We start from the raw sequence: 57,671 nt of genomic DNA on the forward strand, positions 1-57,671 counted from the left end.
TATACCGCAAGGCCGTGAGGGCGATGCAGTTTTATATACCCGTTGGCAGCGGTTTGATGTAGCAGGAGAGGGATTTTACAATTGCTCTGATATCACAATAACCTCAACAGGCACGCCACCAGAATGGGTGAGCAGCGGCTATTTCTTAAAGCAAGGGCAAGATGCTAAAGCCGGTGATAGCGTGTGGTTTAGGACGTTTGACCAATCTGGGAATGAATTAATTAGCCATAACTTGAATGTAACCTCCACTAATGCATCAACATGGCAAGCTGAGTTGGCTCTTTATCTTAATAGCAATTACGGAAATAAGGTCAACATTGGTGTTAAGCAACCGGATGGTTCAATTGCGTTTGATGCAAACGCCTTATTAGCAAACGAAGTCTTTTTGCCACATGCCGCTTACACCAGCAATCTTAGCGTTGTAAAAGGGGGTGACAACACCGCTCCTACGGTGAATCCAATTTCTAACCAAAGCATCGCAGAAAATAGCCAAGCGACAGTGCATGCTCATGCGTTTGACGACCAAAATGACCCACTGACATTCATTTGGAGTATTCCTGCACCGCTTAGCTTTAGTGGCGAAGGTGACACGATTTCCATCTCAACACCTGAAGTGACGGCTGATCAAACCTTTCAGGCTGAACTTAATGTCACCGATGGCAAAGCAAGCACGACCGTAAGTTTCTCAATTACCGTTCAAGATAGCACCAATAACCAATACCCAGCTTGGAATAGTACAACTACCTATGTTGCAGGCGACAGAGTTACGCATCAACAGAAAGTGTATGAAGCCAAGTGGTGGACGCAGGGAGAAGAGCCCGGCGCATCCGATGTTTGGAAAGCAATTTAAAGAAAACCCAAATTAATTGGGTACAACATGTAACTACAATAAGGTTGAAGATATGAAACTTAATAAAATAACCAGCTATATAGGACTTGCCTTACTGAGTGGCGGGGCACTTGCAGCCCCTTCTACACCAACATTAGATTGGCAGCCACAACAGTATTCGTTCGTAGAAGTTAACGTCGATGGGCTTGGCTCATACAAACAACTGGTAAAAGCCAAAGATGTTGTCGATATTAGCATCAAATGGAATGCTTGGAGTGGCTCTGGCGGTGATAACTATAAAGTATATTTTGATGATCTACTCGTAAACCAAGGTACGCTTGCAGCTGGTACTAAAAGCGGAGTAGTACAATTCCCCTACACTAAATCGGGTCGCCATCAGCTTTATTTAGAACTGTGTGAAGGTACCGTATGTGCAAGAAGCGCAGGGAAAGAAATCGTCATTGCCGACACTGACGGTGCACATCTAGCGCCACTTCCTATGAATGTAGATCCGAACAACCGTAATAACGGTACAATACCAGGCCGTGTAACCGGTGCTTATTTCGTTGAATGGGGCATTTATGGCCGTAATTACGACGTAACTAAGATCCCAGCTCATAACCTATCGCACATTTTATATGGCTTTATTCCGATTTGCGGACCTAACGAGTCGCTAAAATCCATCGAAAATGGTAATAGTTGGAGAGCGCTTCAAACTGCATGTGCTGACTCTCAAGATTATGAAGTCGTCATTCACGACCCTTGGGCTGCAGTGCAAAAATCTATGCCAGGGGTGGATGCAAAAGATCCTATTCGCGGTGTTTATTCTCAATTAATGGCGCTAAAGCAACGTTATCCGGACCTTAAAATTCTGCCTTCAGTAGGTGGTTGGACGCTATCAGATCCATTCCATGGCTTTACAAACAAAGCAAACCGCGACACTTTCGTCGCATCTGTAAAACAATTCCTTAAAACGTGGAAGTTTTATGACGGTGTAGATATCGACTGGGAATTCCCGGGTGGTGATGGTCCAAACCCAGATTTAGGCGATCCAATTAACGACGGTCCAGCCTATGTGGCGCTAATGCAAGAGCTGCGTGCAATGCTAGATGAGTTAGAAGCTGAAACCGGACGTCAATATGAACTCACTTCTGCAATAGGTGCAGGTTATGACAAGATTGAAGATGTAGATTACCAAGCTGCCCAGCAGTATATGGATTATATCTTTGCGATGACCTATGACTTCTATGGCGCTTGGAACAATGAAACGGGTCATCAAACCGGTATCTACTGTGGTTCTCATCTCAGCACTGATGAATGTAACGGTACAGGCGTTGACGACAATGGAGTGCCACGCAAAGGCCCTGCATATACTGGCGACCATGCAATTCAATTGTTACTTCAACAAGGTGTGCAGCCCTCTAAGCTCGTTATGGGCGTTGCAATGTACGGCCGCGGCTGGGAAGGAGTGCTAGATGCAAATGCCACAATCCCAGGTAATCCGATGACGGCGCCGGGCAATGGCCCGTTGACTGGCTCTACAAGTGAAGGCGTTTGGGAGCCTGGCATTATGGATTACAAGGCTATTGCAGCAAACGCTGTAGGCCAAGGTGGTTCAGGTGTTAATGGTTATGAAGTAGGCTACGATGAGCAAGCACAAGCAGCATATGTTTGGAACAGAAGTAACGGTAAACTCATCACTTACGATAGCCCACGCAGCGTTATCGCAAAAGGTCAGTATGCAAACACTCATCAACTGGCTGGTTTATTTGGTTGGGAAATTGACGCTGATAATGGCGACATTCTAAATGCAATGTATGATGGCCTTACAGCAGGTGAGATCCCTAATCGTGCCCCTTCTATCGGAGTTTCTGGACCAATCAATGTGACCTCAGGTCAGCTTGTGAATGTCGATGCGCAAGCAAGCGATTTAGACAATGATCCATTAACCTATTCATGGGTTGCTGCGCCTGGTTTGGCTTTATCTGCTAACAACACTGCAGCTGTGGCTGTAACTGCTCCTTCAGTCAGTCAACAGACAAGTTACGACTTGACTGTAACGGTCGATGACGGCGCGTTATCAACAACCAAAACAATCGTTGTTGTTGTAAACCCAGAAGGTGCAAATGCAGCGCCTGTCGTTACACCGGTTTCAGATATTTCGGTTAACGAAGGCGCCTCGGCTACAGTCAATGTGTCAGCAACTGACCCTGAAGGCGCAGCGCTTAGCTATAGCTGGAGTGCACCAGCCGAGCTAAGCGTAGTAGCAAATGGTAGCTCAGCAACTATTACCGCAGCAAATGTCACTGCCGACACAACCGTCCCAGTAACTGTTACCGTATCAGACGGGGTGAACGCTGTTGATACTACATTTAATGTTACGATTAAAGACGGTGGCGCCCAATACCCCACTTGGGATCGCTCAACAGTATATGTCGGTGGTGACCGAGTAATTCATAACGGTAATGTCTTTGAAGCAAAATGGTGGACTCAAGGTGAAGAACCAGGAACCGCAGATGTATGGAAGGCAGTAACTAACTAATCTAACCATCCCCAATTAATGAGCTTGCCAGTCAAGCTCATTTTTTATTCACATAAACATAAAGTTACCCATTATCTGACTTTTATCACCAATTTCTTCTTTCTTTTTCTGCTTGGTCTTTCATAATGACATAATGAACTTCATAAAAGAGTCATAAGTTCTGGCAGTGCTTATTCGTCTATCCGTTTTATTATTCGTTTTAGTTTTTCCAAAAAGCTACGCTTCCGATTGCGCGGATCAATCATCGCTAAAAATCGGCATTGGCTCTAGCTGGCCGCCTTTTGTTATGTATGGCACTCGTCCTTATGGCATAGATGTAGATATCACTAGAGCAGTTTTTGAACGAGCAGGGTTTTGTATCGAGTTCATTCAACTTCCTTCATCGGCACGTGGGATCACCGAGCTTGAGAAGGGCTTAATTGATGTATTGCCATCGGCAAGTTTTAGCGTCGATAGAGCAAAAATAGCTTACTTCTCTTCGCCATATCGGCGTGAAAAAATGCGCTTGTTTGCTAACAAGGAAATAGATCTCGATAGCAACTTAATCGAGTTGTTTTCTGCAGGTTATACATTCACGGCTAATCCCGGCGCCTATTACGGTGAGGAAGTGAAACAAATAAAAAAAATCGATTGGTACGACAAGCGGCTGTTTGAAATCGCGAGCTTAGACAGACGAATAGAAATGGTGGCTAAAAACCGCGTCGATTTTCTGATTGAAGATGAAGACGCAGGCTACTACTATATCAACAAGCTAGGCTATCAAAGCATTCAGCTACACCCTTATGTAGTTAACGATAACGCTATACATTTTATGCTTGGACGTCATGCATTTAAGCGTAGTGACATTGAGCGCGTCAATGAAGCAATCACCAATTTAAATGGCACAATAGCGAATATCTCAGAAAAATATAGAAAAGATTCAGGATGACTCAACAGCAGCAACTCTTTCAAACACTACAAAGTACATTTGGACATACGACACTTCGCCCGGGGCAATCGGAAGTCATTGAATCTATACTGCAAGGTCAAAGTGCAATCGCTATTTTTGCAACTGGTGCAGGCAAGTCGTTGTGTTATCAGTTACCAGCAATATTGAAGCAAGGGATGTGCTTAGTCGTTTCACCACTATTGGCACTAATGCACGAGCAACGAGATTACTTACAAAGTAAAGGGGTTGCGACTGCTTGTCTTGACAGTACTCAAAGCAAAGAGGAAACGTTGCGCATAGAAAATGCGGTGCGAGACAATGCCCTTAAAGTTCTCTTTATATCAGTCGAGCGGCTTAATAGCCAAAAAGCACGTACCTTGTTATCACAAAGCAATATCTCTTTTCTTGTCATTGATGAGGCGCATTGTATTTCTGAGTGGGGACATAATTTCAGGCCAGATTACCTAAAAGTGGCCAAATATCGCCATGAACTTGGTATCAACCAAGTGCTATTACTCACCGCGACAGCAACAAATAAAGTTGCACGCGATATGGCGGGTAAATTCGATGTATCCGATCAAAATATCATTAGAACGGGCTTTTACAGGAAGAATCTATTCTTAAGTGCGGCGCATATTAGCGAATGTCAAAAAGACGAATATTTACTCGCCTTTTTAAAAAAGGCAAAAGGCGCTGGTATCGTTTATGTCACGCAGCAAAAGCAAGCAGAAGAAGTAGCAAAAATGATAACTGCTTGTGGCTTTCCCGCAGAAGCTTTTCATGCATCATTGCAGAGCGAGAAAAAGGCCCAAATTCAAGCTGACTTTCTTGGGAAAGAAAATCTTATCGTTGTAGCTACCATTGCATTTGGTATGGGTGTAGACAAACCCGATGTTCGCTGGGTACTACATTATGATATGCCAAAATCTATAGAGGGATATAGCCAAGAAGTGGGTAGGGCAGGCAGGGATGGCGAGAATGCACATTGCGTCGCTTTAATTAATAATGAAAAAATTGCCACATTAGAGAACTTCGTTTATGCCAGTGCATTAGAGAGAGAGTCATTAACGTTGCTTTTTAATGAACTTTTCGGTGATCCAGCTACAGATTATCACCTCAATGAATACGATCTTGCCTATAAAACCAATATTAATCAATTGGTGCTAAAAACACTTATTGTCCAGCTCGAACTACAAGGATACTTACAAGTAAACTACAGCTATTTTGCGGAGCTAAGCATCGCATTCACCCAAGACAAAGATAAAATATTAGCCAAGTACTCGCCTGAGCGGCAACTGTTTTTGACTCAGCTATTCTCGTGTTTTGAATTCAAAAAGAAGTGGGGATTACTTTCACATCAAGCATTAAGCGAGCAAAACATCCCACAGGCTAAAGCCCAAGAAGTCGTTGAGTATTTGCAAAACCAACAACTGATTGACGTAAAAGTCGCTAAATATACGTCGGTTTATTCAAAGCCTATCCAACAAGTTAACATTAATGAACTGGTTGAGTCTTTCTACCAGCAATCACAAATTAAAGAGCAAGGCGAACTTGCACGGCTAAGACATTTACTCAAATTTTTCCAGCTAACTTCATGCTATCACAAAGCGCTTGCCAGCTACTTCGGCGATATGCACGCACCAGAACAATGCGGTCACTGCGGGGTCTGCAGCGGTAAGCATTTGATCGTCAATGCACAAGAGAGCCGGGAATTAGATATTGAAACAACACGAAATATTTTAAGAGACGCTTCGCAGTTTGCATCGCAACGCGGCGTAAATTTTTCTACTCACCTCAAAACGTTGTTTTTACTAGGCTTAAATTGCCCCTATTTTACTAAATATAAATTCAGACAACTTGAAGGATTTGGCAGCTTGTCCGGCGTAAAGTATGAACAGGCAAAAGCATTGATCATGGAGCGCGCATTATAAATGAAAACAGATATTATTAAACTCGCCACGATCGCGGAAAAAAAGACCAAATATATACTCGGACTTATGAGCGGTACCTCATTGGATGGATTAGATATTGCGTTATGTAAAATTGAAGGTGCCGGGAAAAGAACACAGCTAACAGTCGAACAATTTACCACGATAGAATACGACTCTTCGCAAAAGCAGCTTCTCAGTGATCATGCGTCTAAATCACAGGTAAGCCTTAAGACGTTATGTCAATTAAATGCGTGGCTCGGCGAGTTGTACGCAAGTCTAATCAATAATGCTTTGAAAGAATGGCAAGTCGCAGCCGACACTGTTGATTTAATAGCGAGTCATGGACAAACACTTTACCATTGTCCAAAACAAGCCTTTGCAGACGTTGAAAAATTAAATAGCACATTGCAGATCGTTGACGGCGATATTATTGCGGCAAAAACGAACATCATCACCATCTCAGACTTTAGACAAAAGCATATCGCCAAAGGATATGAGGGAGCCCCTCTCGTGCAATATGGTGACTATTTGTTATATTCGGACACAAGTATCGATAGGGTTTTGCTCAATATTGGCGGTATTTCAAACCTTACTTATTTACCAAAAAATTGTGCACTAGCGCAGAGTATGAGTAGTGACATCGGTCCAGGAAACACATTAGTAGACCAATATTGTCGCCACGTATTAGGGCTGCCGTTTGATGAGAATGGTGAGATTGCGTCAAGTGGAAAAATTCAATTGCCTTTTCTCGAAGCATTACTGTCACACCAATTCTTTGATAAGCCACTTCCAAAATCAACTGGACAAGAGTTATTTAATCAAGCCTTCGTGCATCATGCGTTGGATGGAAAAGATTATAATCATGAAGATATCATCACGACACTGACCGAATTCACAGCTATCACTGTCGCAAATGCGGTGAACGAGCTTGGTACAACTGAATTAGAGCTATATGTTAGCGGAGGTGGAATTCATAATGTGTTTTTAATGGCGCGAATTGAAAGCCATTTGAATAACCGTGTTTTAATCAAGGATTTCTCACAACTGGGTATCAACCCTGATGCCAAAGAGGCCGCTTTATTTGCGCTACTTGCGAATGAAACCGTATCAGGTGGTAGCGATGCGCTGCCTTTTTCTATGGGTAAGATTTCATTACCAACATAGTCGCTAAAAAACGGATAATACAGCGCTGACCGCCGAGTTAAAAATACGTTTGAAGCCAGTAGTCTGAGTTGTAACCGCTTCAGATGCTGGTTCGCTTACGATAATTCGCTCATTCAAAATGATATCAAACTCAGCCGCGTTTTTTAGGTAGTCGTGGAGTCCTACCAAGTTCAATTGCATAAAATAAGGACCAGCATCAAGCGATTGCTTTACTTTAATTTCGGCAATTTTAGTGAGATAAGACTCTGGATCAACCACCAAAGAGACCTCGCACTTCGCATTTCGCTCGCCGTGCTTTGTTAGTACAACGTTAACTCGGTCATCAATACGCGCATCCATTGGCAACTCTATCACTAAAGAAAGTCCTTGCTCACCTGGTTGCAGACTAAGTTTCTCATAGGGTTGAACAGCACGGTACTGTCCCCTCATAGAACTTGTGATCTGTGCTGCATTAAAACTAAAAATACCTGGTTTGCTACTCATTACTTTCTTTCGTTATTTACAAGACAATGTTAATTGTCTCAAAGCTAGATTACAGAATTATGACTTATCAACCAAAGGCTAAAAAAGTCAAAGCTCGGCAATACCGAGCTTCAAATGCATTCTTTGTTCGTTTTATTTATCGTACTGCGAGCATAATGATTCCCGGAAACACAAAGAATGAACCTAATACGTAAGCCAAAGCTGCTGGTTTATTCTGCGCACCAATCTCCGCTAACTTCTCAGCTAGACGAAGCGGGATTTCTCTCAGTAGTGGTAAACCGTAAATAAGTGCTACCGCAAAAACGTTAAACATTACATGTACAAGTGCAATCGTTAATGCGACTTCTGCTGCAGGACCAGTGATAGATGTTGCCGCTAACAAAGCGGTAATTGTAGTGCCGATATTTGCACCTAGAGTGAACGGATATATCTGACGAGTGGTAAATACGCCGCTGCCAGCAAGTGGGATCATCAAGCTTGTTGTTGTCGACGACGATTGTACCATCACCGTAACCACCGCGCCTGAGCTTATACCTACAACAGGGCCTCTGCCTATCGCACTGTGTAATAATTCTTTCGCTTTACCTACTAACGCCTTTTTGAGTAATTTACCTAAGTAAGTCACAGCGAACAGGATCATCATGATACCGATAACAACCATGGCAATACCTGCAGCTGTAGAATCTAAAAAGCTAACACCATCTTTTACCACGCTAACCGCTGGTTTCACTAGTGGTTTGATAAAGTTGTAACTTTTTAACGATAAGTCAGCATCACCAACAAATACATGGGCAAGTCCTGACGCAAGTTTCTCTAACATGCCAAACATGATTTCCAAAGGCAGGAAAATAGCAACGGCTAATAAATTAAAGAAGTCATGTACGGTGGATGCGGCAAACGCTCTTCTAAACTCTTCTTTACTACGAATGTGGCCGATAGAAACAAGCGTGTTGGTAATAGTAGTACCAATATTTGCGCCCATTACCATAGGAATTGCGATACTAATAGGTAATCCACCAGCAACGAGGCCAACAATAACAGAAGTCACCGTTGATGAGGACTGCACCAATGCAGTTGCCAAAGCCCCTAAGAGTAGGGCGACGATTGGATTGGTTGCGAATGCGAAGATTTCCTTCGCCCCTTCACTTCCACCTGAGGCCAACTTAAAACCGCCACTCACAGTGCCAACTGCGACTAAGACTAAGTAAACAAGTAATACGATTGACAGCCAGTTAAAAAGTTTAGCTGATGCTGAAGTCTGAGATTGATTAACCATAGTTTCGCTCTTAGAGTAAGTAATGTTCATTCATTACACTTTTATTTCAGCCGCGCATTTAACCACCCAATTGTTACAGTTATATTTCAGTTTTATGTAACTCGACACGTATGCTCATTTTCTCATCGCATTTTTTGAAACAGTGGTAACTAATAGTAGTAATATGCTGTTTTTACTGATTATTAGTTATGTGATTGCATTTACATTTGTTTACTTCTCCAAATTTGATCCACATTTGCTTCACTATTTAAAAGTAGGATTTAGCTATAATTATTGTGCCTTATATCACTATGTTAAGACTTTTCTCGTTAATTTTTATGCTTTTTTCTATGGCGGCTGGTGCAGTTGACTTTACGCCTAGTGCCGAGCATAGAGTAAGTGAACCATTAACAATCCACTTTGAGGAAGTCGATGCTGCGCAATTATCTTCAGTGCTCGGCATAGATGAGCGCGACAGCCAATCTATTGTTGAGGTACTTTCAAGCCAAGTGCCTGGGCTAAAGAATGAGCCTTATCAGTGGGCGTTGATCACCCCAAATATGCTTATATCCGAGGACAGAAATTACATCGCATTTGGCTTTGCCAGATTGCCTTGGCTAAGTGTTGCTTTGATTAACAACGGCGAGGTCTCATTTTTAACGCAGCACACCCTGAATACCGCGTTTAATATTAGGGAAGTAGAAGCACCGCAATTATATCTACCAATATCAAAAGAACACTTAGCAGGGGCAAGTCTTATTGTCCGCTATCAGACTTTTGCGAATGCCCCCGCTGACCTTAGGTTAATAAATGATAATGAGCTAAACAGTAATGTTCTTACCAGTACGGTTACCAATGCTGCACTAAGCGGGATCATAGCAGCCGTGTTTGTTATTGTATTGGTTAACTTCTACTTTAATGCCAATGCGACCAACGCTTACTATTGTCTTTGGACGCTATTGTTTTTGCTTATTGTGTTGGATATGTCAGGGTTCACATTTCAATATTTTTGGCCTTCACAAGGCAAATTTGCCACCTTATTTTCAGCTTGTTTGATGACTTTTGTACCAGTGTTTCACCTTCTTTTCGTCAAACAATTTCTGCAATTAAAGCATCGAAACGAAACCTTACATCTTTTATATAATGGATTTTTAGCGGCTTACCTACTACTTATCCCAGTGGCAATCTATTCAAAATCGGTTCACTACAATCTAGTATTAAGCTTGAGTATCATCCCGCTATTTCTTTATACCAGCTATTGGTCTTTGAAACAGAGTGCTCCTGGTTCTGTAACTTTTTCCCTCAGCCTGCTAAACCATGTCATTTTTGTAAATTTCATTGCTATCGGTGGGACAATGTATGCGGGTTTTATCAACGTTCATCATATATCAAGCGCGATTAAATTTGGCTACTTAATTGAGGTCATGTTATTTACGCTGGCACTTGCGCAACAAAATAAGTCAGCCCAAAATAATCTGCTATCAACGCTACAAACTCAGGTGAATGCACTCTCGAATACAGTACAAACAGAAAAGCAGTTCAACCGTCAAAATCAGCAGGCGTTAGAAAAGAAAGAACAACGTTTATTTACCGATCTCTCTCATGAGCTGCGTACACCACTTACCGTTATGAAGGTACAGGTTGAATCTCTACAATACAATATCGTTGAGAATGTTCAGGAGAGCTACGGCAAGCTCATGGATAAAATTGACGAGCTAAATCACTTTATTAATCAATTGATGCTAGTCACTGACAATGAAAAGTTAGCAACTATGCTTAATCTAAGAGACTTCACGATCTGCAAGCTGGTAAATCAAGTACATACTCAGGCCGCGGGCTTATTTAAGGATAATAAGGAGCAATTAGAGGTTAACTATCAAATATCTGGTACAGAAAAGATAACCATCGACCTAGACGCGATAACTAACTGCGTTCTCGAGATCTTAGGTAATGCGATTAAACATGGTGGAGATAAGGTCCAAGTAAAGATGAGCTTCTTTAGCGTCGACAGCAATCTAATCATTCGCATTGAAGACTCTGGCACTCCGCTATCCTATGAGGCGCACCAACAGCTATTTGACCCGCTTTACAAATCACAATCAGCAAGAACCAATTCGGGAAAATCCAAGGGTATGGGCCTTGCGATGTGCAAAAAAGTGGTAGAAGCTCACAGTGGACAAATTGAATCCTTTAATAGCCTATTAGGCGGGTTGAACATGGAGATCAAGCTTCCGTTAACTAAAGTGCCTGCTTTTAGCTGATATACAACAGTATGTCTTCGCGCTCACGTTTTATTATTTCGTCGCGGTATTAGCTTAAGCCAAAATGCAATTTCAAGTGCCACGCCCAATATCACAAAAATAAACATCCCAGTTTGGCTGCTATAGCTATAAGCAGCTATTGCACCAATGAGGAGAACCAATAAAATAGCGATTCTGTGAAGTGTCTTCATCTTATATCCTTTTCTATGGTGACTTGCTTAATACACTAATTCATTTACAGCCAAATTCCAACTTTACAACTCTCCTGAAATTGCCACTTGATTACGACCATTACGCTTAGCAAAATAAAGCGCCTGGTCTGCCGAGGCGAGCAATTCTTTACCGATGTAAGGTGGCTTAGTTTGAGTATGTAATCCTGCACTTAATGTCATCTCTATACAATAGCTTTCGCTTATCAATGGGCTAGCCTCACATGTCATTCTGATCTTCTCTGCAAGGTCAAAAGCCTGCGAGCCATCTGTTTGTGCAAGTACAATACAAAACTCTTCGCCGCCATACCTGGCGACAAAGTCTCCCGCTCTCGTAGCACAATTGGAAAGTATACGTCCGATGTGAATCAGACAATCATCCCCCGCTTCGTGACCATAAGTATCGTTAACCTGCTTAAAAAAGTCGATATCGATCATAATAACACTAAGAGCGTGTCCAAAGCGTTTTGCTCTTAAGCATTCACTATGCAAGGCTTCGTCTAGCGCTCGCCTATTGGCAACACCAGTAAGCGCATCGGTGCGACTCGCAAGCTCCAGTCTATCGTTAGCTTCCTGTAGCGCTTGAGTTCGGATGGCGACAGTCTTCTCTAATTGAGAGTTTACTTTTTGGATTTCATTGAATGCCGTTAATTGCGCTTGAAAGCGCTTGTTTTTCTCGGTATTGAGTTTTTCACCTATTGCTATCGATAAACAGGCCACCTCAATGGCAGTACCTATTAATAGCGCATTTTCGGTAAACCAAGTTTGGCTGATTAAATCTAATTTATTTAGCGCAAGAATGATCCCGCCAATGAGCACTGAGCTCCAAGCAATCGAATAGTATGTCGCTAAGCGGCTTTTCCCAGCCAAACGTAAAATACGGCAGAATACGCCCCAGATACAAGCTGATACAGCATACGCTATGGTAAGTTTTATCATCACTGCATAGTCAAAAAACACAGAAGAAAAAAAGAGTACCAGCCCTAATCCCAAAATTAAGCGACAACCTAGATAAAGCCACTTGTCCGAAATACCAATCTCGAGCAATGTCATAACAAAGTAAGTGCCGGTTAACACCGAACTGATAAGAAAGAACAAGATTGCTTGATCGTTCCACCAAAGACTATTTGGCCAAAGATATCGAAAGGCAAAACCTGACAAACAAGCAGAAAATAGCGCTAAACAAATAACGTATAAAACATAGTAAAATAATGTGGATTCGCGAATGGTAAAATAGAGGAGCACATTATAAGCTGCCATTATCCCCATCAAACCAAAGTAGATCCCCATCACGATACGAAAAACTTGGTCGTTTATCAAAAAGTCATGGTTTGTCCAAAGTACCACGGGAAGTTGCAGCGCACTGGATGAGCGTACTTTAATGTATAGTGCTACCTTACCATGCGTGCCGTTTGGGAGTGGTATAATAAAATGTTCATGCGCAAAAGGGCGGTCAACGAAAGGTTGTTTATCTCCTAATTGCTGATGAACAAATATATTGCCTTCTTGTAGCATGTAAACATCAAGTTGATCCAGCACCGGATAGGCAATCTCAAGTAAATAAGGCCCTTCTTTTTCGTCAATATTTAACGACGTACGTACCCAGTAACTTAGGTTGGAATAACCTAAGTTCAACACTTTATCATCGGTAGTTTGCCAATGGATACTTGAGTTATTTATGACGTCGACAATTTTAGCATTTGAAGCCACGTACTCTAGTTGCAACGTCTCTTTGCCAGCAGCTACCACTTGACTACACAGAGACAACAGGAGTACAAACAATAAAAAGACGTACCTTTGCCTCAATCAACCACCCTCGCTACGTTCCATAATCGCAGACAAATAGCGCTCTCGCCAAAGATTATGAAATAAAAATAGTACTTTAATCATAGTCAGCCATAAATAGTTCGCCAATTTTGAATTACGTTCAACTATCCTATAGAATGCGCCGCTTGTTTGATGTGATCGATTCCAACATCACAAATCAAATATGATGCAAAAAAGCGTAATGAAGGGGCAAAGTAATGAGCTTTTGGCAAGAAAAAACACTCGAAGAAATGACTGGAGATGAGTGGGAAGCGATTTGTGATGGCTGTGGCAAATGCTGTTTACACTCTTTTATCGACAGCGATGAGGAAGGTGAATCATTTGAAAGCACCGACTTTTTACGCGAAGGTGAAGAGTTACTCTACACTGATGTTGTTTGCCAATATAACGATAAAAATAGCTGTGGTTGTAGCCGCTACAGCGAAAGGCAAGTTCTAGTTCCGTCTTGCGTACAGCTAACCAAAGAAAACCTCAAAGATATCTTTTTTATGCCAAACAGTTGTAGTTATCGACGACTTCATGAGGGCAGGGGACTGGCAAGCTGGCATCCTCTTAGAAATAATGGTTCCAAACAAGCCATGATAGATGCGGGGATCAGTATTTTTGGTAAGGCAACCTCAGAACTGGAAGTAGATTTAGAATCTGATTTTGAAGCGCATATAGTAGAGTGGCCCCACAAAGACTGCGAGTAAAAAACAGGGACTAGGATAAATGTTTTGCGGTAGAGCATGCATCTATCCTAGAAAAAAGACTACTATTCGCCAATATCACCTTTAGACGGCAAAGCGGCAAATGCACCGTAGTGTTGAACGGCGAACGCACCACATTTTGCAGCATATGCGACTAAGCCTTTTGCTTCATTTAGTGTGATGGCAAACTCAGTATCTCGGGTAGGTTTAAACTTTCGAATGATCTCAGCAAGTAACCCCCCTACAAACGCATCTCCCGCAGCCGTGGTATCCACCGCGACAACATTTGGCGCAGCAACTTTAGCACTATCATTTTGTAGATAAATCTCAACGGGGTTTGCGCCGTCGGTTATTAATAACAATTGAGTTTGCTTATCCATAATTGCGGCTATGGTTTGCGCTTCGGTTTTACCCGCATGACTATTCGCGTTCAGGTATTCCAATTCTTCGCGTGAGAGTTTAACGACATCACTTAGTGCGATACAATGCCAAATTCTGTCAAGAATATGCGCTGTCGAACTCCATAGGTTCAACCTCAGGTTCATATCAAAACTAACAAGCATGTTGTTTGCTCGTGCACGCTCAAGCGCATAAACCGTGGTTTTATAGATATTCTCTTCAGTAAGACTGTTACTGCATATATGTAATACAGAATGCTCTGTAAACATATCCTCAGAAAAATGGGTTTGCCTGAACAACAAATCCGCCGCTGGTGGCCGATAAAAACTAAAGCTTCTTTCACCTTGTTTATCTAAAGAGACAAATGCCAATGCCGTTTTGGCTTTATCTGTATACTCAAGGTAACGGGTATTTACGCCATTTGCCTGTAGCTCTTCAGCTAAAAACTGGCCGAACATGTCATTGCCTAACATGCCGCAAAAATACGCATCAACGCCTTGCTTTGCCGCAGCTACTGCCACGTTTGCAGGCGCGCCGCCTGCATATTTAGTAAATGATTCTGGTGTTTTGCCATCCGATAAAAAATCAATCAACGCCTCACCAAAACAAACAAGTGCCATGTTATTCGCCTTTTAACTTCATTGAACGCAGGACTTCGTAACACGCGCCCATAGTGTGATAATCGGTCTTGCCCGCCGGGCTTTTTTCATCGCTGTACTTTTCGTTCTTGTTATTCAAAATACGATACCAAGCACCGTATTCATGGTCGACGAAGTTATCCCAAGCATATTGCCAAATTCTGTCGTACCACTGCCAATATTTTTCATCACCGGTTTCAAGTGCTAGTAGCGCAGCCGCAGCGAATGACTCAGCCTGAACCCAAAAGTACTTGTCATCATCACAAATCGACTTATCCGGCGCAAAGCCGTAGCAAATTCCGCCAAATTCACTATCCCAAGCAGCTTTTAATGACTCATCAAACAAGTGCGCGGCTTTTTCCACAAGCCATGACTTTGGCATGTAGCGGTTAATCAACAATAATAATTTTGACCACTCAGTTTGATGACCGGGCTGAAATCCCCAAGGCCTGAATAAGTGTTTGGGATCGCCTTTGTTATACTCAAGGTCGACTTGCCATTGACTATCATAGTGCTCCCAAATCAGCCCTTCTGCCTTAGCGGCTTGACGATTTACCATATTGTCGGCAAGCATATATGCACGCTGTAAAAACTTTTCCTCCTGCGTTGCTTCAAAGCAAGCTATTAGCGCTTCGCAGGTATGCATATTGGCATTTTGACCACGGTACTTATCTGCCTGATTAAAGTCTGCATCGAATTCGTCTTTATAGAGTCCAAAATCAGGCTCAAAGTATTTCTCTTCTAACAGCTGCCATACTCGCTCAATTGCAGACTTGCTGTCTGATAACCCAACCTTCAACGCACAGGCATGAGCCAATAAAACAAAGGCGAGCCCGTAACAATGGTTAGTGCCATCTACAACATTTTCGCCTTCAAGCAACCACGCATAGCCGCCATTTTCCTGCCTATGGACAGTTTCTAAATATTCGATACCATGCTTAACCTTATCTAAGTCAGCTGGCTCTTTAAAATAGTCATAAGCCATAGCATAGTTAAAGACAAAACGGGTACTTGATACTAAGTGACGCGTGTTCGCATCATAAATCTCGCCATTATCCTTGAAGAAGTGATTAAAGCCACCACGTTCATCCACGCAATTTGGTGCGTAAAAGCTGAGCGTCTTTTTAATGTGTGCTTCTAAAAATTGCGTTGTTCTAAAATTCATCTAACTTTTAACCTACTGCTGAACATTTCCGTTACTTTAGCAGATAATACATGGAACGATCCAACAAAACATTTGTGATTTTCATGTAACAGTGTGTAGAATCAAGGTGAAAACAGATTGGAGTATCACTTGTGAGCGAAATAAATACAAATCAAACCTTCGTCACAAGCGGGAATACCGAGAATAATAATTATCGACTTCCGCTTATTGCAATGACAACGCTTTTTTTCCTTTGGGGATTTATAACCGTGTTAAACGATGTCCTCATCCCACGTCTAAAAGGCGTATTTGACCTTAACTACACCGAAGCAATGCTGATCCAGTTTTGCTTTTTTAGTGCCTACTTTATTATTTCTTTACCTGCTGGGTATTTAGTTAAACGCTTTGGCTATAAAAATGGCGTACTAACGGGCTTAATCGTGGCATCCATTGGCTGCATCATGTTTTATCCCGCCGTTGTTGTTCACGAATATTGGATTTTTCTCTCAGCGCTTTTTGTGCTTGCATCTGGCATCACTGTTTTGCAAGTATCAGCGAATCCTTATGTAGCAGCACTCGGGCATCCTCGCACTGCGTCAAGTCGTTTAAACCTTGCGCAAGCGCTTAATTCACTGGGTACCACTATTGGTCCTATCGTGGGTGGCTTTTTATTGTTTGGTTCAGCCGGTACGCTAACCGTGGAAGCTGCGGCAAGCGCAGAGGGGGTAAAGGTACCTTATCTTATTTTGGCAGCTGCGCTACTAACAATCGCCGTTGTATTCGCGTTTTTAAAGTTACCCATTATTGCTGAGCATACTGAAGCCGTCGATTGTAAAGCGAAACACCATAACCTAATTGAAGCCCCACACTTAGTAATGGGTGTAGTAGCTATTTTCTGCTATGTCGGTGCAGAAGTTGCGATTGGCAGTTTCCTTGTAAATTACTTTGCAGAACCTGAAATCGCAGGACTTGAAGAGCACGCTGCAGCAAAACTTATCGGGTACTACTGGGGTGGTGCTATGGTAGGGCGCTTTATCGGCTCTGCTGCCTTAAAGACCATTGCACCTTCAAAAGCAGTGGCTTTCAACGCTGTCGTTATTATTTTATTACTGGCATTGACCATGAGTACCAGTGGCAACATTGCGATGATTGCCGTACTCGCGATTGGCTTGTTTAACTCCATTATGTTTCCGACAATCTTCTCAATGGCAATTGAAGGCTTGAGCTCACTAACTAGTAAAGGTTCTGGCTGGCTGTGTTTAGCCATTGTCGGTGGTGCTATTGTGCCGCTCATTCAAGGTGTGGTTGCGGATAAATTCCATATTCAGATCAGCTTTATTGTGCCATTGCTTTGTTATGTCTACATCGCATGGTACGGATTAAACGCGGTTAAGCTGTCGCAAAAGTGGCAAGCAAAACTGAATTAAGTTAACGAAAATTTACAAGGCGAGCATAGCTCGCCTTTTTTATTGCATAATTTTTTCGTCGCAGAGTATTGAATACGTATTCATAAAGGGTATTATAAAACAAAATTGGAACGCTCCAATTCAAAACAAAAACTAGGAGAGAGTAATGCGAGCTAAAACTTGGGCGTTGGCAATCACACAAAGTGTGTTGTTAAGCGCAACAGTTCACGCCACTGAATCAAATACACAGTGGGTCGATACCTTCATTGGTACTGGCGGTGATGGCCACACCTTCCCAGGCGCAGTCGTGCCATTTGGTATGGTGCAATTAAGCCCAGATACAGATAACCCTATGCGCGGTGTTTCCCCTCAACCAGAAATCTACAAGCGCTGCGCTGGTTATCACTATGACGACCATACTATTGTTGGTTTCTCCCACACGCATTTCTCTGGTACTGGTCACTCAGATCTTGGCGACTTGCTGATCATGCCAATGACAGGCGAAGTAAAACTCGATGCTGGTACCGCTGAAAATCCTGACATAGGATATCGCTCGCGCTTTTCTCACGACCAAGAATGGTCTGAACCTGGCTATTACGGTGTTGACTTACTCGACTATGGTGTGAAAGCCGAAGTCACTGCAACCACGCGAGTGGGTATGCATAAATACAGCTTCAACAAAGCAAAACAAGGTCATGTATTGCTTGATTTGACCTCAGCAATCTATAACTTTGAGAATAAAGTGATTTGGAGCGACATCCGCAAAATAAACGACACCACATTGGTTGCTTACCGCGCAACTAATGGCTGGGCGCGTAACCGCCAAATGTATTTTGCCATCGAGTTCTCAAAACCTATCGCTGACTATCAGTTTTATAATCTAGACAACAACCGTTATCGTTGTATGAATTGCTTAGGAAAAGACAGCAAACACTCTACGATTGAGAATACCGCAGTAAAAATGACAGCAGGTAAAGCCGTTAAGTTTGTTGCAAGCTTTGATAATTTAGACGAAACGCCACTGTTGGTGAAAGTCGGACTTTCTGCAGTTAGCCGCAAAAATGCATTAGAGAATCTTAAAACTGAAGTACCAAGTTGGGATTTTGATAACGTTCGCGAAAATGCCAAGTCTCAGTGGGCAAATTATTTAGATAAAGTCGACGTGGAAGGCACCAAAGCGCAAAAACGTCAGTTCTACACTGCGCTCTACCATGCGCTACAAGCGCCTAATATCTACCAAGATGTCAATGGACAGTATCGAGGCGTTGACGGTGAAATTCATGACGGCAAAGGTTTTGAGCACTATACCTTATTCTCGTTGTGGGATACCTATCGTGCATTACATCCATTGCTCACTTATATCGACCCAGACCGCGTATCCGGCATGATCCAATCTATGCTGGTACATTATCAGCAAAGCTATGAAAAAATGTTACCTATTTGGTCGTTCCATGCCCACGAGACATGGACCATGATTGGTTATCATGCGGTTTCAGTCATTGCTGATGCATATCTAAAAGGGATCAGAAATTACGATATTGATTTAGCAGTAGAAGCAATTGAAAACACGGCTAACAACCCAGTGTACGATGCCATCCCTGAATACAAGAAATTTGGCTATGTACCAATGGACGTACTTCCTGAGTCTATTTCTATCACTCTTGAATATGCTTACGATGATTTTGCCATCGCAAGAATGTATGAAGCGATGGGCAATACCAGTAAAGCGAAAGACTATTACCAACGTGCGATGAGCTATAAAAATGTGTTCAATAAAGAAACCGGTTACATGCAAGGGTTAGATTCAAAAGGAAACTGGGATCCCGAATTTGACCCTTTTGAAGCAAAATACATGGGCCCATACACCGAAGGTAACGCGAAGCAATATAGCTTCTATGTACCGCATGATGTAGCTGGCCTGATTGAATTAATAGGTGGTGATGATGTATTTGAAGCGCGTCTAGATGCACTGTTTGATACCCACCTTTCTGAAGAGATGATCAAAGAGCACGAAGATATTGCAGGCCTGATTGGTAACTATGCCCATGGTAATGAGCCTAGCCATCATATTGCCTATCTATATAACTACGCGGGTAAACCGTGGAGAACCCAAGAGCGTATTCGTCAGATCATGGATACCTTGAGCTCAGACAAACCGGATGGCCTTGCAGGAAATGACGATGTAGGTCAGATGTCTGCTTGGTATATATTTTCAGCGATGGGCTTTTATCCTGTTGCGCCAGGCGACCTAAGCTACGCGATTGGTGCGCCTCAGGTGCCAGAAGTTACCTTGAAACTTGCAAACGGCAAAGCATTTAGAACCGTTGCGAAAGGTTTCAGTGACAAAAACAAATATATCAAGTCCATTAAATTAAATGGTAAACCGCTTAAGCGCAGCTACATCACACATAACGACATCATGAATGGCGGTACATTGGAGTATCAAATGTCTAGCAAGCCGAATAAAGCATGGGGTCAATCCAAGACGCAGAGACCGCCTTCATTGTCGGAGTATAAGTAATGGTTAAAGCAGGAATATTTCTTGCGGCTATGACCACATTTGCAAGTGCGCCGTTCGCACTTGCAAATGACATCGATAATGCCGCAGCGCGATTAAAACCGATCGCGTTTCAGTCAGACTTAGCATGGCGTCAATTTCCTCTACCAGCCGTCTCGCTCAGCAAAACGACTAAAATTAACCATTTCGCATGGCAAGAAATTGATAACAAAGTAATAGAGCAGATAAGTTATAACGTGGCTAGATTACTTTATAAAGATATGACTAGCGCGCCTAAGCTACCAACCCTCCATATCGTCTTTGAAGACCTAAAAGGGGTTGCATATAAAGAGGGCGATTTTAACGGCGCAACAATCCATATCAGCGCAAACTACATGGAAAACTTTTCTACATCGCACAGTGAAACAGAATCAGTCGACGAACTTATCGGTATTCTCTATCATGAAATTGCCCATGCTTATCAGCTTGATGATCATAACTACAAGGAAATAGGGCCAATCATTGAGGGAATAGCAGATGTTGTTAGACTAAAAGCTGGGTATATTCCTGATGATACCCAAAAGCCTGGTGGCAACTATAAAGACGGCTATAAAAATACAGCATTCTTTATCGATTGGTTATCGAAGCAAAGTAACCGAGACCTACTTCAGGAGATCAATGCTCAATTGGACCCACATGACGACATAAAGTGGGACTGGCAATACTTTGAGCAATCAGCAGGTGTTAAATTAGATACTGCTTGGCGACATTATCAAGCGTCGTTACTGTAACGCAAGGTGAGCGAAGTCTCACCTTTATTTAACATTCACTCTAAACCTCTCTCATTTCCTGCCGATAATCAAAGACAAACCTTTGAGTTTTTGATAAAAATAGTTACAAAGGAATCCAATTCCTAAATCTATTAATAATAATCGGCCAACAAGTGTATTGTTTGGCTGAAGAAAAGAACAAGTTCAACAGGATCATGATGTTTAAAGCGCTAAAGTTCACCACCAAAGTAACCGTAGCAGCCTCCCTTGTGTTAGTGATTGTGCTCGGCTTATTTACCGTAAACAACTTTCTTGTTATGCGAGACCAAACTCAAGCTCGACTTACCTTGGTTTTACAAGAGATTTCAAGCTCGGTTTCACAGAATATCGCCAATTGGCTCAATGACAGACTTGAAATCGTGGTCTCGATTGCTGATGGACATAGAGCTGATGACTCCACTGAACAGATAAGAAGACGGTTAAAAACCGCAGACACTGCGGGGGATTTCAAAAACGTTTTTATTGGCACGCCAGATGGAACATTTGTGTTGGACGATCCAAGTATCCAACTTCCTGCTGATTTTGATGCGACTAGCCGCCCTTGGTACAAGCTCGCTGAGCAAAAACAAGATACCGCATTTACCGCACCTTATATCGACGTTACCACCAACGAATTCACTATCTCAGCCGTTGTACCTGTAAAACAAGGAGGCCGTTTCGCAGGTGTGGCAGGGGGGGACATCGACATGTCAACCATCACAGAAATTATCAATGAAATTGACTTCTTAGGGTTTGGTTACGGTTTCTTACTTGATGAAAGCGGTAAAATACTCAGTCATCCAGATACTAAACTGAATGACAAGCCGATGTCAGAGCTGTTTGGTAAACGCCTGTCATTAAGTCGGGATTTCACAGAGCTTGAAATTGATGGCACAGAAAAGCTCGTTTCATTTGTAAAAATGAAAGGCATTAAAAATGTCGATTGGTATCTTGGCGTTGTCATTAATAAAGAAATCGCCTATTCGTCCGTATCTTCTTTTAGAAATATGGCGGCTATCTATATGCTACTTGGCGTGATTGCGATTGTGGTGATGCTACAACTATTGCTCAAGTATCTGATGCGCCCGATGTACAATCTCAATGCAGCCATCAAAGACATCGCCCAAGGTGAAGGTGACCTTACTCGTAGGTTAATCGTAGAAAATCAAGATGAATTTGGCGAGTTATCCGATTATTTCAACCAATTTATCGATAAAATTCATGCTTCTATTACGCAGGTAAAAAATACTACAGTAACACTTGAAAACGTCGTGAATAGTTTGGTTGCGCAAACGCAAGATACCTTATCTATGTATACAGATCAGTCAAAGCGCACCGATAGCGTCGCGACAGCGATCAACGAGCTTTCTTCAAGTGCACAAGAGATCTCAAACAATGCAACCCATGCTTCAGAACTTGCCAGTAACGCCAACAAGCTTTCTGTTGAAAGCCAACATTCACTCACTCAAAATATCGAAGAAATCGCTTCACTGACACAAAAAATGTCTCAGGCACAAGACACGCTGGATGGATTGGATAAACTCTCAGGCAGCATAGGGCAAGTGCTTGAAGTGATCAAAGGAGTTAGCGAGCAGACCAATTTACTGGCGTTAAATGCTGCCATTGAAGCGGCTAGGGCAGGTGAGGCCGGACGTGGATTCGCCGTCGTTGCCGATGAAGTAAGGCAATTAGCACAGCGCACGCAAGAGTCAACGCAAGAAATCGAAAGCACTATTGCACAACTACAACAAGGTTCTGCTTCAGCTGTGGCCGTAATGAAAGCGAGTTTAGAAGACTCAGCAAGAAGCGCCGATAGAGCCAATGCTTCAGGTACTAAAATGCAAGAAGTGAGCAATTCGATTGATGCCATAGACGGCGTTAACCATGCAGTTGCCAGCGCCACCCACCAGCAAAACACCGTTATCCAAACATTAGATAGCGACATTCATCATATTAGTGACCTCAGCCTGCAAGGCAGCAATAACCTAACCGCAACCCTTGAAGAGTGTAAGTCATTGAAACTACAGTTCGACGAATTAGAACAAATGGTGCTCAAGTTTAGAGTCTAACGCCATCTCACTAGAGCTTAAAAGCCGCTTAACAAAAGCGGCTTTTTTGTGATCCTTTTATGACACAAAACACCTGCAACATCTCATTAACCAACAAAATTTCCTTAAAAACAATAAGTTAATTGATTAATGTAATTTCAATGACAGCTGTCACATTTGTGTATTAGTTGCGCAACATGGTTGTCATTTTTCGTAATTAGACTGCACCCAGTTTTTTAGCAACTAGCAATAATTTATAAGGTGTATGCGATGAAGTGCGTTAACCACTTGCTTATAGCAGGTATGCTAGCAACGGCCTCTGCCGGAGCAACAGAATTAAATCAAGCGATGGACAAAAGTGCAGCTATCAATGAATCTGCATTAAAGTCTCAAGGGAAAATCGATGGTATTGCAGACGATATGCAGTCTCGTTTGCAAAAGTTCAAGACGTTGAACAAAGAAATCGACGGCCTATCTGTTTACAACGCTCAATTAGAAAAACAAATCAAAAACCAACTTGAAGAAATGGCAGCCATTAACACCTCTATGGATCAGGTTTCGGTGATCGAGCGTCAAATCACACCTCTCATGATGCGCATGATCACAGGCCTGAAACAGTTCGTTGAATTAGACGTGCCTTTCCTTCCTAAAGAGCGTGCTGAGCGTATTACTCAGTTAACTAACTTGATGGACCGTGCTGATATTTCATCAAGCGAAAAGTTCCGCCGCGTACTTGAAGCTTACCAAGTTGAAGTGGACTACGGACGTACTATCGAAGCTTACACCTCATTACTTGACGTGAATGGACAAGAACGTGAAGTAGATTTCCTACGAATTGGTCGTCTTGAGCTGCTTTATGTCACAAAAGATGGCAGCCAAGCTGGTTTTTGGAACAAAGACAGTAATGCTTTTGACGCATTACCAGATACCAACATCAGCCAAATCAATAAAGGCATTCGCATCGCACGTAAGCAGTTAGCACCTGACATGTTAACGCTTCCAGTTCAGGCTGCAGAGTAATAGGTGAGACCACTATGAAATTCGTACAAAAGTTCACTAAACACGCTATTTTCGCAACAACACTTGCGTTAACCGCATCTGCGCATGCTGAACAAGCATTAGATTTAGATTCACTACTTAAAACCTTAGAACAAGGGCAAACCGCACAAACAGCGCAAAACAAACAACGTGAAGCCGAGTTCAAAGCGCAGCAAAACAACCAAATCCAAATGTTGAATGCGTTAACGGGTGAACGTAACCAAGCGTTGGCTAAATCTGAACGTCTAGAAACTAATTTCGAAGAAAATGAAATTAAACTGGCCAACCTAAGTGACACGCTTAGCAAGCGTATGGGTACATTAAAAGAGCTATTCGGTGTGCTTCAACAAGTAGCTGGCGATAGTTCAAATAAGTTCGCAACGTCAGTTGTATCAGCTGAAATTAAAGGTCGTGATGATTACATGACTGAGCTTGCGAAAAAGATGGGCTCAACATCGCGTCTAGCATCAATCGAAGACATTGAAAAAGTCTGGTTTGAGATGCAACGTGAAATGACGGAACAAGGTAAAGTGTCACGCTTTAATACCGAAGTTATCGTAGCCGGTGGTGCCAAGCAAAACAAAGAAGTGCTTCGCGTCGGTGCGTTTAACTTAATCGCTGATGGTAAATACCTGACTTACAACAATGATACACAAACGCTTTCTGAACTGACTCGTCAGCCAGCGTCTCGTTTCACCTCAACAGCGGGTGAATTACAAAATGCGAAGACCGGTTCTGTCGATTTTGCCCTTGACCCAACAGGCGGCTCAATTCTCGGTCTACTAGTACAAGCGCCAAATACCGAAGAACAAGTACACCAAGGTGGCGCAGTAGGTTATGTGATCCTAGGTGTTGGTTTACTGGCACTACTTATTGCAATTGAGCGTTTTGTATCACTCATGTTGATGGGTTCTAAAATCAACCGTCAGCTTAAAGATAGTGTTGCCCGTGACGACAACCCGCTAGGTCGTGTGATGAAAGTGAAAGAGCAATACCCAGATGTGGCTTATGACACGCTAGAGCTCAAACTAAGCGAAGCAATCCTTCGTGAGATGCCAAAGATCACTCGTAACCTGACTTTAATCAAAATTATTTCAGTCGTAGCACCTCTACTTGGTCTACTCGGTACAGTGACCGGTATGATCAACACCTTCCAAGCAATTACCTTGTTTGGTACGGGCGACCCTAAACTCATGGCTGGTGGTATTTCTCAGGCCCTCGTAACCACCGTACTTGGTCTGGTTGTCGCTATCCCAACCGTATTCCTTTACACACTACTAAACACACGTTCTCGTAACTTGCTGCTTATTCTTCAAGAGCAGAGCGCGGGGATCATTGCTGAGCGTAGCGAGAAAGGAGCGTAATCGTGGTTTTATTGCTTGATGCAATTAACGCTTTACGTGAATTCCTTGATACAGGTGGCCAGGTTCTCCTGGTCATCGGCTTCGTAACCTTCGCCATGTGGCTACTTATTCTCGAGCGCTTCATGTTTGTGTTCGGTAAATACAGAGGCTACAAAAACGAAGTCCTACAAGCCTGGAACTCTCGAAATGAGCGTAACAGTTGGAACGCAGAGCAGATAAGGCAAGCAACTATCTCTCGCGTGGGGATCAAACTCAACGCCAACTTACCATATATCAATGTCATGGTGGCACTGTGTCCGTTACTAGGACTCCTAGGCACGGTAACTGGCATGATTGAAGTATTTGATGTAATGGCGATCACCGGATCAGGCAGTGCACGCTCTATGGCATCTGGGGTATCAAAAGCAACTATCCCAACAATGGCAGGCATGGTTGGCGCGCTTTCGGGTGTATTTGCATCGACCTACCTTCAGCGTAAAGCCAAGCGTGAAGTTGAGTTGTTAGAAGATAAAATGCTACTAGACCATTAATCGGTCGTGTGAGGAAAGAATTATGAGAGCACCACTTGCAAAAGTATTCCAAGAAGAAGAAGCAGAAGAAATCAACATGACGCCAATGCTGGACGTTGTATTTATCATGCTTATCTTCTTTATTGTAACGGCCTCTTTCGTTAAAGAAGCGGGTATTGATGTTAACCGCCCAGAAGCGGCCACCGCAGTGAAAAAGCAAAGAGCCAATATCCTGGTTGCAATTTCAGATACTGGTGAAATTTGGATTAACAAACGCCAAGTAGACATCCGTGCAGTTCAAGCAAACATTGAGCGTCTTAAAGCGGAGAATCCGCAGGGTAGTGTGGTTATTCAGGCTGATAAAAAGGCAACTACTGACACGCTAATTAAAGTAATGGATGCATCACGCGCAGCTGGCGCATTTGATGTTTCGATTGCAGCACAGGAGTCATAGGAACATACCATGCGTTACTTAATTGCTTTAGTAATTGCAGGCATAGTTACCTTTTTCCTTTTCTTGGGTATGCAAGCGCTTATCCAAGGAGGGGAAGGAGCAATGACAGATCCTGTAAAAGGACAAGTACTAGATTTCGTCCGTCTTAAAAAAGAAGAGACGGTGGAGAAAAAAGAGCGTAAGCCACAAAAGCCACCAACACCTAAAGAGCCGCCTCCACCAATGGATGCACCACAAACCCAGAACAACAATCTTGACGCAACAGGCGGCAACTTTGATTTTAGTGCCAATGTGGACGCTGACGTAGATTTGGCGAGTGGTTTAGCACTTGAGTCCAGTGATGGTGAATATCTGCCAATCGTTAAAGTTGCGCCGGTATATCCAAGACGTGCGTTATCACGCGGAATTGAGGGGTATGTGATTGTTGAGTTCATTGTAACTAAACAAGGCACTGTGAGAAACCCTGTTGTAGTTAGCGCCGAACCGGAATCAATCTTTGACCAAGCAGCGCTTGATGCGGCATTGAAATTTAAATACAAACCTCGCGTAGTAAACGGTGAACCGGTTGAAGTTGCGGGTGTTCAAAATAAGATTTCATTTCAAATTAATGGCTAACTGCCATTAAGGATTGCGATTATGAAAATGTTTAAAAAAATTACGTTAGTAAGTGCGTTATTTAGCACAGGTTTAATAGCGCCGAGTCTCATTTCAGTCATACCAAATGTTAATTTGGCAACGGCTTATGCAGACTCAGAAACTAAAACCAAGCGTGTGCCCGCGCTACGCGAAAAAGTGTATAGTCAACTGGCCCGCGCGCAAAAACTTGCAGACGACGGGCAAGTTGCAGAAGGCCTCGCCGCATTAGATTCGGTGAAAGAACGCGTTTCGAGTATGAATAGCTACGAAGTGGCAATGATGTATAACTTCTATGGCTTTATTTATTACAACGAAAACAAGCTCGACAAGGCCATCGAATCTTTCAAAGCAGTTATTGCGGAAGAATCTATTCCTGAGTCCCTGCGTCTTTCTACGACATTTAGCTTGGCTCAATTGGCCATGGCAAACAATGATTTTGAAAGTACATTATCATTCCTTGATCAGTGGAAAGAAGCTAATACCCAGGCCCCAAAAAGCAACTTTTATATTTTAAAAGCGCAAGCACAATATCAACTAAAAAAATATAATGATGCGATAAGCAATATAAATACTGCGATTGATTTAGTTGAATCCGACGGTGAACTACCAAAAGAAAACTGGTTAGTTCTTCAGCGAGCGATATATTACTCATTAAATCAGCCAAAAAAAGTAGCAGATGTTTTAGAGAAAATGGTTACCCTCTATGACAAACCACAATACTGGATCCAGCTTGGCGGCATGTACGGTGAAATAGGTGCCGAGAAAAAACAGCTTGCAACATTTGAAACTGCAAAGCAAAGGGGCTTTATAAAATCGAAATCTGATTATATGCAACTTGCTCAAGTCTATTTAATGAACGCCTTGCCTTTTAAAGCAGCGGAAGCACTTGATAACGGAATAAAAGCAGGTGTCGTTGAAGACAGCGCCAAAAACCTAACTTTTATCGCAGAAGCATTCGTTCAAGCAAGAGAAGATAAAAAGTCACTACCTTTCTTCCTAGCAGCAACTGAAAAAGTTGAACATGGCAATTTAGATCAGAGACTTGCAGAGATCTACTTAAATCTTGAAAAGTATGATGAAGCCGCAGATCACGCCCGACTTGCTCTCAATAAAGGCGATTTAACGTTTGAGTCTAACGCCTATGTCGCACTTGGAATGGCACAGTTTAACCTGCAAAACTTTGATGCTTCTATATTGGCCTTCGAACAAGCTGAAAAGCACAAAAAATCAGCAAACCTCGCTAAGCAATGGATTAAATATGTGAAGCGGGAAAAAGTTCATGCTGAAACATTAAAACAAGCTTTATTATAATATTTTATAATCGCAACACCAAAGCCGCCTTCGGGCGGTTTTTTTATTTTTAAAAGTTCCAATTTTTATTATGAAGATTTAATTACAATCATTTTGTGTAATCTTCGTGTAATAAAACCCCATTAATTTAGTCACATCATTTAAACACAGTAAAAAAATAATTTTTTAAAAGTCTACTATTGGAGTTAGCAATGGAACTAAAAAACCTCTTCAGAGTCTCTGCAATCGTCGCTGCTATGGCACTTACTGGTTGTGGTGGTGACATCGAAGTTACACCTACTGTAAACGATAACAGCACTAACAATTCAAACAATACAACAAACAATGGCGATTCAGGCGGTGATACAGGTGGCGATACTGGCACAACTAACCCTTGTACAACTCGCGCTGTAGGAAGCACTGAAGTTCAAGGTACGTTCCAAGCACCACACTGTGTATACGGCACTGACTTTGCTTCTAAATCGCTAGAAGTACAAGGTGATGTTACATTCAAAAAGCTTGAGAATGGCGGCGCTCACGTATTCAAAGGTGCACTTTTAATCGGTAAAGATTGTAACACATCAACAGGTTGTACAATCGAGGCGAACGGTCCAACACTAACTGTAGAGCCAGGTGCTGTAATGGCATTCACTTCTGGTGAGTCAGTGGTTCGTATCGCGCGTGGCGCGAAGATCAACGCAGTTGGTACTGCAGCCGAGCCAATTCGTTTCACTTCAGCAGCAGAATTTGACGCATTTAACCTAGCAGGTATCGGTCCACAGTTTGCTGACTGGGGTGGTATCATGGTTAACGGTTTTGGTATCACAAACGAATGTACCGATGCAGAGCGTGATGGCGACCTATGTAATGCAGATTCTGAAGGTGTAACAAGCTACTATGGCGGTAAAAACAACGCAGATAGCAGCGGTCAAATCAAATATGCGCACATTTGGTATGCAGGTTCTGGTCCTCGTGATGGCGGCCCTGGGGACGACTTAAATTCACTAACACTGAATGCTGTGGGTTCTGGTTCAAGCTTCGAATTCCTTCACATTCACCAAGGTTTTGACGATGGTATCGAATTCTTCGGTGGTGCTGCAAACATCAAAAATATCGTAGTAACGGATACTCAAGATGATGCTGTTGACGTTGATGCAGGATGGCAAGGTAAAGGCCAGTTTATCCTTGTTAAGCACGGTACAATTCAAACTAAGCGTGACGTTACTTATGCTGATGACAACGGCGACGCGGTACTAATTCCTGCGGGCACAGAAGGCTTCATGGGTAACAATGGTTTTGAAACCGATGGTGAAAAAGCAGCAGGCCCTGATTACAGCCAAGCACCAGCATCTACGCTTAATTTTGCAAACGTAACTGTGTTAACGACTGATGGTAACTCAATTCGTGATGATGACGAATCACAAGGTATGAAGTTTGATGATGCTATCCGTGGTATGTATTACAACGCATTAGTAGTTAAATCATCAGCTGCGAATGGCACTGAATGTTTAGAATTTAAAGATGATAAGGCTGCTGCAAACGCTGAAGCTGATACGCTTAATTATGTAAGCTCTGTACTTGCTTGTGCTGCAAACTTTAAAAATGGTTCTGACCCATTACCTGCAGGTGAAGGTAAAGAAGACTGGTTTGTTAACGCAGGCTCTAACCAAATTCTAAACGGTGCAGCTGACGTAATTGCAGCTGACGGCTTCTCAACAAATTCAAGCTCTACCGCTATCACTGTTGAAGCAAACGACCTAAGCAGCCTAAATGACAACTTCTTCACGACCGTTGATTACATTGGTGCGGTATCTGATAAAGATACATCTTCTGAATGGTATCAGTGGGTTAAGAAAGCAATTGAGGCTTCAAACGCTGACTAATTATCCGTAATGACCTTAGTTATTACAATTAAGGCGCAGTCATTGCGCCTTTTTTATGATTTTTGGCAGGATTGCATATGGATACTCAAATGAAATTTAAAAAAGTTGCTTTAGCCATCAGTACGGCACTCACAGTCGCAACTTCTCTACCAAGCGTTGCAGAAGAAGAACAGGCAATCGAAGAAGTTGTTGCGGTAGGTACTCGTTTGCAAGGTAGTGCTGCGGCGGTAATTGAAGAACGTAAAAACCAAGCCTTCGTTGCGGATATCTTAGGCGCAGAGCAGCTATCTAGAACAGGTGATAGTGATGCAGCATCCGCGCTACGTCGTGTTACCGGTCTCACGTTAGTTGACGGCAAGTTTATCTATGTTCGTGGCCTAGGTGAGCGTTACTCAAGTGCTCGCCTGAATGGTGCCGCAGTACCGAGCCCGGACTTAACCCGAAACGTTATTCCACTCGATATTTTTCCAGCAAGCATTATTGAAAGTCTAGCGGTACAAAAAGCTTATTCTCCATCAATGCCTGCTGCATTCGGTGGTGGTAACATCGATATCCGTACTAAGTCTGTACCATCGGAGTTCACCGCAGGTATTGAGGTAGGTATTGGCCAAAACTTTAATTCTGATAAAGGCTTTACCTACAGCGGTACCACGGAAGGTATACCTCAAGTACTACAAGATGCAGTTGTAAGATATCGTGGTAACTTTGACATCGGCGAAGTTGTAGACAAAAACGGTTTCAAAGATAAAGACGGGCTAACACGTGCGGATCAAGCAATTGACGTGATCAAAGGTTTTGTGTCATCACTTCCTCGCGATATTCAAGTCAAAGAAGAGTCCCTAGATCCAAACTTTGATGTAAAAGCCAACATTGGCAATAGTTTCCAAGAAGATTGGTTAGGCGGCACGGTAGGCTTTATGCTTGCGGGTTCCTATGACAACGATTGGAATTATAGCGACCGCACAACAGGTGTTATTGACGACACATTAGGTGAAAACTGTACTTCAAAACTAGAAACCGCAGAAGACACAGCCAATTCCTGTTATGTGACACTTAAAGAATCTAAAGTAACGACTGAAACTGAACGCCTAAATGGTGTATTCAATATCGGTTACCGCTTAGATCAGCATAGCATTACTTATTCTAAGATTTATCTAGAAGATAACGAAACCGAATCAGAGTTTTCCGTGTTACAAAGCCCTAACGGCAGTACCGTTAGAACAATTGCGGGAACGGGCGCGGCACAGCGTTCACATCAGTTTGATTACGAAGAACGCACGTTGGATATCGACCAAGTGATTGGTCAACACACGTTCCTCGATTACTGGGGGGTAGGCTTTGACTGGCAGTATACAGAGTCAAAAGCGCAAACCGATATTCCAACAGAAATCGACTTTAAGTTTATTGATAACTATAACGAAGACGGCTCTTATAAAAACTCCATCGTTACCGGTGATGATAACCGTATAACGTACGCCTTTACCGACATGGAAGACAACGTAAAGTCTTACAGCGGCAATGTCACCTTACCGTTAACCTTCGAGGGCATAGAAATTACCCTCAAAGGTGGTTATGACTTTATGGACAGAGCGCGTGTTTACAATACCAGTAACTTCGTTGTAAACAACAAAAGTGGTATATCCATCCCAGTAAACTTTGATGAGTCTGAGATCTATGGATTATCGGGTTATCTTGACGATGAGTTTTTGAACAACAACACTTTCTTGTTGACCTTCAACGAACCTCAGGCACCAGCGGCGGACGATTATATCGCAGCTCAAAAGATTGATGCGGGCTATGGTGAATTTGATATCTTCTTCGACAATACCTGGCGTATTAGTGGTGGTATTCGTTACGAAGACTTTAAACAAGTGTCACTTGCAACATCGAGTCTGATCTTCGACCGCATAACGATGGAAACGATTTACGATGAAGAGCGTATTTTAGCCGGTACAGTTAACGAAGATAACTTCTTTAACGCACTATCGCTAACGTATCTTTCAGACGGTAACTATCAAGTACGTTTTGGTTATGGTGAAACCACAGTACGCCCTGACTTACGTGAGTTAGTACCGGTTGCCTACTATGATCCACTAACCGATATCCGCACCTTCGGTGTAGCTGGCCTAAAGAGTAGCGACCTGAAAAACTATGACGCGCGCTTTGAGTACTATATGGATAATGGCGACAACTTCTCAGTTGCGGCATTCTATAAAGACATCACGGCACCAATAGAAACCATCTTACGGGTTGGTGATGAAGACTATACAGCAACCTTCGTAAATGGTGAGGAAGGCGAAGTATACGGTATCGAAGCCGAGTGGTTATATGACTTATCGAGTCTTGCGAGTGGCTTCTTTACGTCAGGTAACATCACCTTAAGTGATTCTGAAGTATCGATAGATCCTGCTCGTGCAGGTAACTTAACCAATCCAACAAAGCGTATGACGGGTCACTCAGAGTACGTAGTTAATATGCAATTAAACTATGATTCGGCTGATGGTCAACACAGTGGTTCATTAGTGTATAACGTCTTTGGAGAGCGTATTTTGGCTTCTGGGATTGGTGGTAGAGATGATGCTTATGAGCAACCATTTCATTCGCTTGACCTAGTATATACTTGGTATCCAGACTTTAACTCTAAAGTTAAATTTAAAGTCAAGAACTTGCTAAATGAAGATCAAGAAGTAACTCAATCTGACGTGGTAGTAAGACAAAAAGATGTTGGCACCTCAGTTAGCCTGAGCTACAGCTACGAGTTCTAAGGAACAACTAAGCTTAAACCAAAGCCAAGGCCCGCCTTGGCTTTTTTGATCTTTATCAATCTTTCTAAATTTTTTTATTTGTTATTCGTTATTTCATAGACTAAGTTCTGTAACTTTGTGTATAGTTGGTCTATATATAAAAATATATCTAAATACTTCAGTAAGTTACTAGCTTGTTAATATACTTGTCATATTTAACTAGTAACATTATTTAAGAGCTTTAAAAACAAAACCATAGCTCGTTTCGTACCGAGTTCTTGTTGACGCAAATGCGTTAAATTAGGACAACCTTTACATGTTGTATCCAAACCCCGCCATGCGGGGTTTTTTATTTTTTAAAATCCTGATTTCTAGCTAGTCCAGTGCGTATTCTTTTGCTATGGTAGCCATCTAGACATACGACTCACGCAATGATCCGTATAATCAAGAATTAAGGCACATAACATGAAAAAAGTAGGACTCGTCGGCTGGCGTGGAATGGTTGGCTCCGTGCTGATGGAGCGTATGCAGCAAGAAAATGACTTTGAGGTCATTGATGCACACTTCTTTACTACCTCGCAAGCGGGCCAACTTGGCCCCGTTGTGAAAGGCGGTGGAGAGCCAAAGCCGCTAAAAGATGCAAGCGAAATTCTATCGCTTAGCGAAATGGATATTATCATCTCTTGCCAAGGCGGAGATTACACCAAATCTGTATATCCTTCATTGCGTGAACAGGGCTGGGAAGGCTATTGGATAGATGCAGCTTCAGCACTGAGAATGGAAAAAGACAGTATTATTGTGCTTGATCCGGTCAACAAAGATGTCATCCAACAAGGTCTTGAGCAAGGTGTAAAAACCTTTGTTGGTGGTAACTGCACGGTTTCTCTTATGCTACTAGCGCTTGGTGGTTTATTCGAGCAAGACTTAATAGAGTGGGTGAGCCCAATGACCTATCAAGCGGCATCAGGTGCAGGCGCAAGAAATATGCGTGAACTCATCACTCAAATGGGTGAGATCCACAGCTCGGTTAAAGCACAACTCAACGACCCAAGTTCAGCCATCTTAGAAATCGATAAGCTAGTGGCAGAAAAAATCAAAGATGAATCTTTACCACAAGATCAATTTGGTGTGCCGTTAGCCGGCAGCTTAATTCCATGGATTGACGTTCCAATGCCGTCTGGGCAAAGTAAAGAAGAGTGGAAAGCACAAGTAGAAGCAAACAAAATCCTTGGCTCGTCAAAGCAGCCCATTCCTATTGACGGATTGTGTGTACGAATTGGCGCGATGCGCTGTCATTCACAAGCGCTCACCATCAAGTTACGTGAAAATCGAAGTGTCGAAGAAATAGAAGCGATTCTCGCTGCACATAATGAATGGGTTCGCGTCATTCCAAATGAGCGTGATATTACGGCAAAAGAGCTAACTCCTGTAAATGTCACTGGCACACTGAATATTCCGATAGGCAGGATAAGAAAGCTCACAATGGGTGAAAAATATATCAGTGCATTTACTGTTGGTGATCAACTTTTATGGGGGGCGGCAGAGCCACTTCGTAGAATGTTAAGGATCATTACAGGTTAATTTCTAAAGGCGCCGTTGGCGCCTTTTGTTTTTTAATCGATAACTTTTGTAAGACCGATTAAGGCATTTTCACTCTCACCATCGTGGCATCGAGTATCACCGCTATCTCTATTTTCAATGACTAAGCGATATACAGTGCGGTATTTTTCACCTTCACGGATAGCATCTAAAACCGGAGCCAAAAGGTAGTGCTGTTCTGGATAAATAATAACAGGCTCAAGATCGACTCCGGACTCACGCTCAAACCTAACTTCGTAGCTATTATTACCATTTGAATATAGGTCGTACACAATGCCTTTACACGTAAATACAACCGCATATGACTTCAATGAGATAAGCGCAAGGCTCACTAACATTAGTTTGATAAATCCTTTCATACATTCCTCTATTTAATTTTGACGCCAATACCATTATCAGCAACAAGAAGGTAGCAACACTTCATTACCATTTGCTTTCAGAAAAATTACTTCAAGTAACATTCACCTATCCTTCCAGCCTCGAAACGTTAAATCCGTCACGATGTTCGTTACAAAATATCTCACCTTAATTTTGTTGGACTATAGTTACCTTGATTAAACAATAATCTACGCTCGCGCTACGGAGAGACGAATGGGTATTTTGAAAAGATTCTCGATTATGCAGCTCACGATGATAAGTTCTTTCTCACTGCTTGCATTTTTACTATTTTTAGTTGGCAAAAACGTTTTGAATAACTGGAGACAGTACAATGCGGCCGATCAAAATATCAACTATGTCGTTTTGCTCGACGCCATTGAGAAAGTAGCGCATCATCATGCGGTAGAGCGCGGCTTAACGGCTGGGTTCCTTGGTAATCCAAGTAGTGATAACAAACGAAAGGTCGACGCGCAACGTGAAATTGCCGACCAAACAATATCAACGCTTAAGAGTATTCACTCTTCACTGTTTCTTAAAGATAAAAATGTGCAAAAATGGTTACCTTATATTTTTGAAGTGGAAGCCAATAAGAACCGCGTAAGAGGTGAGGTCGACAGGAAAAATGGCAGTAATGCTTTTGCTTACTACAGCAAACTTAATCAAGTTTCATTAAACACAGCAGCAAAAATTCAAGCCTACGTATCAGATAGAACCTTATCTTCTGAACTTTCTATTGCTTTCCTTATTGCCCAAAGTAAAGAGCGCCTTGGACAGATCCGTGGCAAAGTGAATGGTGTGCTTGCAAAAAAAGCAATGTCAGACACCCTCAAAGACGATATCAAGTACTATCGCCAACAGCTAGAGATGTCATTACATCAATTAGAAACCGCACTCGAAGGTACAGGCCAAAGCAACGTACAAACTATTTTATCTTCAAGCGAGGCAAAAGCATTCAATCAAATTCTTGATACTCTTGAAAGCCAAGGGCAAGTTGACTTTAGTCGCTTACCTTCAAGTGCCGAGTGGTTTTCTGCGGCGACAAGTCTAATAGGTAAGTTCAAGACCAAACTCAATTCAGTGTGGGAAATGACAATTAAAGATAGCCAAAAGCACAAATCAGATATCGCATTTGAAAGTATCTTAATGTTTGTGCTTTTTGTCGTCGTTCTCAGCTTTATCGCGCTCGTCAACTTTCATCTGATTCGCTCGTTACGCTCGGAGCTTTCACAATTAACGAGTATATTAAAACGCGTAGCTGAAGAGGGCGACTTAACTTTAGATATGCGCTTAAACACGCGCGATGAGCTTGGGCAAATCTCCGAGTCAATTTACAATACGATTTATGCGTTTAAAGACCTAATGGTTGGCTTAGCTAAGTCCGTTCAGGTAGGTACGAAACTAGGCGAAAAAATGCATTTAGCAGCCTCTAACGTCAATGAGGATGCACAAAAAACCCAAGGCATGGCATCTTCCATTGCGGTTGCAATAGAAGAAATGGCCGCAACCAGCCAAGAAATTGCAAAACTCGCGCAAGATACGCTGGATGCCAGCGACCAACTTAACATCGAATCACAGCAGTTACTTGCAGACAACCAAAAAAACTTAGACACCATGAAAACCCTCTCGAAGAGTATGAACGCCGTCGACGAGATGGCCGCGAGTATGGAAAAGCAGGTATCTGAAATAAACACTATCTTGGATTCAATTCGCAGTGTTGCCGAACAAACTAACCTGCTAGCACTCAATGCCGCAATTGAAGCAGCCCGTGCAGGCGAGCATGGCCGCGGCTTTGCTGTTGTAGCCGACGAAGTGCGAGGACTTGCAAACAACAGTAAACAATCTTCAGAGCAAATTTCCACGCTGTTACTTAGCCTGTCAGAGATAAGCCAAAGCGTTGTGAAATCAATCAGAGAAAACACACTGCTCACACAAAATACCATGAACGAAGTAGAAGAAACGCGTAAAGTATCGCTCAGAGTAAACGAACACAGTTCGCATGTTGAAAAACTCACGACTTCGGTTGCCACAGCAGCTTGCGAACAGTCTGAAGTGGCCGCCGATATATCACAAAATACCGCTGCTGTACTTGACGCTGCAAACCATGAATTAGATACATCGAAAGCGTTAAATGAATTGTTTAAAGATATGAAACTAAACAGCGATACGCTACAACGTACAATGGATATATTTAAAATTGATAAGAGCTAGCACCCTATGAATATTCGAGAGTTCAGCGAGAACGATTATCCAAGAGTTTTGGAGATCTATTCAAAATCTAAGCTGGATGAGCTTCGTTTTGAGCAGAAGACATTTAAGCTCTTACCTCTAGAAGATGATGAAAAGAGACTATCTGCACTAAAGGAATCAAAGATATACGTTTTTGATGATGGGAATATTCTTGGTTTTGGAGCAATATTTGGGTCAGAGATTAGGGCACTATTTGTTTGCCCTAGTGCTAGAGGAAACGGAATCGGAAGAAAAATGCTTGAATTCCTTTTGTCACAAATATGCGGCAAGGCGAACCTTTTTGTCGCCAAGACAAATGAGCCTGCAAAGGAGTTATACAAGGCATACGGATTCGAAGTGTCTGATGAATTTCTCACTGAATATAATGGCGAGTCAGTGTATGCGAATGAAATGGTTCGTATAAAAGGGCAGTACTAGCAAGACGAAGTAATATGAACTTCAGATAGCTAGAACGTGTACTTTGACGTTTTTAGCTAATACGTGTCGCAAACGAAAGTTAGCGCTGATAAGGTCAAATATATAATAAACACATGAAATAAGTTCTCTATCGGTCAAACAACGCGTAAAAAACGGGCGTCGTTTATTTAACCGATACCGAATGTCTTCTTTAAAGCCTTTCTTGTTGCTTGAACGATTCAAAATGGCACCAAGTCAACTGTTAAATAAGGGCCTATCAATCTCACTCTGACAGCCAAAGTCTGAGCTTAACGAACCAAGCTCAGACATTACCAATCGCTATTATTCCACCAAATCCAGAATATAGGCGGCACCTGAGCCTTCTCCTTTGTCATCACGGTGGGGAGTTGCGATGATGGCGGTGTTATTTGAAACCGCAATATTCCAACCAAACCTATCTTCTGGCGCGGCATCATTGGCAAATACCTTAGACGCATATTGCCATTGGCCTTGTTGTTTTTTGTACAGATAAAGTGCCCCCGCGTTATTACCTTTTTCATCGTGGTGCATAGCGGTGATAAACGCCATGTCCTTACTTAACGCAACACCGCGTGCAAATCTATCATCCGCTTTGGCATCTGGAGCCACTAATTTTTGAGTTTGTGTCCATTTATCATTTGTTCTCTCAAACAGATAAGCAGAGCCGGCATCTTTACCTATACTGTCGATATCATCTCTTCTGGCAGAAATAAGGGCTGTATCTCCAAAAATAGCCACGCGAACACCAAAAATATCGGTGTTCCCACCGTCACTTGCCATCAGTTTTGCTTGCGAATTCCACTTTTTACCATCGAATTGATAAACATAAACCGCACCAGCTTTTTCTGCTTTTTCATCATTCAAATCTGCGCCGACTAAAATGGTATCGCCATCTATTGCTACGCTAATTCCGAATAAGTCCCCATCAGCGCCATCCCTTGCCGTCAACTTTGACTGAAAATGCCAGCTATTGTTTTCTCTCTCGTATACATACGCTGAACCTGAGTCTTTGTGTGGCGCATCGCTATGTGGTGCGCCGATCACTAAAAATTGCTCGGTGAGGGCAATGCTTTGTCCAAAGGCATCACCCGCTTTTGCATCGTTGGCGGTTAAAATTTGTTTTTGTACCCAGCTATTTTCTGTGCGCTCAAAAGCAAACACCGCACCGGCATTTTCTCCTTTATCGTCCCGATTTATCGCACCAAGCATGGCAATATTATTCTTAAGGGCAACATTGCCGCCAAGCGTGTCGCCCGCATTGGCAGGCTGCGCGATGAGCTTTGCTTGTTGCTGCCAGCCAGACGCACCTAGCGTGTATAGGTAAGCCGCACCAATATCCTGACTCGTATTTGCATCCACTTTATGGGCACCAACTAATGCAGTTGTGCCGTCTACCGCTACGCTATAACCAAACTGATCTTCTGCTTTACCATCATCGGCTACCAATTTTTGTTGCACAGCCATACTTTGACAGGCTATCACTAACGCCAAACTAGGGAAGTATTTTAAAATAGAGGGGGCTTTCATCATTATTCTTTTTGTTTTCGATATAGGGAATAAACATAGTATTCCACTGTTTAATACTCAACAAGAGGTTGTGTTTTTAGCAAAGTCATTTTGGTAGGTTAGCGGGAAGGGTTGATAGGCATCTGGAGCGGCGACATCTTGCGATGGTAATAGTGAGTCTCAGCGTCTAACTCTAGAACAACTAAAACCCATCACATAAAACAATAAACTAAACCTTATCCAAGCCAATATTGACCAAAAAGTTGAGGTAGTTCAGCCTTTAACTGTTTTGGTTTATTTTTAAACTTTTTGCCTTGCGGCGGAAAGTTCACGACACTGTGATACGGGAGTTCGTCTTGATTTTTTTCTTCAAAAAGCAACCCTGCAACTAAATCTAATTCGTCAATAAATGGGTAGGGCAAGTCGTCTTTATTCGGAATAGCAAACTTATTAGCTAATTCGTCTGGTTCCGCTGTAAGTACACTTACCGCTTCAGGGCCGCGACTGATGATCCAATTACAAAAATCTAAGAAGTCATATTCGCTATTACAGCCTGCAATCACGTAGGCCACTTTCCAGTTATCCCAATGCCACAGTGCTCTTAGTTCTTTGGTGTATAATGCATCGAACTGAGCAATTTCTTCTGAACTTAGCGGTGATAAACGCGTTTTTAAATAGTCATTATCGTTTGAATGATCGGGGGCGGTGACAAGCTGCCAGAAGCGTTCGAGTTCCATGTGCATAATCTAACTTGATAAAAACGAGATTATAGCCAGTAACCTAATGAGAGTAAATCGAAGCTGCCATGCAAAATAACTGCAGCGGGTTGTACGTAATACTACGTGCTTACCCGCGCAAAAAGATAACAGTGACAGCTAAAAGGTAAGTAGTTTTAACCTTTCAGCGCTTTGTCACCTCGGCCAATACCTACCGCACCAGAACGCACAAGTTCAATAATGTCGCTTTCGTGACGTAATAGATCCAAGAAAGACTCAAGACGGTCGGCTGAGCTTACCATCTGTAATATATAACTTTGCTTGCCCATATCTATAATGCTGGCTTGGAACACCTCAGCAACACGATTGATAGCAGCTCGTGTTACTTCATCTCTGGCATAGACTTTTACCAGTAGCAGTTCTCTTTCAATGTGCTGCATATCAGTTAGATCAATAACCTTAAGCACATCCACCAACTTATTAACTTGCTTGGTGATTTGTTCAACAATGCGGTCATCGCCTTGGGTCGTGATGGTAATACGAGATAGCGTTTTGTCTGCGGTTGTACCCACTGTTAAGCTGTCAATGTTGTACGCACGTTGAGAAAATAAACCCACAATACGAGAAAGAGAGCCAGGTTCATTCTCTAATAAAATCGATAGTATTCTTCTCATTATGCTTTTACTCCTTTTTTCAACCACATCTCGTCTATCGCACCTTGCTTAATTTGCATTGGATACACATGTTCAGACTCATCGACCAAAATATCTAAAAATACAAGTCGGTCTTTAATCGACATTGCTTTTTCCAGCGCCGCATCAAGTTGCTCAGGCTTATCAACCCGAATACCGATATGACCATAACTCTCGGCAAGCGCAACAAAATCAGGCAGGGACTCCATATAAGAGCTCGCGTGACGTCCCTCATACATCATGTCTTGCCATTGGCGTACCATACCAAGCGAGCGGTTGTTTAACGAGATGACCTTGACAGCAAGGCCGTATTGTAAACAGGTTGAAAGTTCCTGAATATTCATTTGGATAGAGCCATCCCCAGTTACGCACAATACTTCACTGTGCGGAAATGCCATTTTTACGCCCATCGCAGCGGGTAAACCAAATCCCATGGTGCCAAGGCCGCCTGAATTAATCCATTGACGAGGTGATTTGAACGGATAGTACTGCGCTGCAAACATCTGGTGTTGTCCTACGTCTGAGCAAACATACGCGTCACCACTGGTCATTTGGTATAGCTTTTCGATAACCGTTTGTGGTTTGATTTTTTCTACACCCGCAGTAAACGACAAGCATTTCTGAGCACGCCATGTGGTAATTGCTTGCCACCAATCTTCTTGTGCGGCTCGGTCAATGCGCTTCTCGCTTTTTTCGATACCGCGTAGCAATTGCTCCATCACCGTATCTAAGCAGCCCACAACTGGGATATGCGCTTGAATGGTCTTAGAAATTGAAGTTGGATCCACATCAACGTGAACAATTTTGGCATCCGGACAAAATTTCTTGACGTTATTGGTTACACGGTCATCAAAACGCGCACCTAACGCTAAGATAACATCGGCATTCGCCATCGCCTTATTCGCTTCAAGACTACCGTGCATCCCTAACATGCCAATAAAATTAGGATGTGTGCCGCTGATCCCGCCAAGACCCATTAGGGTATTGGTGATAGGCGCGTTTAGTTTCTCAACCAGCTCAGTTAGTTTTTCTGAGGTATTCGAAAGAATAATGCCACCGCCAGAATAGATAACCAAACGCTTCGCTTCAATAATGGCTTCAACCGCTTTGCGGATCTGCTTGGAATGCCCCTTTACACTCGGGTTGTAAGTACGCATATCAATTTGTTCAGGCATCTGATAATCGAATTTAAGCGCAGGATTCAAAATATCTTTTGGCAGCTCAACCACAACCGGTCCCGGTCTACCAGAGTTGGCGAGATAAAATGCCTTTGCTAACACTTCTGGGATTTTTGTCGCATCGCGGCAGTTAAAACTGTGTTTAACGATAGGACGAGAGCAACCAACTATATCCGTTTCTTGAAACGCATCATCGCCGATTAGGTTTGAAGGCACTTGCCCCGAGAGTACAACCATTGGGATTGAATCCATATAAGCCGTCGCGATCCCTGTAATGCAGTTTGTAGCGCCTGGGCCACTGGTCGCAAGAACGACACCGACATCTCCCGTTGCTCTGGCATAACCGTCGGCCATGTGGGTCGCTGCTTGCTCATGTCTAACCAAGATATGCTCAATATCTGATTGCTGAAACAACGCATCATATAGATCAAGAACCGATCCGCCGGGATAGCCAAATATGTATTTTACTTTTAATGCGCTCAATGCTTTTACTACTAGCTCGGAGCCGTTGTATTGCTCTGCCATTACCTCATTCCTCGTTGACTGTGCGTGCCTGTTATATTTATAAAATCAAAAAAAAACCCCGCTGGTTGCGGGGTTTGAGTATTTCTTTCAAGTAATAGCTCCCCGCTGAACTCTATGAAGAGACCAGTACCACCACGAGAACGATTAGTTGAAAGAAATTTGTCATTATTTTTCCTTTAAGTTGATGTCAAAGTTAGCCTACACAGTATTAGATATAAATTCCACCTTTCCACCTTTCAATTGTTGAAATATTACATTTCAATTTAAAATTCACCACCAATTAGATTTTTTATTTAGTAGAACTTATACGGGAACAAAACGATAAAAATGCTAAACTTAAAGCTCAATTGTACTAGGGAATCTTAGATGAATATTTTTAAACTAAGCATATTGGTATCGGCCACACTGCTATCAAATGCAGCGTCAGCGCAGGTGCTCTATAAAGATCAGGTTATCTATTGGCAGGAGAAAAAGCTCGGCCGCATGCTGAGTGAATACGAGCGGAAAATTGCGCTTGAGCAATTCACCAAAACAAAGCCTATTGCCAGCCAAATAAAAACACCTTATGCAATTAAAAATGTGCACCTTGGCAATACTAAGTTAGGTAAACAATTTGCGGTGAGCACGGCGCAAACACTTAATGAAGCTAAAATCCTTGCTATTCTGGTCGATTTTCCCGACTTACCTAACGACCAGAACCGACTAAACCCGGGTGATACAGATATGTACTACTCGAGCTATCCCGCGTCTCACTACCAATCACTACTGTACTCAGATAGCGGCTATAACGGCCCTAACAATGAGTCGTTGCAATCCGCTACCCAGTTTTATCAAGCGGCCTCAGGCGGCAGCTTCAAGGTATCTGGCAATGCATTTGGTTGGGTAAGAGCCGCTCAAAATGCAGCCTACTATGGCGAACAAGAAGGCGATACCCGAGACTTAAGACCGGAAGAGTTGGTGTTCGAAGCAGTAAGCAAAGCTGTGACCCAATTTAATATCGACCTATCTGAGTACGATAAAACAGATTTGAACGACATAGATGGTGATGGCAACCGCCTTGAACCTGACGGCATTATTGACCATGTCATGTTATTTCATTCAAGTATTGGTCAAGAAGCAGGTGGCGGCGTATTAGATACTGACGCAATTTGGTCACATCGCTTCTTCGTATTTGATGAAAACAACCAACCTAAGGCAATTCCAGATACCAACTACAAGATTTATAACTACACCATTAATCCTATTGATGCTGCAATCGGTGTGGTTGTTCATGAGTTTGGTCATGACCTTGGGTTACCCGACGAATATGATTTAAATTCCAATGACATAGGCGAACCCGTTGCGCTGTGGTCAGTCATGTCTTCAGGCAGTTACTTAGGCCAATTAAGTGGCTCGCAGCCCACCCAGTTCTCCCCTAAAAGCCTTGAGTTTTTACAACAAAATTATGCAGGAAATTGGTTAAACCAAACAGAGTACACATTAGATGATTTGAGTACAGAACAAACGGTAACGCTCACGGATATTGGAATAAACAATGGTACTACGAATCAAATAAAGATCAATTTGCCTGCACAACTAGAGGAATTCATTACGCCTCTGGATGGGAATTACCACTATTACTCCGGACAAGACGACAAACTCAATAACCAAGCAAGTTTTACCTTAAGCTTACCTAACGCAAGCCAAATTTCATTATCCATGCTTGCAAATTATAGTATCGAGCTTAACTACGATATTTTCCAAGTGGCGGTAAATGGGCAGCCAATAGCAGGAAATACAACAAAATCAAACCATCCAAATTATGCCAATGTCACTCACTACATGGATGGCGAGTCATCTTCTTTTGGGGCTAACCCAATTACGCTAGATTTTGATATCTCAGCGTACCGAGGACAAACTGTCACCGTGACATTCGTTTATCAAACTGACGATTTTGAAACGCTTAAAGGTGTATTACTAGACAACATTAAGGTGACAGCGGATGGTTCGCAAATTTATACAAATACAGCAGAGCCAACTAACGACTTAGTCTACAGTGGATTTCGTAAGATTTCTGGCTATAGAGCTAAATCAGGTAACGCTTACTACGCCCATTTACGCTCATTTAGAGGGTTAGATGCTGGTTTGTCTTTGTCTGGTTATAATTCTGGTGTGCTGATGTGGTACAGCAACAATGAAGAGAGTAATAACTCGACTTCGCTACACCCCGGCTCTGGAGATATGTTAGTCATCGACCAAGATCAAAACCCTATTTTCAAAGCCGACGACACCACACCCGCAACGAGTATTATTCAGGTCAAAGATGCGACGCTTCGTTTGGATACGCAGAAAGCAGGTCTTGGCGATCAACATCTCACGCCAATCAGTACGTTTGATGATACTCAGGATTACACCTTCCCAATCCAAAAGGAGTCAGGTGTTAGTTTGCCGGGTTTTGGTGTTCAACTTAGATTGAATACCATAGAGGAAGATGCAAGTAGTGCGCAAGTCGGTATAATTTACCTCAGCGACCCTAAAATCACTCAAGTACAATCGCAAAACACCGTTAAGTTTAATGTCAAAGGCTTAGCATTAAACGAATCAGATAGCTTTTTGTGGAACTTTGGCGATGGTCAAACAAGTAACGCGCTTTCACCTGCTCATAGCTATCAAGATATTGGCAACTATACGGTAATGTTCACACGAACCAAAGCTGACGGGAGCAGTTCAGCGTTGAGTTCAAATGTCAGCGTAGGCAACGTCGAGCCAATCCCGCTTACAGTCGGTGATATCAAAGCGACCTCAGTAGGGCAAGGCTTTGTCTTCAATGCTGAAATCATTGGTGGCAAAGCGCCTTATGAACTTGACTGGAACTTTGGTGATGGAGCAACAGCATCATCTAACTCAGTTGAACATATCTATGAGCTAAGCGGCACGTACACGGTAACGCTTAATGTGAAAGATGCCGAAGGTGAGGCGGTAACTAAATCAACCTCAGTGACTGTCGTAGTACCACTAAGCATTGAAGCCACAGCGACCACATCTAACTTACAGGCAAGCTTTGTCGCAACTGCTGCTGGTGGTGATGGTAACTATCAAGCTAGTTGGGATTTCGGTGATGGTACGCAAGGTTCTGGTTTGACTACAACGCATAGTTACGCTCAAGCGGGTACATATAATGTCGTGTTAACGCTATCGGATGGTGCAGATCAAAGCGCGAAAGGCACTGTTGAGATCACAGTGACGACCCCAACAACAACGCCGACGGACTCTGGTGATAGTGGATCGTCTGGCGGCAGTATCGGATGGTTTGCGTTAATCGGTGGAATGCTAGTGGGATTAAGAAGAAGGTGGTGCTAACGCACCACCCAAGGATTAAATTGAGCGTTAAGAATTAAAGACGCTCAATTACCGCCTGTGTGAAATCGGTAGTGCCGTGGCTACCACCAAGATCGCGCGTAGTACGGTCACCGCTCTTGATAACGTCAGCTACTGCACTGCGGATTTTTTCCGCTTTATCAGCTTCGCCTAAATACTCAAGCATTTGAATTGAAGCTAAAATAACAGAAGTTGGGTTTGCAAGGTTTTTGCCTGCGATATCTGGTGCGCTACCGTGAACTGCTTCAAAGATTGCAGCATCAGTACCAATGTTTGCACCTGGTGCCATACCAAGACCACCGACAAGACCTGCACAAAGATCAGAAAGGATGTCACCGAATAGGTTTGTTGTGACGATCACATCAAACTCTTCAGGTGTCATTACTAGTTTCATACAAGTCGCATCAACGATCATTTCTGCTGATTCAATTTCAGGGTAACGCTCACCAACTTCACGAGCAACTTTAAGGAATAGACCTGAAGTTGATTTTAGGATGTTCGCTTTGTGAACCGCAGTTACTTTCTTACGACCTTCACGCTGTGCTAACTCATATGCGAAAGTTACGATCTTTTCAGCACCTTCGCGAGTGATCTTTGACATTGCTTCCGCTTCATTACCATCTTCAGAAACAACTTGACCAAGACCTGAGTACATACCTTGCGTGTTTTCACGTACGGTAATGATATCAATATCATCGTAACGTGCTTTAGTACCTTCAAATGACTTAACTGGACGAACGTTTGCGTAAAGGCCAAAATGCTTACGCAATGTCACGTTGATTGAAGTGAAACCTTCGCCAACAGGTGTAGTTAGTGGGCCCTTTAGCGTGATTTTGTTACGCTCAATTGCTTCTAGCGTTGCTGCTGGAAGTAATTCACCTGTTTTTTCTAAAGCAGCCAAACCTGCGTCTACGTACTCGTATTCATAGTCGCAACCTACGGCTTTTAAGATCTCGATTGCTGAATCGATGATGCTAGGGCCAATGCCGTCGCCACGGATAACTGTGATGGTTTGCTGTGCCATGTTTTTTCCTTTATCAAAAGTTGGAATACACCCAAGAAGAATTGCAGACTAAGTTTAGTAGAAATTAACAAAGGTGTACGTTCGCTTGTTTAAGCCGCGTTTTATAGCAATTAATTTGGTCTTATTCCAGTATGGAATGAAAAAATGACATACATATGATTTATGCTTGTTATTGATAGTATTTATAGAATAAATATCAGGCAATAGATGAGTAAAATCCGGCCTCTAGTAGCGCTACATCAAACTTTTGTGCGGTAACAAAACGACTTTCAGCTAATACGTCATCGACTAATTGTTTTTGCCATGCAGTTAACACAAAGTTGGGTGATATCACTTTAAGTGCAATAAGTTTAATAAAAATGAATAGTTTATACTGCGCATTGGTCTGAGACTTTTTTAACGTTTCGCTATCTAGCATTGCCTTATGAAGAATACTTTTTTCAAAGTACTGCAGATTAAAGTCTAGGTATTTATCTTTTGCTATCGCTCGGATCCCAAATAGGTTGGCAATTGATACTAGTTCTTCCGAATACTCACGAGAGTGGAGTGCAGTGGCATGTTGGATCTCTACTCCTTGTTTAGTCACTAAAAATACAATAACCGCTGCAAATGGCGACAATAAACGCTCAAATTGCTCACCATAACTTTCACCAACATATAAGGCGATAATTTGACTAATTACGCCATATTTGTGCACGATATCTTCTGTGAAAGGAAGCTTATGATTGGCTATGATCTGCTCAAGCAACACTCGCTGCGCCAGTAATCCAGCAGCATCAAGTCCTACCATGGCGAGAGAGTGCCTAACCGATGCGGCTTTTAGATTTTCACGGTTATACTGCTTTGCTGCGATCTGCAATGCACTTGACACTGAATCGAACTCGCAAATCAGCTTTTCAAGTGCGCGAATACTTTGAAATTGACTGTGAGATAAGGCTTTTACTGTTTCTAGTAGATGTAAATGTTCAGAACCGAAAGGAAGTACTGCTGGTTCAGCAGCTCGGTCCCAAATATTGTAAAGTAACTTTGCATCTGTGGTTGCAGTCAAACCACAGTGAAACTGGAATTTACGGTTGGCCTTCGCCAGCTTTTTGGTTTGCCCATGTTCAACAACAGCAATTATTTTTTCACTGTTGCTTTGTATCACCAAAAAGCCCTCTTCGCCTTTAATCTCGCACAGCAACCCCGCAGGATGATTAACAAATGCCCCTGCAATTGCACTCAGCACTTTTAATGCAAAAGCATAACTGAGTTTGCAATAAAGAAGCTTAATCGCTCTGTCTAAAGCCACGCAATTTTGCTTGTGTGTTGGCGTTATTAAGCTTGCTACTCGGTGAGCAATTGCAACAATCAAAGAAGCATGGTCATTGAAGCGCTGAGGGGTAGGAGCCACTAGCTTGCTGTCATAGTTTGAAAGGCGAGATAAAATTCGCAAACATTGCAAGTTAGGTGTTTGTCCATCACTCAGTATTTGTACAGCCAATTGATGGCGAACTTTCCAAAGCTTATCTTGCTGTGCGTCTAACTTCTTACCTGCTGCGAGTTGATCGCTTTCTCTCGCTACGCATAAATAGTCCGCAAAGCTCGCAAGCAATAGCTCTTCGGTTACTGCACGAGAAAACTTTAAGTGATGACAAGCCATACAAACCAACACATTTTGATTCATGACCAGATTAGTGTTGTAACCCAAGTTTTGTGAATACAGTCCAAGCTGCCCATGCATGCTACTTGGCGAGGACTCATAACAGTCCATGTAAAGCTGTGCAAGTTTAACTAGGGTAGGGTAAATAGAGGACCACTTCTCTTTGTGATAATAAAGACGTAATACTTTGTGTGTACCTTGGGCTATCGCGAACAGCGTTTTACTAGTAACTATCCTTGCATCCATCTATCTTTACCAATTTTATTAAGTAAACGGTCTATTTTAAAACGGTAAAATAGCTTTCTTAGCAAGGCAAAAACATTGCTATTTAGTTGTTCTAAATGAGGCGTTGTTAACGAAGCTAATATGGTATTTTACCCTTCAAATTGGTTGGAAGATTAATCTAATTGGCATCACACTTTATCAAATGTGACCCGAGCACCTGGTCCCCAAAGCTTTAATATGCCATTTTCAAACAATAATCCGGTGCATTCATCTTCCGTAGTAATACCATCTGGTTTTACAAGCTGAGTGCGATAAAACACAATTTGTACAACCGTATTGTCTTGTTTTTTCTTTACATACGTTAGATCCGGGCTGCCCAAGGTATCCAATACTGTGTCTAACTCAGTCGGCTTTTCAAGGCTAAGATTACGAATGAAACGATTGTTAAACGCTTCTCGGTCCTGCCAAATCATCGCTTGCGGGTCATCTTTATAATAATTGATCACGAGAAACACCACAGTAACGTAAACCGCAAGGCCAAGAAATATGTACTGTAATATTTTCCTAATCATCTAACTGCTCAATAAAGAATGGGTAAAACGAACCTTGTATCTGCAAAAACTGAGATACGCTTGTATGCAATATATCAAAGTCATCTACTTTCGCCTAGCGCTTAGCGACGATGTAATACATTGCCAATCAAAAGTCCCTTCAAACCACTCGTATATCCTTCAAACTAAAGCCAATTGCAATATCTCTTCTTAGAGTCACTAGCGCTAGGCTGGTAACATAGTCGCTTGCTCCAGCCTCTAATTTTGCTTTTGCAGCAGGCTTTACTGTCTCATCTTTTAGCATACTTTCAAAGTCGTCATGCTTTGCGAGTAGCTCTTGCGCCGTCTTGATACCAACCCCAACAACACCTGGAATATCGTTCGTCTTGTCGCCACTTAACGCCCAAAACATTTCGAGCTTGCTTTGGGTGACAGAAAATCGACTTTTGATATCTTCGAGCGAAATTATCGACTTTTTAAAGTAGTCGTACACAGAGATAGCATCATTTATCAGGGGTAAGAAGCCTTTATCAGTCGATACTATCGTGCAGTTAACATTGGCAGCTGCGGCTTTACAGGCAAGCGTCGCTATCACATCGTCAGCTTCATCATGTTCGGGATTAAATGATTTAACACCAACACTTGCGAACGCTTGTGAAAACTTGTCGAGGTTCTGATTTAGAAATTCGGGCATAGGTTGACGGCTTATTTTATATTTTGGGTAAAAGTGATAACGCCAACTTTTATCACCATCAAAGACAGCAACTGCGTGTGTCGCCCCCGTTTTACGTAACAAGCTACGAGTCGCTTGCTCTACACGAAGACAAGAGGCCTTTATATGGGCCTCTTGTTCTTTAGTACCTTTTGGTTCATTAACAGCATAGATGCGCCTGATAAGGTTAAGCGCATCTATTAACAACAAATTATTCATTCACTCTAAGCTTTAATTTTATAACACGGTATATATTTGCTCCCAGGTAGCTTCATTCGCCCCTGAGCTACAAATGCACCCAACAGCTTATCCATATCGGCCATCAGTGATTTATCACCACTTAATTCATACGGACCATGCTGTTTAATTGCTGTAATACCTTCATCCTTCACGTTACCGGCAACAATACCAGAAAAAGCACGTCTTAAGTTAGCAGCCAGTAATTGTTTTGGTTGCTCTAGGTGTAAGTCTAAGCCCGACATATTTTCATGCGTTGGTGCAAATGGGTGCTGAAAATCATTTTCAATCTTTAAAGTCCAATTAAAGTAATAGGCATCACCTTCAGACTTACGATACTCGCGCACCGTTGCCATCGACTGTCTGAGCTTTTTGGCTACTAGCTCTGGATTGTCTACGATAATTTCAAACTTAGACAGAGCTTCTTTCCCAAGTGTTTTTTCAATGAAAGCACTGAGTTCTTCAAAATATGCCGCTGACTCTTTAGGGCCAGTTAAGATCACAGGTAAGCATTGCTTTTCATTTTCTGGATGTAACAAAATACCCAGTAAATAAAGCAGCTCTTCAGCTGTTCCAGCACCACCTGGGAAAATAATGATGCCATGCGCAATGCGTACAAACGCCTCGAGACGCTTTTCAATATCAGGCAAAATCACTAATTCATTAACAATAGGGTTAGGCGGTTCAGCGGCAATAATACTGGGTTCGGTAAGGCCTAAATAACGGTTATTCGAGATCCGTTGCTTAGCATGACCAATTGTTGCTCCTTTCATCGGGCCTTTCATTGCGCCCGGTCCACAACCGGTACAAATATTTAGGCCGCGAAGACCAAGTTGATAACCTACTTCCTTGGTGTATTTGTATTCAACTTCATTGATTGAATGACCGCCCCAACAGACAATCATGTTAGGGTCTTTATTCACTTCAAGCGCATCAGCGTTACGCAGCATGTCAAAAACCATATGGGTAATTTCTACCGGCGATTTATTTTCACCGTGATATTTTTGACAAATAAAAAGTATGTCGCGGATCACGGAAAATATGTGCTCATGGATACCGGTAATTATTTGACCATCGACAAAAGCAGACTCGGGGGGATTGCTTAACGCAATTTTTATTCCTCGCTCGCGTGCGAGTAGCTGAATATCAAAATCTTCGTATTTATCGTAGATTTCAGAGCTGGAATCGGTATGACTACCTACATTCAATACCGCCAATGCACAATTTCTAAAAAGCCTATATCTCTCACTTGTGGTTGACTGCTGAAGTAAATCGACTTCCAATCTTGATAATAAGTTAAGAACCCCAGTTGGGTTTAGCTCTACTTGCATAGGCTTACTCCTTGTTTGTAATGCGCAGCGAATTGGTATAACTGAACAAAGCGGGGACGAGTATAATGTCTCGAAACTCAGCCTTTACCCAAGTTAACTCTATTTACTTAAAACACAATCTATCTCGCCCGCTATTCTTCGCTTCATAAAGCGCTGCATCAGCTCGGTCAAAAGCACTCAACGCAGTGTCCCCTTTGACAAACTGAGTAGCACCGAGAGAAATCGTAATTTCGACTTCTTTTTCTTTAAATTTGAATGGTATAGATTTAATGACTTGCCTTACTTTTTCAAGCGGTTTTTGCGCATGAGTCAGCGGCATACCTGGCATTAGCAAAACAAATTCCTCACCGCCGTAGCGTGCGATAAAATCGCTTTTCCTAATAGACTTTTTAAGGGCTCGTGCGATCACTTGCAATGTTTTGTCGCCCGCACTATGACCATAACGGTCGTTGATAGATTTAAAGTGATCAACGTCGATAACAACCAGCGTCACATCTGAGTCGTTTATCTCAAATAGGTGCATTTCATGGGTTAGACGCTCATCGAAAGCTGCTCTATTTGGTAACTTAGTTAAGCTATCCAATAGGCTTTTGAACTTTTGTTCGCTGAGTCGCTTTTTATAATTTGAAACTTTGGACTCTAAGGTGTTGATACGATTATTAATTGCATCAAATGAGTCAAGCAGCGCCTCACGCTCATTTTTTTCGAGCTTTTCACGCTCTATCAAATCAGCACTCAGTAGTTTCAACTCGTTGTCGACCAAGGCTTTAAGCTCAGTTATTGAGCTGGCGTTTTGGGTTTGCTGATTTAAGTTTTGAATTTTTAGTTCTATTTTATTGTTTAACGACTGTAGTTCTTTAGATGTTGATTTTGAACGCGCCGTTGTTTCAACAATAGAGCGATGTAGCTCTTCCAGTGTTTGATTCAGTGAAACCAAAAAACCTTGTGCGGATTGGCGCTCTTTGGCAATCGTTTGCGCAATAATTTTAATGATTTCTGTCGCTGCTGAATATAGATTATCTAAACTGTTGTTTTCCGCAACGCTTGCGCGGATCTCTTTAACCTTTTCTATTACTTCATCTTCGAAAATTAATTCGTTGATCAAAGCTTGAAGTTCAGCAGCTAATTCTGGGTGATGACTATGAGATGCTTCTTCAGTAATTTCTACTTTGGATTGTAAAACCGTATGGTAGATAGAAACCAAAGACTCTAACGCGGGGATGTAAGCATTAGTAGAGTTGATATCTTCAAGTTCTACATCCAATAAATGACGCAACTTTCTGCGCGACTCATCTGGTAATCCCTTGAGCTTCTGCAGTAACTTTCCGCTTTGCTGAATTGCCGTTTGCAATGCTTTTTGATTATTTGAATTGGTCACTTCTTGTGACTTTAGCGGCTCGGAAATTCCATCGATAAAAGGCACAAGCAGCTCAAAATCGACGCCTTTATTAAGTGCAATACGAAATTTAGCTAACTGATTATCAAGTGAAACATCTTGCCCTTTGCAGGCCAGGGATAACTTTGCAGCAAACTGAGTAAGGAGTTCTACTTGTTGTTTTCTTGCATCCTCAAGCGTTTTTCTAGCCTCTATGGCTTGCTTTAATTTCTGCTCGAGCATTAAGGCATTGTCAGTCACAGATTTCCAATCATAAAATAATCTCTTAGTTACCAAGTCTACAACAAATTACGCTGTTATGCGCGGAAATTTAACGTGGTAATGTATCGGAGTTTGCTGTTTACTCATCGATATTACTTAGCGTGTAAGTCGCTGATTTGGTAAATTGATTTTATCTCAAATTACCGATACAAAAATAATGAAGAAAAGCCTTATTGCCTTGGCATGTGCAGCAACATTTAGTGTTTATGCTGACGTCGACTACCGTATTTCAATTACACAACCGCAGCATCACCTTGCAGAAGTAGAAGTTCAGTTTCCAAAATCTTCTCAATCAAGCATCGATGTGCAACTTCCAGATTGGCGTACAGGTCGCTACGAGATATTGGATTTAGCCAACGGCGTACGCTTTTTTGACGCAAAATCTCAAAGCGGGCAATCACAAAAATGGGAAAAAATTGATAAAAACACATGGCGTGTACACCTTAGCGAGCCTACCGAGCTGACGGTTAACTATCAGGTTTATGCCAATGAGTTAGGTCTTCGAGCTAGACACATAGATGACACCCACGCGTTTATCGATGCATCTGGCTTTTTGATGTTTAGTGAATCTTTCAGATCAGAGCCTGTTTCTGTTGAACTCAATGTACCTAAAGGCTGGCGCTCAGTCTCCGGTATGGAGTTTGCCGATTCAAAAAACAGTTTCAAAGCCGATAACTATGACATATTGTTAGATTCTCCTATTGAGACTGGTATTAATCAGCTGCACAAATTTGAAGTGGATGGCCGTAGATATGAACTAGTTATTTGGGGCGAGGGCAACTATGACGTTGACCAAATGCTAGCCGATCTTAAAAAACTCGTTCAAACCGGCACGCTCATTTGGCACGATTATCCTTATGACCGTTATGTCTTTATGGTGCATGCAACCAGCGGTGCACGAGGGGCAACAGAGCACTTAAACTCGACGATTATTCAAAGACATAGAGACAGTTTTAAAGAAAGAGATGACTACATTGGTTTTATCTCTACAGCCGCACATGAATTCATCCACACGTGGAATGTCAAAAACTATCGTCCAGCAGGCATGGTTCCTTATGATTACGTAGCACCAAATTACACGGATTTGTTGTGGCTAGCAGAAGGCTCAACCAGCTACTTTGAGGATTATTTGCTGCTAAGTGCAGGGATCACCACCAATGACGAATATCTTAAAATGCTGACTAAGCGTGTTAATCGTCATTTGAAAACTCCTGGTCGTCATGTTCAGTCGGTTGCTGCAACGAGCTTTGATAAATGGATCAATCAAGGTGGCGATCATGGGATAAATTACAGCACCAATATCTATTCAGAAGGTGCGTTGGTGTCCATGGCACTTGATATCGACTTACTCGAAAAATCAAACGGAAAAATTAGCTACCGTGACGTTCATAAAGCACTTTACCAACAGCATAAATTGCCAAATAGCTTCACCAGTGAAGATGTTAAAAACATCCTAAAAGCGCTTACCGGTCAAGACTACAATACTTGGTGGAATGAATATGTTGACACACCAGCGAACATAGACTTTGACAAGTTATTCGACAAAGTAGGACTTGTTTATGATTATCCTAAGTCAGCAAAAGTGATTGCAGGCTTAGATGGTATGGCAAGACAAAAGGGTGAATTACTGGAGCTGACCCATGTAGCTCGAGATGGAAATGCATGGCAAGCGGGGCTAACAGCAGGCGACCTTATCGTTGCATTTGATAAACACCATGTTCGTAAAGATTTAAAAGCGAGCTTAGAAAACTTCGAGCCAAGTCAAACAATCACGGTAGATTTTATCCGTCGTGATATGTTGATGAATACGAAAATCAAGCTTGACCGCGACCATGATAAGCCTAAAAAGATAACATTTACGCCTAACCCATCAAACGAGCAAGCGTTACTTTATAAAGCGTGGATGGGGGTTTCTCACCCAAATGAAATAAAATAATGGCAATCAAAAAGGGCTGATGATTATCAGCCCTTTTATAGTCCACAGCCCTAAGCTAAAAAGCAATTAGCTAAACTTAGGGCAACTTAACCTACATAATACGAGAGAAGAAACGTGAACGGTTTTTAGAGCGACTTCTACGCATAGAAGAGCGGATCTGAGAGCGCGTGCCCGCGAGCCAGCTTTCACGATCTACCTTAGCGTTATCACCACGTCTTGCTTCTTCAGTTGCTCTAAAGCCACAGAATTCTCTGTATGCTTTTAAGTCTAGCGACAGTTCTTGTAACACAAGTTCAATCATAATCGCATCATCGACATAGCCTAATACTGGGATATGATCTGGAACGATATCTTCTGGTTCACTGAAATAAGCAAGAGAAGCCATGATTTCACGCTTTTCATCTTCTGGCATTTGCCATTCTTCGTCTAACACTGCGTCAATTAGCGTTTGTAACGAAATCAGACGAGTGCTAACAAATTCAGGAAGGTTGGATTTTTCCATCGTTGCCACTAAATTACGCGCTTTAGCTATAATTTCGGCATCACTCACATCGCCACTTTTCTCAATAGCAGCTTTCATCATTCCACGGAAGTGTTCAAGATCTGAATCAGAGAGTTCAAAGTTGATTTCTATAGACACGTCTGTGCTCCCTCAACGTTGTTATTATTAATGGTTTAAGCAAAAAGTTAAACTTATTGCAATAATCTTAGATACTAGCACATCTTTTTCAGAAGTCTTCCCATAAATTACACTTTTAACACGAATTTTTCTCTATTACGTACAACCATCGAATCCATTGTTCAAAAGGCGTACAGCGGTTTTAGTTCTTTATAACTGGAAGTGTTGCTGATAGCGTTTGAGAACCAGTCCGCGATAAAATTTGTTTTTTATAAACTTATTTATCTGTAGTAATTGCTTACGCCAAAAATAGCGCTTTACGCCAGTAGCACTCGACGTTCTGTCTATGGTACTCGCAAACTTTTCACCATGACTAACAGGACAAGGACTTATTACAAAAACACTGAGCTGTTTTTCCCAAAAATGTTGATAATCAATATCAATCGGTCTGCCGAAAGGAATTGATTTGGATAATATTTTCTTTGCCCCTTTGAGACTAACAAGCTGGGCAACGGTTCCGGCGGGTACTTTATTTTGCATAAATAACGATAACGATTTATTTAGCGGAAAGCTTGCAATCGGAGTGCGTTTGTTCTTTTGAGATTGAAATAGCTTGATCATATCCCATTCAAATGGCAATGAAGCGATCAGTTGGTCAATCTGTGCTAAGTCGTCGTAGAGCTGAAAATCATCTTCAAAAATAAAAGCATAGGGCAGTTCTAACTCAACAATTTTTTCAAGTGCTTTGATATGACTTAGATAACAACCTATTTCACCCAAGGTTAAAGGGCGAAAATATTGCTTAGCGTTTTTTAACTTACAATAGCTCGTATCTAAAACGTCTGCGCTCAGCTCTGCGCCTTTTACAGCGCTTATCCTTTCAAAGGGTAGAGAGAACTTATCAAACTGGAAAGTAGACTCCTTGAGTCTATCAGTGCAAGAATCTAAATTGATGAGAAAAATATTCGGTTTGGTCACGATAACTCTTAAATCCGCTAACTAATTACATTATGAGTGTGCGACTTTTGTATGACAATGAAATGACCAAATTCTGACATGAGAGTAGGGTATCAACCCTACTCTAAAGGAAATTATTACCAATCACTCGCAGCTGAGCAGTAACTCACTGCAGTTTGACGGTCTTCCGTTCTGTTATCATGGCGACTTGACATGCCGATGATTGCACCATTACCACCTAATGTCCAAGGTTGGTCGTAGCCTGTGTATTGTGTTGTAATACATGATTCAGCGAATAGTGCAGCGCCTGCGCTAGAGGTTGCCATAGATGCGCAATTAAAGTTAAACAAGCGGTCTTCTGTACCATTATCGTGACGACTTGACATTCCGACAAAGAATTGACCATTAGGACAAACAAAGTTAAACGCTTGATCGTATGAATTTACGTAACCGCTCCACTTAGTCGTTTTACGATAAATGCGACTACCACTATCCGTTGTAAATTTTGCACAGACTAAGCTAAAACGTCTGTCTTCTTGCTTATCTTGGTGGTAGCTTGAAATTGACTTAATAAACATATTACTTGGACAAATGTAAGTAAATGCTTGGTCAAAATCATTTAAATACCCCGTATTGAGTTCACTATAAACACGTAAGTTACCACCAGCTAGCGTTGAAAAATCACTGGCAATTTCAGTGCTCTCAGTTTTCGCTAATTTAGTCTCAGTAACGTCATAACCTGAAACATCGTTATTAGTTTCTATTAGCGCAATTATCTCATCTAAATTCTTAGCTTGAGAAGCGGGGATCTCATATACACTGCCATTTACTGTATACTCGAATGGCTTAGCTTGTTCATTAGCAGAAGCAGGAGTGCAAAGCATAGCAACAGAGAAGGATAGAGCTGAAAGCTTTATTAATGTGTTCATCTTAATTCCTTTAAAAATAGTAGTTAATTTAGCGCCAACAACAAAAATAGCATCTGAATTAAACGCTACCTTTTCCTAATAAACAAGCTCTTTTATTAACACAAAAAACCAAAGAAATGCATAATCAGCATCAATTAAATACAGACTGTTGCAGATCCCAACTCCGCTCAAAATACATATAGCTTATTTTTTCTAAATTTGTATCGCGTTACATCACAATTACTATTCACTATTTTTATAT

At 42.2% G+C, this 57,671-nt stretch carries 43 protein-coding genes (1 of these 43 only partly in view); 24 read left to right on the forward strand and 19 right to left on the reverse strand.

Features of this window, described 5'->3' with window-relative positions; translation table 11 throughout:
- The 5 genes from MHN32_RS08825 to MHN32_RS08845 all read left to right on the forward strand — a co-directional run.
- Positions 1-850 carry the 3' portion of a lytic polysaccharide monooxygenase gene (locus tag MHN32_RS08825; RefSeq protein WP_095726509.1) on the forward strand. It extends 578 nt beyond the left edge of the window, so 850 of the gene's 1,428 nt are visible here — the last part of the coding sequence; its start codon lies off the left edge, out of view; the stop codon is at positions 848-850.
- 52 nt (positions 851-902) lie between these two features.
- Positions 903-3,371, forward strand: coding sequence for a glycosyl hydrolase family 18 protein (locus MHN32_RS08830; protein ID WP_239421532.1), 2,469 nt, complete (start codon positions 903-905; stop codon positions 3,369-3,371).
- Between the two features lie 166 nt (positions 3,372-3,537).
- Entirely contained in the window at positions 3,538-4,299 is a 762-nt protein-coding gene (locus MHN32_RS08835) for a transporter substrate-binding domain-containing protein (protein WP_010605518.1), read from the forward strand.
- Positions 4,296-6,230 (forward strand): RecQ family ATP-dependent DNA helicase, encoded by a 1,935-nt coding sequence (locus tag MHN32_RS08840; protein ID WP_239421533.1) that lies wholly within the window; start codon positions 4,296-4,298, stop codon positions 6,228-6,230. The genes MHN32_RS08835 and MHN32_RS08840 overlap by 4 nt, the downstream gene beginning before the upstream one ends.
- Complete coding sequence (locus MHN32_RS08845; protein ID WP_239421534.1) at positions 6,231-7,394, forward strand: anhydro-N-acetylmuramic acid kinase; 1,164 nt, start codon at positions 6,231-6,233, stop codon at positions 7,392-7,394.
- Positions 7,395-7,397: 3 nt separating this feature from the next.
- Here the strand turns inward: MHN32_RS08845 and MHN32_RS08850 are convergent, their stop codons facing one another.
- Both MHN32_RS08850 and MHN32_RS08855 read right to left on the reverse strand, forming a co-directional pair.
- Complete coding sequence (locus tag MHN32_RS08850) at positions 7,398-7,877, reverse strand: hypothetical protein (RefSeq protein ID WP_239421535.1); 480 nt, start codon at positions 7,875-7,877, stop codon at positions 7,398-7,400.
- Between the two features lie 136 nt (positions 7,878-8,013).
- Complete coding sequence (locus MHN32_RS08855) at positions 8,014-9,153, reverse strand: Na/Pi symporter (RefSeq protein WP_102058125.1); 1,140 nt, start codon at positions 9,151-9,153, stop codon at positions 8,014-8,016.
- 329 nt (positions 9,154-9,482) lie between these two features.
- On the opposite strand from MHN32_RS08855, the gene MHN32_RS08860 reads away from it, so the two are divergent.
- Positions 9,483-11,393 (forward strand): sensor histidine kinase, encoded by a 1,911-nt coding sequence (locus MHN32_RS08860; protein WP_239421536.1) that lies wholly within the window; start codon positions 9,483-9,485, stop codon positions 11,391-11,393.
- 254 nt (positions 11,394-11,647) lie between these two features.
- On the opposite strand, the gene MHN32_RS08865 is transcribed toward MHN32_RS08860, so the two are convergent.
- Positions 11,648-13,384 carry a diguanylate cyclase gene (locus MHN32_RS08865; RefSeq protein ID WP_239421537.1) on the reverse strand — a complete coding sequence of 579 codons (1,737 nt, stop codon included), beginning with the start codon at positions 13,382-13,384 and terminating at the stop codon, positions 11,648-11,650.
- A 242-nt stretch (positions 13,385-13,626) separates the two neighbouring features.
- On the opposite strand from MHN32_RS08865, the gene MHN32_RS08870 reads away from it, so the two are divergent.
- Positions 13,627-14,121: a YcgN family cysteine cluster protein gene (locus tag MHN32_RS08870; RefSeq protein WP_239421538.1), complete on the forward strand. Its 495-nt coding sequence runs from the start codon at positions 13,627-13,629 to the stop codon at positions 14,119-14,121.
- Positions 14,122-14,183: 62 nt separating this feature from the next.
- Here the strand turns inward: MHN32_RS08870 and MHN32_RS08875 are convergent, their stop codons facing one another.
- Complete coding sequence (locus MHN32_RS08875; protein WP_239421539.1) at positions 14,184-15,137, reverse strand: carbohydrate kinase; 954 nt, start codon at positions 15,135-15,137, stop codon at positions 14,184-14,186.
- 1 nt (position 15,138) lies between these two features.
- On the reverse strand, positions 15,139-16,320 hold the full coding sequence (locus MHN32_RS08880; protein WP_239421540.1) for an AGE family epimerase/isomerase: 1,182 nt from the start codon (positions 16,318-16,320) through the stop codon (positions 15,139-15,141).
- 131 nt (positions 16,321-16,451) lie between these two features.
- On the opposite strand from MHN32_RS08880, the gene MHN32_RS08885 reads away from it, so the two are divergent.
- From MHN32_RS08885 to asd, 13 genes are all read left to right on the forward strand, one after another.
- Complete coding sequence (locus MHN32_RS08885; RefSeq protein WP_239421541.1) at positions 16,452-17,726, forward strand: sugar MFS transporter; 1,275 nt, start codon at positions 16,452-16,454, stop codon at positions 17,724-17,726.
- 145 nt (positions 17,727-17,871) lie between these two features.
- Positions 17,872-20,226, forward strand: coding sequence for a GH92 family glycosyl hydrolase (locus MHN32_RS08890; protein WP_239421542.1), 2,355 nt, complete (start codon positions 17,872-17,874; stop codon positions 20,224-20,226).
- Positions 20,226-20,993 (forward strand): basic secretory protein-like protein, encoded by a 768-nt coding sequence (locus tag MHN32_RS08895; protein WP_102058118.1) that lies wholly within the window; start codon positions 20,226-20,228, stop codon positions 20,991-20,993. The genes MHN32_RS08890 and MHN32_RS08895 overlap by 1 nt, the downstream gene beginning before the upstream one ends.
- Before the next feature lie 197 nt (positions 20,994-21,190).
- Positions 21,191-23,080: a methyl-accepting chemotaxis protein gene (locus tag MHN32_RS08900; RefSeq protein WP_239421600.1), complete on the forward strand. Its 1,890-nt coding sequence runs from the start codon at positions 21,191-21,193 to the stop codon at positions 23,078-23,080.
- 249 nt (positions 23,081-23,329) lie between these two features.
- Entirely contained in the window at positions 23,330-24,079 is a 750-nt protein-coding gene (locus MHN32_RS08905) for a DUF3450 domain-containing protein (protein ID WP_010378702.1), read from the forward strand.
- 14 nt (positions 24,080-24,093) lie between these two features.
- Positions 24,094-25,461 (forward strand): MotA/TolQ/ExbB proton channel family protein, encoded by a 1,368-nt coding sequence (locus tag MHN32_RS08910; protein WP_010605502.1) that lies wholly within the window; start codon positions 24,094-24,096, stop codon positions 25,459-25,461.
- A gap of 2 nt (positions 25,462-25,463) precedes the next feature.
- Positions 25,464-25,991, forward strand: coding sequence for a MotA/TolQ/ExbB proton channel family protein (locus MHN32_RS08915; RefSeq protein ID WP_010378705.1), 528 nt, complete (start codon positions 25,464-25,466; stop codon positions 25,989-25,991).
- A gap of 22 nt (positions 25,992-26,013) precedes the next feature.
- Positions 26,014-26,424: a biopolymer transporter ExbD gene (locus MHN32_RS08920; RefSeq protein ID WP_010378708.1), complete on the forward strand. Its 411-nt coding sequence runs from the start codon at positions 26,014-26,016 to the stop codon at positions 26,422-26,424.
- 9 nt (positions 26,425-26,433) lie between these two features.
- Positions 26,434-27,039: an energy transducer TonB gene (locus MHN32_RS08925; protein WP_010605501.1), complete on the forward strand. Its 606-nt coding sequence runs from the start codon at positions 26,434-26,436 to the stop codon at positions 27,037-27,039.
- A 21-nt stretch (positions 27,040-27,060) separates the two neighbouring features.
- Positions 27,061-28,371 (forward strand): CDC27 family protein, encoded by a 1,311-nt coding sequence (locus MHN32_RS08930; RefSeq protein ID WP_239421543.1) that lies wholly within the window; start codon positions 27,061-27,063, stop codon positions 28,369-28,371.
- A 191-nt stretch (positions 28,372-28,562) separates the two neighbouring features.
- A complete protein-coding gene (locus MHN32_RS08935; protein WP_235367206.1) occupies positions 28,563-30,233 on the forward strand; it encodes a hypothetical protein in 1,671 nt (556 codons plus the stop codon).
- A gap of 77 nt (positions 30,234-30,310) precedes the next feature.
- Positions 30,311-32,998, forward strand: a complete 2,688-nt coding sequence (locus tag MHN32_RS08940) for a TonB-dependent receptor (RefSeq protein WP_174169174.1) — start codon at positions 30,311-30,313, stop codon at positions 32,996-32,998.
- A 444-nt stretch (positions 32,999-33,442) separates the two neighbouring features.
- On the forward strand, positions 33,443-34,558 hold the full coding sequence (gene asd / locus MHN32_RS08945; RefSeq protein ID WP_102058111.1) for an aspartate-semialdehyde dehydrogenase: 1,116 nt from the start codon (positions 33,443-33,445) through the stop codon (positions 34,556-34,558).
- A 32-nt stretch (positions 34,559-34,590) separates the two neighbouring features.
- On the opposite strand, the gene MHN32_RS08950 is transcribed toward asd, so the two are convergent.
- Entirely contained in the window at positions 34,591-34,935 is a 345-nt protein-coding gene (locus MHN32_RS08950) for a hypothetical protein (RefSeq protein WP_010605496.1), read from the reverse strand.
- A gap of 232 nt (positions 34,936-35,167) precedes the next feature.
- On the opposite strand from MHN32_RS08950, the gene MHN32_RS08955 reads away from it, so the two are divergent.
- On the forward strand, positions 35,168-37,162 hold the full coding sequence (locus MHN32_RS08955; RefSeq protein ID WP_239421544.1) for a methyl-accepting chemotaxis protein: 1,995 nt from the start codon (positions 35,168-35,170) through the stop codon (positions 37,160-37,162).
- A gap of 6 nt (positions 37,163-37,168) precedes the next feature.
- Positions 37,169-37,618 (forward strand): GNAT family N-acetyltransferase, encoded by a 450-nt coding sequence (locus MHN32_RS08960; protein ID WP_102058108.1) that lies wholly within the window; start codon positions 37,169-37,171, stop codon positions 37,616-37,618.
- Positions 37,619-37,939: 321 nt separating this feature from the next.
- Here the strand turns inward: MHN32_RS08960 and MHN32_RS08965 are convergent, their stop codons facing one another.
- The 4 genes from MHN32_RS08965 to MHN32_RS08980 all read right to left on the reverse strand — a co-directional run bounded on the left by MHN32_RS08965 (position 37,940) and on the right by MHN32_RS08980 (position 42,253).
- Positions 37,940-39,166, reverse strand: a complete 1,227-nt coding sequence (locus MHN32_RS08965) for an FG-GAP repeat protein (protein WP_239421545.1) — start codon at positions 39,164-39,166, stop codon at positions 37,940-37,942.
- 212 nt (positions 39,167-39,378) lie between these two features.
- Positions 39,379-39,879: a DUF4240 domain-containing protein gene (locus MHN32_RS08970; protein WP_010605492.1), complete on the reverse strand. Its 501-nt coding sequence runs from the start codon at positions 39,877-39,879 to the stop codon at positions 39,379-39,381.
- Between the two features lie 155 nt (positions 39,880-40,034).
- Positions 40,035-40,532: an acetolactate synthase small subunit gene (ilvN, locus tag MHN32_RS08975; protein ID WP_010377111.1), complete on the reverse strand. Its 498-nt coding sequence runs from the start codon at positions 40,530-40,532 to the stop codon at positions 40,035-40,037.
- Positions 40,532-42,253: an acetolactate synthase 3 large subunit gene (locus MHN32_RS08980; protein WP_239421546.1), complete on the reverse strand. Its 1,722-nt coding sequence runs from the start codon at positions 42,251-42,253 to the stop codon at positions 40,532-40,534. Before MHN32_RS08980 ends, ilvN begins: the two co-directional genes overlap by 1 nt.
- Positions 42,254-42,619: 366 nt before the next feature.
- On the opposite strand from MHN32_RS08980, the gene MHN32_RS08985 reads away from it, so the two are divergent.
- Positions 42,620-45,592, forward strand: a complete 2,973-nt coding sequence (locus MHN32_RS08985) for an immune inhibitor A domain-containing protein (protein ID WP_239421547.1) — start codon at positions 42,620-42,622, stop codon at positions 45,590-45,592.
- A gap of 34 nt (positions 45,593-45,626) precedes the next feature.
- Here MHN32_RS08985 and MHN32_RS08990 read toward each other — a convergent pair whose 3' ends face one another.
- The 6 genes from MHN32_RS08990 to MHN32_RS09015 all read right to left on the reverse strand — a co-directional run bounded on the left by MHN32_RS08990 (position 45,627) and on the right by MHN32_RS09015 (position 52,968).
- Positions 45,627-46,634, reverse strand: coding sequence for an isocitrate dehydrogenase (locus MHN32_RS08990; protein WP_010377116.1), 1,008 nt, complete (start codon positions 46,632-46,634; stop codon positions 45,627-45,629).
- Positions 46,635-46,830: 196 nt separating this feature from the next.
- Complete coding sequence (locus tag MHN32_RS08995; RefSeq protein WP_239421548.1) at positions 46,831-48,522, reverse strand: hypothetical protein; 1,692 nt, start codon at positions 48,520-48,522, stop codon at positions 46,831-46,833.
- A 167-nt stretch (positions 48,523-48,689) separates the two neighbouring features.
- Entirely contained in the window at positions 48,690-49,073 is a 384-nt protein-coding gene (locus MHN32_RS09000; protein WP_010605488.1) for a DUF3192 domain-containing protein, read from the reverse strand.
- Between the two features lie 139 nt (positions 49,074-49,212).
- A complete protein-coding gene (gene xni, locus MHN32_RS09005; protein ID WP_239421549.1) occupies positions 49,213-49,983 on the reverse strand; it encodes a flap endonuclease Xni in 771 nt (256 codons plus the stop codon).
- A gap of 5 nt (positions 49,984-49,988) precedes the next feature.
- Positions 49,989-51,332, reverse strand: a complete 1,344-nt coding sequence (ppnN, locus tag MHN32_RS09010) for a nucleotide 5'-monophosphate nucleosidase PpnN (RefSeq protein WP_239421550.1) — start codon at positions 51,330-51,332, stop codon at positions 49,989-49,991.
- Positions 51,333-51,435: 103 nt separating this feature from the next.
- A complete protein-coding gene (locus MHN32_RS09015; protein ID WP_010605485.1) occupies positions 51,436-52,968 on the reverse strand; it encodes a GGDEF domain-containing protein in 1,533 nt (510 codons plus the stop codon).
- A 178-nt stretch (positions 52,969-53,146) separates the two neighbouring features.
- On the opposite strand from MHN32_RS09015, the gene MHN32_RS09020 reads away from it, so the two are divergent.
- A complete protein-coding gene (locus MHN32_RS09020; RefSeq protein ID WP_239421551.1) occupies positions 53,147-54,925 on the forward strand; it encodes a PDZ domain-containing protein in 1,779 nt (592 codons plus the stop codon).
- 91 nt (positions 54,926-55,016) lie between these two features.
- Here the strand turns inward: MHN32_RS09020 and MHN32_RS09025 are convergent, their stop codons facing one another.
- The 3 genes from MHN32_RS09025 to MHN32_RS09035 form a co-directional block, all read right to left on the reverse strand.
- Positions 55,017-55,565: a YkvA family protein gene (locus MHN32_RS09025; RefSeq protein ID WP_010605483.1), complete on the reverse strand. Its 549-nt coding sequence runs from the start codon at positions 55,563-55,565 to the stop codon at positions 55,017-55,019.
- A 189-nt stretch (positions 55,566-55,754) separates the two neighbouring features.
- Entirely contained in the window at positions 55,755-56,522 is a 768-nt protein-coding gene (locus tag MHN32_RS09030; RefSeq protein ID WP_239421552.1) for a glycosyltransferase family 25 protein, read from the reverse strand.
- Positions 56,523-56,638: 116 nt separating this feature from the next.
- Complete coding sequence (locus MHN32_RS09035) at positions 56,639-57,430, reverse strand: dermatopontin-like protein (RefSeq protein ID WP_239421553.1); 792 nt, start codon at positions 57,428-57,430, stop codon at positions 56,639-56,641.
- Positions 57,431-57,671: the final 241 nt, after the last annotated feature.

The organism is Pseudoalteromonas sp. Of11M-6 (genome assembly GCF_022347905.1).
Lineage (GTDB): Bacteria > Pseudomonadota > Gammaproteobacteria > Enterobacterales > Alteromonadaceae > Pseudoalteromonas.

What these genes read in the sequence shown, in the direction of transcription:
- MHN32_RS08830 (WP_239421532.1), top strand. Translation starts at nt 903, where the DNA reads ATGAAACTTAATAAAATAACCAGCTATATAGGACTTGCCTTACTGAGT.
- MHN32_RS08840 (WP_239421533.1), top strand. Translation starts at nt 4,296, where the DNA reads ATGACTCAACAGCAGCAACTCTTTCAAACACTACAAAGTACATTTGGA.
- MHN32_RS08845 (WP_239421534.1), top strand. Translation starts at nt 6,231, where the DNA reads ATGAAAACAGATATTATTAAACTCGCCACGATCGCGGAAAAAAAGACC.
- MHN32_RS08850 (WP_239421535.1), bottom strand. Translation starts at nt 7,877, where the DNA reads ATGAGTAGCAAACCAGGTATTTTTAGTTTTAATGCAGCACAGATCACA.
- MHN32_RS08855 (WP_102058125.1), bottom strand. Translation starts at nt 9,153, where the DNA reads ATGGTTAATCAATCTCAGACTTCAGCATCAGCTAAACTTTTTAACTGG.
- MHN32_RS08860 (WP_239421536.1), top strand. Translation starts at nt 9,483, where the DNA reads ATGGCGGCTGGTGCAGTTGACTTTACGCCTAGTGCCGAGCATAGAGTA.
- MHN32_RS08870 (WP_239421538.1), top strand. Translation starts at nt 13,627, where the DNA reads ATGAGCTTTTGGCAAGAAAAAACACTCGAAGAAATGACTGGAGATGAG.
- MHN32_RS08875 (WP_239421539.1), bottom strand. Translation starts at nt 15,137, where the DNA reads ATGGCACTTGTTTGTTTTGGTGAGGCGTTGATTGATTTTTTATCGGAT.
- MHN32_RS08880 (WP_239421540.1), bottom strand. Translation starts at nt 16,320, where the DNA reads ATGAATTTTAGAACAACGCAATTTTTAGAAGCACACATTAAAAAGACG.
- MHN32_RS08890 (WP_239421542.1), top strand. Translation starts at nt 17,872, where the DNA reads ATGCGAGCTAAAACTTGGGCGTTGGCAATCACACAAAGTGTGTTGTTA.
- MHN32_RS08895 (WP_102058118.1), top strand. Translation starts at nt 20,226, where the DNA reads ATGGTTAAAGCAGGAATATTTCTTGCGGCTATGACCACATTTGCAAGT.
- MHN32_RS08900 (WP_239421600.1), top strand. Translation starts at nt 21,191, where the DNA reads ATGTTTAAAGCGCTAAAGTTCACCACCAAAGTAACCGTAGCAGCCTCC.
- MHN32_RS08905 (WP_010378702.1), top strand. Translation starts at nt 23,330, where the DNA reads ATGAAGTGCGTTAACCACTTGCTTATAGCAGGTATGCTAGCAACGGCC.
- MHN32_RS08910 (WP_010605502.1), top strand. Translation starts at nt 24,094, where the DNA reads ATGAAATTCGTACAAAAGTTCACTAAACACGCTATTTTCGCAACAACA.
- MHN32_RS08920 (WP_010378708.1), top strand. Translation starts at nt 26,014, where the DNA reads ATGAGAGCACCACTTGCAAAAGTATTCCAAGAAGAAGAAGCAGAAGAA.
- MHN32_RS08925 (WP_010605501.1), top strand. Translation starts at nt 26,434, where the DNA reads ATGCGTTACTTAATTGCTTTAGTAATTGCAGGCATAGTTACCTTTTTC.
- MHN32_RS08930 (WP_239421543.1), top strand. Translation starts at nt 27,061, where the DNA reads ATGAAAATGTTTAAAAAAATTACGTTAGTAAGTGCGTTATTTAGCACA.
- MHN32_RS08935 (WP_235367206.1), top strand. Translation starts at nt 28,563, where the DNA reads ATGGAACTAAAAAACCTCTTCAGAGTCTCTGCAATCGTCGCTGCTATG.
- MHN32_RS08940 (WP_174169174.1), top strand. Translation starts at nt 30,311, where the DNA reads ATGGATACTCAAATGAAATTTAAAAAAGTTGCTTTAGCCATCAGTACG.
- asd (WP_102058111.1), top strand. Translation starts at nt 33,443, where the DNA reads ATGAAAAAAGTAGGACTCGTCGGCTGGCGTGGAATGGTTGGCTCCGTG.
- MHN32_RS08950 (WP_010605496.1), bottom strand. Translation starts at nt 34,935, where the DNA reads ATGAAAGGATTTATCAAACTAATGTTAGTGAGCCTTGCGCTTATCTCA.
- MHN32_RS08955 (WP_239421544.1), top strand. Translation starts at nt 35,168, where the DNA reads ATGGGTATTTTGAAAAGATTCTCGATTATGCAGCTCACGATGATAAGT.
- MHN32_RS08960 (WP_102058108.1), top strand. Translation starts at nt 37,169, where the DNA reads ATGAATATTCGAGAGTTCAGCGAGAACGATTATCCAAGAGTTTTGGAG.
- MHN32_RS08965 (WP_239421545.1), bottom strand. Translation starts at nt 39,166, where the DNA reads ATGATGAAAGCCCCCTCTATTTTAAAATACTTCCCTAGTTTGGCGTTA.
- MHN32_RS08970 (WP_010605492.1), bottom strand. Translation starts at nt 39,879, where the DNA reads ATGGAACTCGAACGCTTCTGGCAGCTTGTCACCGCCCCCGATCATTCA.
- ilvN (WP_010377111.1), bottom strand. Translation starts at nt 40,532, where the DNA reads ATGAGAAGAATACTATCGATTTTATTAGAGAATGAACCTGGCTCTCTT.
- MHN32_RS08980 (WP_239421546.1), bottom strand. Translation starts at nt 42,253, where the DNA reads ATGGCAGAGCAATACAACGGCTCCGAGCTAGTAGTAAAAGCATTGAGC.
- MHN32_RS08985 (WP_239421547.1), top strand. Translation starts at nt 42,620, where the DNA reads ATGAATATTTTTAAACTAAGCATATTGGTATCGGCCACACTGCTATCA.
- MHN32_RS08990 (WP_010377116.1), bottom strand. Translation starts at nt 46,634, where the DNA reads ATGGCACAGCAAACCATCACAGTTATCCGTGGCGACGGCATTGGCCCT.
- MHN32_RS08995 (WP_239421548.1), bottom strand. Translation starts at nt 48,522, where the DNA reads ATGGATGCAAGGATAGTTACTAGTAAAACGCTGTTCGCGATAGCCCAA.
- MHN32_RS09000 (WP_010605488.1), bottom strand. Translation starts at nt 49,073, where the DNA reads ATGATTAGGAAAATATTACAGTACATATTTCTTGGCCTTGCGGTTTAC.
- xni (WP_239421549.1), bottom strand. Translation starts at nt 49,983, where the DNA reads ATGAATAATTTGTTGTTAATAGATGCGCTTAACCTTATCAGGCGCATC.
- ppnN (WP_239421550.1), bottom strand. Translation starts at nt 51,332, where the DNA reads ATGCAAGTAGAGCTAAACCCAACTGGGGTTCTTAACTTATTATCAAGA.
- MHN32_RS09020 (WP_239421551.1), top strand. Translation starts at nt 53,147, where the DNA reads ATGAAGAAAAGCCTTATTGCCTTGGCATGTGCAGCAACATTTAGTGTT.
- MHN32_RS09035 (WP_239421553.1), bottom strand. Translation starts at nt 57,430, where the DNA reads ATGAACACATTAATAAAGCTTTCAGCTCTATCCTTCTCTGTTGCTATG.